General features: G+C 63.1%; 46 protein-coding genes and 1 tRNA gene (1 of these 47 running past the window's edge). 29 read left to right on the top strand and 18 right to left on the bottom strand.

Going from position 1 to position 57,671, the window contains the following annotated elements:
• A protein-coding gene (locus tag IP79_RS13040) for a hypothetical protein (RefSeq protein ID WP_054119738.1) crosses the window boundary here: on the top strand, nt 1-1,451 show its final stretch. The gene continues 2,677 nt to the left of window position 1, outside the view; 1,451 of the gene's 4,128 nt are visible here — the last part of the coding sequence; its start codon lies off the left edge, out of view; it ends in the stop codon at nt 1,449-1,451.
• Here IP79_RS13040 and IP79_RS13035 read toward each other — a convergent pair.
• From IP79_RS13035 to IP79_RS13020, 4 genes are read right to left on the bottom strand one after another with little or no spacing between them, the layout of a single operon-like run.
• Nucleotides 1,448-2,338 carry a phosphodiesterase gene (locus IP79_RS13035; protein ID WP_233994209.1) on the bottom strand — a complete coding sequence of 297 codons (891 nt, stop codon included), beginning with the start codon at nt 2,336-2,338 and terminating at the stop codon, nt 1,448-1,450. The two genes, IP79_RS13040 and IP79_RS13035, sit on opposite strands and share 4 nt — an antisense overlap.
• A 2-nt stretch (nt 2,339-2,340) precedes the next feature.
• The gene (locus tag IP79_RS13030; protein ID WP_054119737.1) at nt 2,341-4,119 is read right to left on the bottom strand and encodes a cytochrome c3 family protein; all 1,779 of its coding nucleotides are present in this window, start codon (nt 4,117-4,119) and stop codon (nt 2,341-2,343) included.
• A gap of 10 nt (nt 4,120-4,129) precedes the next feature.
• Nucleotides 4,130-4,990 (bottom strand): hypothetical protein, encoded by an 861-nt coding sequence (locus tag IP79_RS13025; protein ID WP_054119736.1) that lies wholly within the window; start codon nt 4,988-4,990, stop codon nt 4,130-4,132.
• On the bottom strand, nt 4,990-7,443 hold the full coding sequence (locus tag IP79_RS13020) for a cyclic nucleotide-binding domain-containing protein (protein WP_082337217.1): 2,454 nt from the start codon (nt 7,441-7,443) through the stop codon (nt 4,990-4,992). Before IP79_RS13020 ends, IP79_RS13025 begins: the two co-directional genes overlap by 1 nt.
• A gap of 112 nt (nt 7,444-7,555) precedes the next feature.
• On the opposite strand from IP79_RS13020, the gene IP79_RS13015 reads away from it, so the two are divergent.
• Nucleotides 7,556-8,503: a tetratricopeptide repeat protein gene (locus IP79_RS13015; protein ID WP_054119735.1), complete on the top strand. Its 948-nt coding sequence runs from the start codon at nt 7,556-7,558 to the stop codon at nt 8,501-8,503.
• Between the two features lie 131 nt (nt 8,504-8,634).
• On the opposite strand, the gene IP79_RS13010 is transcribed toward IP79_RS13015, so the two are convergent.
• The 8 genes from IP79_RS13010 to IP79_RS12970 all read right to left on the bottom strand — a co-directional run bounded on the left by IP79_RS13010 (nt 8,635) and on the right by IP79_RS12970 (nt 18,448).
• Nucleotides 8,635-9,639 (bottom strand): DUF6607 family protein, encoded by a 1,005-nt coding sequence (locus IP79_RS13010; protein WP_054119734.1) that lies wholly within the window; start codon nt 9,637-9,639, stop codon nt 8,635-8,637.
• Nucleotides 9,640-9,659: 20 nt separating this feature from the next.
• Complete coding sequence (locus IP79_RS13005) at nt 9,660-11,912, bottom strand: TonB-dependent hemoglobin/transferrin/lactoferrin family receptor (RefSeq protein ID WP_233994208.1); 2,253 nt, start codon at nt 11,910-11,912, stop codon at nt 9,660-9,662.
• 425 nt (nt 11,913-12,337) lie between these two features.
• Nucleotides 12,338-12,805 carry a GNAT family N-acetyltransferase gene (locus IP79_RS12995; RefSeq protein ID WP_054119732.1) on the bottom strand — a complete coding sequence of 156 codons (468 nt, stop codon included), beginning with the start codon at nt 12,803-12,805 and terminating at the stop codon, nt 12,338-12,340.
• Nucleotides 12,806-12,860: 55 nt separating this feature from the next.
• On the bottom strand, nt 12,861-13,064 hold the full coding sequence (locus IP79_RS12990) for a hypothetical protein (RefSeq protein ID WP_054119731.1): 204 nt from the start codon (nt 13,062-13,064) through the stop codon (nt 12,861-12,863).
• A 56-nt stretch (nt 13,065-13,120) separates the two neighbouring features.
• The gene (gene bchO, locus IP79_RS12985) at nt 13,121-14,005 is read right to left on the bottom strand and encodes an alpha/beta fold hydrolase BchO (protein ID WP_054119730.1); all 885 of its coding nucleotides are present in this window, start codon (nt 14,003-14,005) and stop codon (nt 13,121-13,123) included.
• A complete protein-coding gene (locus IP79_RS12980) occupies nt 14,002-15,714 on the bottom strand; it encodes a magnesium chelatase subunit D (protein WP_054119729.1) in 1,713 nt (570 codons plus the stop codon). The genes bchO and IP79_RS12980 overlap by 4 nt, the downstream gene beginning before the upstream one ends.
• Complete coding sequence (gene bchI, locus IP79_RS12975) at nt 15,711-16,712, bottom strand: magnesium chelatase ATPase subunit I (protein WP_054119728.1); 1,002 nt, start codon at nt 16,710-16,712, stop codon at nt 15,711-15,713. Before bchI ends, IP79_RS12980 begins: the two co-directional genes overlap by 4 nt.
• 71 nt (nt 16,713-16,783) lie before the next feature.
• The gene (locus tag IP79_RS12970) at nt 16,784-18,448 is read right to left on the bottom strand and encodes an ABC transporter permease (protein ID WP_233994207.1); all 1,665 of its coding nucleotides are present in this window, start codon (nt 18,446-18,448) and stop codon (nt 16,784-16,786) included.
• 35 nt (nt 18,449-18,483) lie between these two features.
• Here IP79_RS12970 and IP79_RS12965 point away from each other — a divergent pair, with 35 nt between their 5' ends.
• The 7 genes from IP79_RS12965 (at nt 18,484) to IP79_RS12935 (ending at nt 24,751) form a co-directional block, all read left to right on the top strand.
• The gene (locus IP79_RS12965; protein ID WP_233994206.1) at nt 18,484-19,503 is read left to right on the top strand and encodes an ABC transporter ATP-binding protein; all 1,020 of its coding nucleotides are present in this window, start codon (nt 18,484-18,486) and stop codon (nt 19,501-19,503) included.
• Nucleotides 19,504-19,568: 65 nt separating this feature from the next.
• Nucleotides 19,569-20,615, top strand: coding sequence for a Fe(3+) ABC transporter substrate-binding protein (locus IP79_RS12960; RefSeq protein WP_054119726.1), 1,047 nt, complete (start codon nt 19,569-19,571; stop codon nt 20,613-20,615).
• Between the two features lie 133 nt (nt 20,616-20,748).
• Nucleotides 20,749-21,564 (top strand): ferredoxin--NADP reductase, encoded by an 816-nt coding sequence (locus IP79_RS12955; protein ID WP_054119725.1) that lies wholly within the window; start codon nt 20,749-20,751, stop codon nt 21,562-21,564.
• Nucleotides 21,565-21,644: 80 nt separating this feature from the next.
• On the top strand, nt 21,645-22,013 hold the full coding sequence (locus IP79_RS12950) for a hypothetical protein (protein WP_054119724.1): 369 nt from the start codon (nt 21,645-21,647) through the stop codon (nt 22,011-22,013).
• Nucleotides 22,014-22,098: 85 nt separating this feature from the next.
• Complete coding sequence (locus IP79_RS12945) at nt 22,099-23,241, top strand: acyl-CoA dehydrogenase family protein (protein WP_054119723.1); 1,143 nt, start codon at nt 22,099-22,101, stop codon at nt 23,239-23,241.
• 2 nt (nt 23,242-23,243) lie between these two features.
• Nucleotides 23,244-23,984, top strand: coding sequence for an SDR family NAD(P)-dependent oxidoreductase (locus IP79_RS12940; protein ID WP_054119722.1), 741 nt, complete (start codon nt 23,244-23,246; stop codon nt 23,982-23,984).
• Nucleotides 23,985-24,076: 92 nt separating this feature from the next.
• Complete coding sequence (locus IP79_RS12935) at nt 24,077-24,751, top strand: response regulator transcription factor (protein WP_054119721.1); 675 nt, start codon at nt 24,077-24,079, stop codon at nt 24,749-24,751.
• A gap of 147 nt (nt 24,752-24,898) precedes the next feature.
• On the opposite strand, the gene IP79_RS12930 is transcribed toward IP79_RS12935, so the two are convergent.
• Together IP79_RS12930 and IP79_RS12925 are read right to left on the bottom strand one after the other, a co-directional pair.
• Nucleotides 24,899-27,604 carry a TonB-dependent receptor domain-containing protein gene (locus tag IP79_RS12930; RefSeq protein ID WP_054119720.1) on the bottom strand — a complete coding sequence of 902 codons (2,706 nt, stop codon included), beginning with the start codon at nt 27,602-27,604 and terminating at the stop codon, nt 24,899-24,901.
• A gap of 128 nt (nt 27,605-27,732) precedes the next feature.
• On the bottom strand, nt 27,733-29,301 hold the full coding sequence (locus IP79_RS12925) for a hypothetical protein (RefSeq protein ID WP_054119719.1): 1,569 nt from the start codon (nt 29,299-29,301) through the stop codon (nt 27,733-27,735).
• Nucleotides 29,302-29,612: 311 nt separating this feature from the next.
• Between IP79_RS12925 and IP79_RS12920 the strand changes: the two genes are divergently transcribed.
• From IP79_RS12920 to IP79_RS12870, 11 genes are all read left to right on the top strand, one after another.
• Nucleotides 29,613-30,017: a tetratricopeptide repeat protein gene (locus IP79_RS12920; RefSeq protein ID WP_054119718.1), complete on the top strand. Its 405-nt coding sequence runs from the start codon at nt 29,613-29,615 to the stop codon at nt 30,015-30,017.
• 184 nt (nt 30,018-30,201) lie between these two features.
• On the top strand, nt 30,202-30,831 hold the full coding sequence (locus IP79_RS12915; protein WP_082337215.1) for a lytic transglycosylase domain-containing protein: 630 nt from the start codon (nt 30,202-30,204) through the stop codon (nt 30,829-30,831).
• Nucleotides 30,832-30,882: 51 nt separating this feature from the next.
• On the top strand, nt 30,883-31,194 hold the full coding sequence (locus tag IP79_RS12910; RefSeq protein WP_054119717.1) for a TrbC/VirB2 family protein: 312 nt from the start codon (nt 30,883-30,885) through the stop codon (nt 31,192-31,194).
• A 7-nt stretch (nt 31,195-31,201) separates the two neighbouring features.
• Nucleotides 31,202-31,486: a type IV secretion system protein VirB3 gene (locus IP79_RS12905; RefSeq protein ID WP_054119716.1), complete on the top strand. Its 285-nt coding sequence runs from the start codon at nt 31,202-31,204 to the stop codon at nt 31,484-31,486.
• A 12-nt stretch (nt 31,487-31,498) separates the two neighbouring features.
• A complete protein-coding gene (locus tag IP79_RS12900; protein WP_054119715.1) occupies nt 31,499-33,925 on the top strand; it encodes a VirB4 family type IV secretion/conjugal transfer ATPase in 2,427 nt (808 codons plus the stop codon).
• Nucleotides 33,922-35,118, top strand: coding sequence for a type IV secretion system protein (locus IP79_RS12895; protein WP_054119714.1), 1,197 nt, complete (start codon nt 33,922-33,924; stop codon nt 35,116-35,118). The genes IP79_RS12900 and IP79_RS12895 overlap by 4 nt, the downstream gene beginning before the upstream one ends.
• Nucleotides 35,115-35,927, top strand: a complete 813-nt coding sequence (locus IP79_RS12890; RefSeq protein ID WP_054119713.1) for a TrbG/VirB9 family P-type conjugative transfer protein — start codon at nt 35,115-35,117, stop codon at nt 35,925-35,927. The genes IP79_RS12895 and IP79_RS12890 overlap by 4 nt, the downstream gene beginning before the upstream one ends.
• Nucleotides 35,927-37,063, top strand: coding sequence for a TrbI/VirB10 family protein (locus tag IP79_RS12885; RefSeq protein WP_054119712.1), 1,137 nt, complete (start codon nt 35,927-35,929; stop codon nt 37,061-37,063). Before IP79_RS12890 ends, IP79_RS12885 begins: the two co-directional genes overlap by 1 nt.
• Nucleotides 37,064-37,067: 4 nt before the next feature.
• Entirely contained in the window at nt 37,068-38,105 is a 1,038-nt protein-coding gene (gene virB11 / locus IP79_RS12880; RefSeq protein WP_082337214.1) for a P-type DNA transfer ATPase VirB11, read from the top strand.
• 195 nt (nt 38,106-38,300) lie between these two features.
• Nucleotides 38,301-40,448: an RNA degradosome polyphosphate kinase gene (locus IP79_RS12875; RefSeq protein ID WP_054119748.1), complete on the top strand. Its 2,148-nt coding sequence runs from the start codon at nt 38,301-38,303 to the stop codon at nt 40,446-40,448.
• Complete coding sequence (locus IP79_RS12870; RefSeq protein WP_054119710.1) at nt 40,448-41,983, top strand: Ppx/GppA family phosphatase; 1,536 nt, start codon at nt 40,448-40,450, stop codon at nt 41,981-41,983. Before IP79_RS12875 ends, IP79_RS12870 begins: the two co-directional genes overlap by 1 nt.
• Here IP79_RS12870 and IP79_RS12865 read toward each other — a convergent pair.
• Nucleotides 41,980-42,849, bottom strand: a complete 870-nt coding sequence (locus IP79_RS12865) for a queuosine precursor transporter (RefSeq protein ID WP_082337212.1) — start codon at nt 42,847-42,849, stop codon at nt 41,980-41,982. The genes IP79_RS12870 and IP79_RS12865 overlap by 4 nt on opposite strands.
• 71 nt (nt 42,850-42,920) lie before the next feature.
• Between IP79_RS12865 and IP79_RS12860 the strand changes: the two genes are divergently transcribed.
• A tRNA-Arg gene (locus tag IP79_RS12860) sits at nt 42,921-42,997 on the top strand.
• Between the two features lie 272 nt (nt 42,998-43,269).
• Here IP79_RS12860 and IP79_RS12855 read toward each other — a convergent pair.
• From IP79_RS12855 to IP79_RS12845, 3 genes are read right to left on the bottom strand one after another with little or no spacing between them, the layout of a single operon-like run.
• Complete coding sequence (locus tag IP79_RS12855) at nt 43,270-44,466, bottom strand: lipid-transfer protein (RefSeq protein ID WP_054119709.1); 1,197 nt, start codon at nt 44,464-44,466, stop codon at nt 43,270-43,272.
• Between the two features lie 29 nt (nt 44,467-44,495).
• Nucleotides 44,496-45,638 carry a CaiB/BaiF CoA transferase family protein gene (locus IP79_RS12850; protein WP_054119708.1) on the bottom strand — a complete coding sequence of 381 codons (1,143 nt, stop codon included), beginning with the start codon at nt 45,636-45,638 and terminating at the stop codon, nt 44,496-44,498.
• Nucleotides 45,635-46,780 carry an acyl-CoA dehydrogenase family protein gene (locus IP79_RS12845; protein ID WP_054119746.1) on the bottom strand — a complete coding sequence of 382 codons (1,146 nt, stop codon included), beginning with the start codon at nt 46,778-46,780 and terminating at the stop codon, nt 45,635-45,637. The genes IP79_RS12850 and IP79_RS12845 overlap by 4 nt, the downstream gene beginning before the upstream one ends.
• A gap of 139 nt (nt 46,781-46,919) precedes the next feature.
• Here IP79_RS12845 and IP79_RS12840 point away from each other — a divergent pair, with 139 nt between their 5' ends.
• From IP79_RS12840 to IP79_RS12800, 8 genes are all read left to right on the top strand, one after another.
• Nucleotides 46,920-47,819, top strand: a complete 900-nt coding sequence (locus IP79_RS12840; protein WP_054119707.1) for a LysR family transcriptional regulator — start codon at nt 46,920-46,922, stop codon at nt 47,817-47,819.
• A 117-nt stretch (nt 47,820-47,936) separates the two neighbouring features.
• The gene (locus IP79_RS12835; protein WP_197273820.1) at nt 47,937-48,437 is read left to right on the top strand and encodes a MaoC family dehydratase N-terminal domain-containing protein; all 501 of its coding nucleotides are present in this window, start codon (nt 47,937-47,939) and stop codon (nt 48,435-48,437) included.
• A 16-nt stretch (nt 48,438-48,453) separates the two neighbouring features.
• A complete protein-coding gene (locus IP79_RS12830; protein ID WP_054119706.1) occupies nt 48,454-48,873 on the top strand; it encodes a MaoC/PaaZ C-terminal domain-containing protein in 420 nt (139 codons plus the stop codon).
• Between the two features lie 2 nt (nt 48,874-48,875).
• Nucleotides 48,876-50,420, top strand: a complete 1,545-nt coding sequence (locus tag IP79_RS12825; RefSeq protein WP_054119705.1) for a class I adenylate-forming enzyme family protein — start codon at nt 48,876-48,878, stop codon at nt 50,418-50,420.
• A 55-nt stretch (nt 50,421-50,475) separates the two neighbouring features.
• Entirely contained in the window at nt 50,476-51,390 is a 915-nt protein-coding gene (locus IP79_RS12820; protein ID WP_233994205.1) for an SDR family oxidoreductase, read from the top strand.
• Between the two features lie 90 nt (nt 51,391-51,480).
• On the top strand, nt 51,481-53,814 hold the full coding sequence (locus IP79_RS12815; RefSeq protein ID WP_054119703.1) for a TonB-dependent receptor: 2,334 nt from the start codon (nt 51,481-51,483) through the stop codon (nt 53,812-53,814).
• Nucleotides 53,815-53,914: 100 nt separating this feature from the next.
• Complete coding sequence (locus IP79_RS15285) at nt 53,915-54,739, top strand: helix-turn-helix transcriptional regulator (protein ID WP_082337211.1); 825 nt, start codon at nt 53,915-53,917, stop codon at nt 54,737-54,739.
• Between the two features lie 875 nt (nt 54,740-55,614).
• Entirely contained in the window at nt 55,615-57,633 is a 2,019-nt protein-coding gene (locus tag IP79_RS12800) for a vanadium-dependent haloperoxidase (protein ID WP_156318337.1), read from the top strand.
• Nucleotides 57,634-57,671 lie beyond the last annotated feature (38 nt).

The raw sequence follows: 57,671 nt of genomic DNA, 5'->3' as shown, positions 1-57,671 counted from the left end.
GGATGAATGCATGGACGGGGCTGGAGGGCGGCTTCCAGGCCACCCGCGTGACCGAATATGATGAGCCGCAGGCGGTGATCGGTTCCTACCTTCACCGCTATGCCTATCCCGATTACTGGGGGCTGCATGTCGACCAGAACGGGCGCGAGCTGAAGAACTGGGTGCGGGGCAAGACCTTCGACAAGAACCTCAGCGGAGAAACCCAGCCGTTCGAGGAATTCGTCAACATTAACGAAGGCACATCTGACCGGGTCGGCTGCCTGCAACTGCGCGGCGAATATATGTTCGTGGCGGCGGGCAAGGGCGGTTTTGTCGCCTATGATGTGGCGAGCATCGCCAACAAGGGCACATCGGAACGCATCCTGAAGGGGCCGTTCTCGCCGCTGGGCCATGATACGCATGTGAAGACCGCCAATGCCACCTGCATGGCGCTGCCCACCAACCAGCCGATTGCGCCGACGCGCAGCACGCCCGAACTGCGCGAAATCAATCAGGAACAGCCGTTCCTGCCGATCTACAATTATGCGGTGGTGACGGACGCGGTCGAAGGGCTGATCCTCGTCAACGTCAACACGTTGGCAGACGGCGAATTCCGCAACAACAAGCTGAGCCGCAAGACCTTCGGCGACGGTTCCGACGCATGGAACCCCGGCGGGGTGCTGAACGGCGCGCAGCATATCACACTGGCGGGTGAGGTCGCTTACATCACCGCCGCACGCGGCCTGGTGGTGGTCGATCTGGCCGATCCCGACATGCCCAAACTCGCCGCCGTGCGCGAGCTTGCCGATGCCCGCGCTTCGGCAGTGCAGTTCCGTTACCTGTGGGTGACGGATAGCGAAGGGGTGAAGCTGTTCGACGTCACCACCCTGCGCGATCCGGTTGCCGTGCCCGAAGCCACCGTGCCGCTGGTCGATGCGCGGCGGATGTATATTGCGCGCACCTATGCCTATGTCGCGGCCAAGGGCAATGGTCTGGTGATCCTTGATGTGAAGAACCCGCGCAGCCCGAGCGTTTTCCAGAGAGTGACGCTGGCTGGTACCCTCAACGATGCCGAGGATGTGATCGTCGGCACCACCAATGCCTCGCTATTCGCCTACGTGGCGGACGGGCGCAACGGGATGAAGGTGCTGCAACTCACCAGTCCGGATAGCCAGCGTAATTTCTACGGTTTCTCGCCTGCGCCGGTGCCGGAGATGATCGCATGGGCGAAAACGCCTTCGCCAGCGATTGCGCTGTCCAAGGGTCTCGACCGGGATCGCGCCGTGGACGAAACCGGCGGACAGATGGCGGTGTTCGGCAGACTCGGCTCGCGGCCCTTTACGCGGCAAGAGATGGAGCAATTGTTCATGACCCGCAGCGGCGTGCCGTGGAAGGTCAGCGACGCGGTCGATATGAACCGCTGGGTCGGGGTGGCACCGCCGGGCGTGCTGCGAGCGGATGCGGGGAACTAACCCCGCTCGGCGAACATGCCTGCGATCATCGGTTGCAGGCCCGCATGAAAACGCGCCAGCACCGGCCAATCGCCCACGCTTTCGTAATGGGTGACAAGGTTTTGTCCGTCCCAGCGGTGCAGCGCGTAAACCGGCGGTTCGGCGGTGATCAGTTCGCGATCATCGGGTGAGTTCTTGTCGATCGCCGAAAGCTCCATCGCCACCAGTGGCGCGACCGAGGGGGTGACGCCCAGCGGTATCCCGGCAAAGCGCGTTGTGATCGGGCGGTGCAGGTGTCCGCAATGGATTGCCTGCACTTGATGTTGTCCCGCCAGCACATCGCGCAGCCGGATGATCCACTGCTCGTCCGGAGCAGGGTCCATCCAGTCGATCCCGGCGATGATCGGCGGGTGGTGCATGAAGATCAGCGTGGGCGTATCGGGCGCTTCGGCCAGCCGCGTTGCCAGCCAATCGGCGCGGGCCTGGCAGAAGGCCCCACCGTGGCGGCCATCCTCCAGCGTATCGAGACAGATGATCCGCAGCCCCGGCGCAGCCTCGACCACGTAGTGCAGGAAGCCGTCCGCATCAGGTTGCACTTGCGGGAAGGCCGCCAGCAATCCGGCGCGGCTATCGTGATTGCCCACCAGCGGCAGGATCGGGCAGGGGCAGTCCGCCAGCAGTGCCGCTGCCTTGGCAAAACTTTCCGCATCGCCGTGATCCGTGATGTCGCCTGACAGCACGAGCAGATCTGGCCGATTGGGGCCACGCAGCAGCCGGTCGAGCACGGCTCGAAAGCGCGTGAGGTTCAGCTCTTCCGGCTTGTCATCAGGGGCGAAGCCGACGTGGATGTCGGTCAGCTGCGCGATCAGCACCGCGCGATCGGCAAGTGAAGATGCGCCCCCGCCCATCGCTATGGTTTAGCCTTTGCTGCAATTGCTGCAACTGTGGTTTTTACAGGCGGCGGCTTGTAGTGCGGGGCGGAGCCTTTCGGCTGCCATTGCCCGGAGGGCAAGTGATAGGCGTGGCACATCGCGCAATCGGACGGCACGATGGTCTTGGTCTTCACAGCCGTTGCCCCAAGGTGGCAATCGCGGCAGCTTTTGAGATCGGGGATCAGCAGATCGCTTGCCGCCTTCGAGGTGTCGGCGGCGTGGCAATCGGTGCATTTTTCCTTTTTGTGCGCGTCATGGCTGAAGAAGCCGCTGGTGAGGAAGCGATCAGGCAGGTTGACCGGCATGAGATCGGCCTGCCCTGTCGGACCGCGGGTGGGCAGGTGGCATTCGGTGCAGATGCCGCCTGCCGATAGGGCGTTCGACAACCCGATATAGGCGCGCACAGGCCGCCCGAAATCGGCGCGATAGGTGCCGCTCTGCCCCGGACGGATGCGGCGCGGGGCAACGGGCGCGCGAGGGCCGGAGGATATGCGGGCAAGGTCTTCGGCCAAGTCCTTCACATCGCCGTGGCGCAGCTTGCTGAAGCCGCCGCCCGCCGAACGGCCCGATACCAGCGAGTGACAACCTTCGCAGGAATCCTCCATCTTGACCTCCTTGAACCCGATTTTGTCGGCTTGCAGGCTGTGGCAATCCTTGCATTCGAGCGGCTGGCCGTATCGCGATAGGCTGACCGCCATCCGCGCCGCGCCGCCGCGCGCATCCATGTGGACATCGTGCGGGAATTTGAGACCCGAGCGTTCCACCGGCTTGGCTCCCGGCGCGGCGCGCACCGGCTGGGCCGCGCCGAAGCTGGCGAAATAGGCGGGGCGGAATTGCGGGTGGGCCTTGCCGAAATCATGCGCATTGGCCAGCTTTGTATCGGTCAGCCGCGTGTCCAGCTTGTCATGGCAATCCGAACAGAACGCCTCGCCGCCCGCTGCCGTGCGCACTTGCCCTTCGTGTTCGGAGTGGCAGGATACGCAGCCCAGCGGGCCTTCCTTGCCCAACGCCGTTCCGATCCGCCACTGGATCGCATCGCCGGGGGAGAGCGGCGGGCTGCCCTTGGCCAGACGCGGCATGGCGGCGTGATCGCCGGTGTCGGCGTGGCACGAGAGGCAGGTGGTGTCGGTCACGCTTTCAAAAGCGTTGACGTGGCAGCTTTCGCAATTGTCTTCGAGGCTGCGGTGTTTCAGCGAGAGCGCGCCGGTCGTCCACGCAGCGTCCAGCACCACCTGCCCCGGCGTTTCGCCCTTGGGATCATTTTTCACCGGTGTGCGCAGCAGGTGACTGGCCACTGGCACCATCAGCAGCAGGACAAGGATTGCGGCGGCGAGCAACCAGCTCATCGCCCGTTTGTTCGGCAGCACACTGGCAAGGGCGAAGCCGCGCAGAGCGTCCCCGGCCCCTTCATCGGTGGCGACTTGGCGGATGGTGACGAGGATTGCTTCACCTTCGCGTGCCACTGCCAGCCGCGCCGCACCCAGTGCAATTTCGCCGCCGGTGCTCAGGGAGATTGCGCCTTCGGAAACGGTTCGGCCATCCAGCCCGAAACCCAGCGTGCCAAGCGCCGTGACCGCCAGATTGCCATCTGCTGCGAGCTCGATGCGCACATGGCGCTGTTCCACGGCCAGATCGGGCAGGTGAATGTCGTTTTCCGCCGCGCGGCCTATCGTCAGGCTGGTCTGATCCAGCACCCTGTCGCGGATGATTTCGCGTCCGGCGGCGGTGAAATCGATGGTGCGGATCAGGAATGTCACGTCCGCCCCCTCACCAGTAATAGAACACGCTGATCACATGCGCGGCGAGCGCGGCGATCAAGGCGATGGTGAGCGGGATGTGGACGAACAGCCACACTTCCAGCAGGGCACGGATGCGCAGCGCCCCGCGGATCTGGGCCAGCTGATTACGGCGCTTTTCAAGCAGTGCAGTTACGCGGGTCGCAGCTTCCGATCCGCTATCCATGCCCCGTAGTGCCCGCGCGGTGGCACAGCGCGGATAGCGGCCCGTCAGCCGCGCCAGCGCGCCGCCGTGGAAAGTGTCCTGTTCCAGCGCGGCGATCACGAGGTCGGCCTCGTCCCGCCCCAGCGGCTGCGCGGCGCTTTCAAGCTGGCGGTCGATCGCGGTCAACGCTTCCAGCATCTGGGCGCGGGTCATTTCCCTGCGGTTGGCGGACAGGCTGGCGGGCAGGGTGGCGTAAACCACCACGCCGTAAATCCCGGTCGCGATCACCAGCAGCATCAGCACATAGGCGAGCGTGTGGACGTTCCAGCCGATCTGGAAACCGGTGTGCAGCGTGCCCACCACCACCAGCGAGCAGCCAAGGTAGACATGGGCGGATGTCCACGCTTTCAGGCTCCACGCGCCGGGATTGATCCGCCGCTTCCTCACTCCCAGCAGCGATAGCCAGACGATCAACGCCAGCCCGATTGTGCCCAGCGTATAGCCATACCAGGTGCCGCCGTTGGGGCGCGGTTGCTGATCGATCAGGGCATAGCCCGCGATGGTCGCCGCGCTCAGTGCCAGTGCGATCCACAGCCAGCGAAACTTCCGGTGCTTCAGGAAGCTGACGTGATCGGAATCACGCCGCTTTTCGTCCTGTTTGAACCGGTTTTTCGCTGCCGACGCCACTATTCCACGTCCTCGGTCAGCTTGGTGAAGGTCAGGAATTTGTCGGGCGCGACGCGGATCGCCGCGCCGGTGGGGCAGGCGCGCACGCAGGCCGGGCCGCCGTCGATGCCGGAACACATATCGCACTTGATCGCCAGCTTGGCCTTGGGCGCGCCTTCGGCCTCGGCCTTTTTCTTGCGCCAGCTATAGGGTGCCTCGCCGGGGCCGGGGCCGGAACCGAACAGCATCCATTGCAGCAAGCTGGGCTTCTTGGGCGGTTTGGCATCCATGCGGATCACTCCGTAGGGGCAGTTGCGCTGGCAATTGCCGCAGCCGATGCAGGTTTCATCGATGAACACCTCGCCATCCGGCCCGCGCTTGATCGCGTTGGGCGGGCAATCGGCCATGCAATGCGGGTGTTCGCAGTGGCGGCATGATGTCGGCACGTGAAGGTGGGCGTAGGTTTTGCCCGCTTCACGGTCGAGGCGCGAGAGGCCGTCGTGACTATCGGCGCAGGCCTTTTCGCAATTGTCGCAGCCGATGCACAGTTTCTCGTCGATCAGCAGCACGTCGGTCGCTTCGCCGATGCCGTTATCGACGAGGAATTGCGCGGTCTGCGAATACATATCGACCGCGCTGGAGAAGCTATCTTTCTGTCCTTCGATGAAGGCATTGGTGGCGCGGCGGCCCGCCATATCGGCCAGCGCCTTTTCGCGCAGGGTGGGGTTCGCATCCAGCAGTGCAAGGAAACCTTCGCCTGGCAGGCGGATCACTTCCGATTTGATCGCGGCCTTGACGGTGGCGGTGCGTAAGCTGCCGTCGATCACCGCCATTTCGCCGAAATAGGAACCGGCGGGCAGGTAGGACAGGAACACGGGCCTGTCCCCGATCTGCTTTTCGACGATCATCGACCCGCGCCGGATGATGAACACGTCCTTGTCGTCCGCGCCCTCCGTAACGATCACCTGCCCTGCGCGCGCCTGCATCACCTCGGCGCTGGCGACCAGCGGCGCGACATCGGCCTTGGTCAGGCCCGATCCGAACATCTGAAGCAGTTGTCGCTCGACCGAGATAGCATTCACCGCCCGCGCCGCCCCCGGCGATGTCGCCAGCAGTTTCAGCGCGGCGGTGCGTGACAGTTCGAGCGCGATTACGGGTTCTGCTGCGCGCACTGTCGCACCCCGGCGGCGGCCGGAAATCAGCCCGACCTCGCCAAAGATCGATCCCTGTTCGATCGCGACCGTGATCGAGGGATCAGCCGGGTTCACCTCGACCGCGACCGATCCTTCGGCAATCGCGAACATGGATGATCCCGGATCATTGCGGCGGAAGATCACATCGCCCGGATCATAGGCGTGGCAGGTGCTGTCCAGCATCAATTCGCGCAGTTGCAGCGTCGACAGATCATTCAGAATTAGGATGTTCTGCCCGAAAACTTCCAGCCATTCTTCGACGCTGCGGTTGCCGGGCAAGGCGCCGAACTTTTCGGCCAGTATCGGCTCGTCAGCAGGCTTCAGATCGGCGTTCCCGTTCAGGAATTCGATCACGTCATAGCCCTGGTTCATACAGTGCTTGATCAGCGGGTAGCCCGCCAGCGCGCCGATCACGTGGATGCCCGGCTTGGTGGTTTCGAACACCGGGGAAAGCTTCGGGAAAGCGCCCGGTTCTGGACTGGAAAACTCGATTCCCATGCCTTCCACGAACCCGCGCGGGGGCTGCGATCCGGTGCGGGCGATGATCCGGTCGCAGCGGATCGCCTCCTGGCCGTCACGGGTGCTGAGCAGCAGTTCGCCGTTCAACACTTCGGCCGGTTCGGTTTCGCGCCGCACGATCAGGCGGCCTTCACGCTCGGCTTCTTCGAGAAGGGCGACATTGGCGGCCTTTGCTCGGGCGAAATCGGCGGAGCGGTTGAGAATGGTGACGACATTGCGCTGCGCCGGATCAGCGCCGAGGCCCAGCGCGTTCTCGATCCCGGCATCACCCGATCCGATCACGGTGATGTGTTCATCGTAATATTCGCCGGGATCATCCAGCTGGTATTGGATCATCGGCGCATCTGCACCCGGACAGCGCAGCTTGTTGGGGTTGCCCTGCGTGCCGATGGCGAGCACCACGGCGGCGGCCTGCACCACCTCGCCATTGCGCAAGGTGAGGGCAAACGCGCCCTTTTCGCCTTCGATTTTAGCGACTTCGGCGTGGTATTTTACATTGACCTTATGGCCCGCGATCTGTTCATCCCACAGGCCGAGGATCACTTCGCGTTTGCCCGCGTCGAAATCGACGTCGCTGCGCAGCACCAGATTGGAAGGGGTCGCCATCACGTGCTTGCCCTTCTGGTATTTGTAGATCGTGTCCGACAGGTGATCGGTCTTTTCCAGCAACACGTGGCTCATCCCCAGCATTGCCGCACGCGCAGCGGCGCTGAGGCCCGCTGGCCCCGATCCGACAATGGCAACCTGGAACGTTTCGGCCAACTATCCTTCCCCCCCTTCGGATAGGTTGCAACCCGATTGCTACAATAGAGAAAACCCCCTCTGATACCAGAGCGAATTGCCCGATTTTGCAAGGGATGCTAGCCAGCCGGGCATGGTTTCAGCGGAACAGACGCCTGCGGGCGGATCATCGAAAGCGGGCTGGGTTTTGCTGGGGGCAGCATTGCTGCTGGCGGCAGGCTCGATCGGGTACAATGTCTATAGCGGCGAAGGCGATGCCGCCCCGCCGGCAGAGGCCGGTGCGCCGCCCAGCATCGAACAATTGCGCGCCGCAGCCGAGGCATCGGGCGATGACGCGGGGCCGTGGGGCGATCTGGCTTTCGCCTATTTCAGCCAGGGCAACTATGCCGAAGCCGCCGCCGCCTATCGCCGCGCCGTTGAGATTGCGCCCGATGAAGCGGTGCTGTGGTCGGCGCTGGGGGAGACGCTGGTGCTGGCGAGCGAGCGTGATCCGCTGCCCGCCGATGCGCTGGCAGCGTTCAACAAGGCGCTGGCGCTGGATGCAACCGATCCGCGCGCGCGCTATTTCCTCGCCGCCAAGAAAGATATCGAGAAAGATCACGAAGGCGCGATTGCCGCGTGGCTCGATCTGCTGGCCGATAGCCCGCAAGGTGCGCCATGGGAGGCCGATCTGGTGCGCACCATCGAACAGGTCGGGCAGATGAACAGCATCGATGTGGCAGGTCGGATCGCGGCGGCGCAGGGCAATCGCAAGCCTGCCCTGCTCGCGCCGGGATCGGGCAGCATTGCGGGCGCGGCGGCATCACCCGATGTGCGCGGGCCCAGCGCGGCGGATGTGGCGGCGGCAGGCGCGATGAAGCCTTCGGAGCAGCGCCAGATGGCCGAAGGCATGGTCGCGCAGCTGGAAGCGCGGCTTCAGCAGGAGCCGAAGAACCTTGATGGCTGGGTAATGCTGATCCGCAGCCGCATGACGCTGGGTGAACCGGCCAAGGCGAAAGCGGCGCTGGAGGCTGCGGTGAAGGCCAATCCGGGCAGCGCGGCACAGCTGCGCCAGCAAGCCGGTGCAATGGGGGTCAGCTAGGGCAAGCGTCCGGTTTGGGGTCAATCGTTTTTGGCGTAAAATGGCGTGAGGCGGAAGGAAACCTGCGGCCCGATGTTGCTCCATGGCGGACCGGCAAGCACCCTACTCGCCGGCCCGCGGAGTGCCATTTTTCAACCGCCCTTATGCGCGGTGCCCTCTTCGATCAGGGCGAGAGCCTTGGCGCTGGCAGCCTCGGGAGTCTCCTTCCCGTCCTTGATCGCATCGGCGAGGGCCATCAGCTCATTTGCGATGGTGGTGCCCGCCTGCGGCTCCTGGGCGATGCGGATGCCGCCATTGGCATCCGCCACCGCATCCCACTTGCCGCGCACCGCGTCCCAGTAACCTCTGGTCTTTTCCCAATAGCTCTCGGCCGCCGCGACATTATAGCCGTTGAACCGTTCGTAGGTGTTGAGCACATATTCCTGTACCACTGGCTTGGCATCGCCCGCGCCGTCAGTCGGGGTGATCATCTTGGTGTTGTCCTGCCAGTGGACCCACCCGGTCGGGGTCAACTGATGGCGGTTGATGCCCATGTAGTGATCATAGACGGGGCTCCTGATCGCATCGCGCCGGGCGAGCGGGCGCGCGGTCCAGTTCGATCGCCAGCGGCGGATGCCCTGCGTCGTCTCCCACTCGCCCCACCCGGCATAGCGCGGGCTGTCATCGACCTGCCAGACCGTCTGCGACCAGCGCCCGGAACGCATCTTTTCAGGCACAGCCTGCCATTCCCAGGTGTCGCCGCCCTTGTAAGCGAGGATCCTTTCGGGCTGGTATTCCCAGTCCTGTCGCCAGTGCTTGACGACATAGGTATTGGCCTCGTCGCCCGTCACCAGCAGGTGCTGGAGCACGATCCGGGTGCCGGTATCCTCGATCACCCGAACGCTTTCATACCCCCCCGAGATCTTGCGTTCGAGCGGCGTGTAGCCTTCCGTCCAGGGGGTCGATTCCTGCATATCGAAGGTCACCTTGAAGTCCCCCGCCATGGCGAGGATCGTCTTGCGGTCTTCCTCGAAAGCGGTCTTGGCGGCCTCGGCGGATTGCACGATCGGGCCGTCGGCAAGCGCCGGGGTGGGCGCCGCGTTCAGCGCCAGAGCCGCGAGGCCGGATGCAAGCAGGGTCTTGTGCAGTAAGGTCATGGTTCGTCCTTCCATGGTTGTCAGAAGCGGTAATTGGCCGAAAGGCTGACGCTGCGGCCCGGGCGCGTGAAGGCATCAAGGATGCCCTGATCGGCCACCTGCAGCCCGCGCACGTCAGACCACAGGGCGTAGGTTTCATCGGTCAGATTGAAGATCCCCGCGCGCAGCTTCAGCGCATCGGTCACGGCGTAAAAGGCGGTGAGATCAAGGGTGGTCGAAGCCTCCGGTCGCACGAACAGATCGCTGCCATCCGCGCCGCGATCCAACTCGCTGCGCCCCTTGCGGGCATTGTGGGTGAGGATCAGTTCGCCCCCGAACCGCCCACCAGGTTGGTGGTAGCCCAAACTGCCCACGAGGTTGAACGGGTCGATCGTGTCGAGCGGTGTGCGGTTGCCCGCCGGATCGATGGTATCGCCATTGGCATAAGCCATCGCGAGACGGCCGGTGATGCCGCTGTCCAGCTTCATCTCGGCGCGCGCTTCCACCCCTTCGATCCGCGCACGGTCGAAATTGATGAACTGGAAGATTGCCGGGTTCTGCGGGGTGAAAGCGCCGCTCACCACCTGCTGGCTGATGAAGTTATCGTAGTTCCCGCGGAACGCAGTCACCTGAAGCGAGAACACGTCCGCGACATAGCGCGCCCCCGCCTCCCAGCTTTCGCTGGTTTCGGGACGCAGATCGGGATTGGGGATCGAGGTATAGCCGCCCGCGATGAATTCGAAGAAGTTGTTCACCTGTGAAGGCGTCGGCGCAAGAAACCCCTGCGCATAATTGCCGAACAGGATGACGTCGGGGGCCAGCTTTACCGTCGCACCGAGCTTGGGGCTAAGGCGGCTGTCGCTCTGGCCTGCGGGCGTGAAGGCGGTGAGCAGCGGATCGGCAGTCGGGTTCAAGTCGTAAAAGTCGAACCTGAACGCCGGGAACAGGGTCAGCGTGCCGCCGAACAGGCTGATCTCGTCCGAGACGAACAGCCCGCCCAGCGTGAAATCCGTGGCGGGGAAGGCACGTGTGGGGAAGCTTTCGCCGCGCCCGGGGACAGTGCCGTCGCGCAGCCCTTCCTGCCGGGTCCAGCTGATATCGCCGCCCAGCGCGATGCGGTGCCTCATACCGCCGAAGTCAAAGCTGCTGCGCGCTTCGCCGACCGCGCCATAAACGCGGTTCTCGAAGGTGTTGAGCCGCTCGCGATCGGGTGCGGGGGTGGCGGTGAGGCTGGTGCGCTCCTCGAAGGCGAACTGGCGGTCCTCGGCATCCTGCCAATAGGCCGAAAGAAAGGCATATTCGATCGCGTCGCCGGGCGAGCCATCAAAGGTCCAGTCGAGCGAGGCACGCTTGCGCTGAGTGGTGTCCCGAGCGTTCAGAGCATCGACGTTCCACACAGGCGCGGGGCCGAAGATAAAGGCCGGGCCGATGCCGGTCAGTACCTCGGTTTCCACCGCGCTTTCCAGCCATTCGCCGGTCAGACGGATGCGATGCGGGCCATTGTTCCACACTAGCTTGGCGAGCGCGGCATCGCTTGTACCATCCTGCGGGTTGGGCGCGGTGCGCAAAGGGCCAGTCCCGCCGGTGGTGCCGCGGTTCTCCAGTTCGTTGAAGTCGCGGCGGCTATAGGCGACCATCGCCGAGAAGTTGCCGCTTTGCCCCGCGAGCGTCGCGGTATGGGCAAATTCATTGTCTTCGGACGCGTATTGCGTCGAGACGAAGCCGCCAACGCCAGCGTCCTTGATGATATCGACCGGATCAGCCGTGACCAAGCTGACCGCGCCCGCCAGCCCGTCCGAACCGTAAAGCGCCGAGGCCGGGCCGCGCAGGATCTCGACCTGCTTCACCAGGCTGATATCGGCAAACCCGTCGCGCCCGGCGCTTTGCGGACCGAAGCTGAAGCCTTGGGGGCTGCGGATGCCGTCGACCTGGATCAGCACGCGGTTGCCGCCGATCCCGCGAATGGCGATGTCTTCATTGCCTGCGCGGCCCGTGGAACCGATGGCAGCCCCGAAGCGGGCCGGCGCACGGCGAACAGTGACGCCGGGTTCAAAGCGGACGAGATCCTTGATGTCGGTGGCGAGTTGGTCAGCGATTTCCTCGCTGGTGATGACCGTGACCGTGGCGGGCGCTTCTTCCTGAAGCACCGGAGTGCGGGTGGCGGTGACGGTCATCCGGCCGGTCTGCTGCTGGGCTTCGGCTTCGGCGGTTGTTGCAGTTTCGGCGGCAACAGGGGCGGCGGCAAGAACTGCGAGTGGGGCCGCAGAGAGAGAAAGCTTGTTGATGAAGGGCACGTTGGCGACTTTCTGTCGAAGTGACGGGGAACGCCGCGCTTGTGTCTTTATTGCGAATGAGAGTCAATACCATTACGACCCGCTGGCCGGCGGGTCCAAGGTGTCTCCCCTGCTTGTATTGCGACTGAATTGCATTTGTTGACCTAAGTGCGGCCGGCAATCTCGTGCCCGAAGTGGAGGGGGTAGCGATGCTTATGGCGAACCATCACGCCTCGGTCGCACAGCAAGTCACTGGCCTGAGATACCAGGCCTTGCACGACGGCAACAATGTGTTCGGTCTGCGCATTTCCGATCTTGGCGGCGGCGAGGCTAAAGCTGCCATGCAACTTACAGGTTCGAGCAGATCTGCCTCTCATGCCAGCAGGTGAGTCGGACGGCGGATGTCCCGCTATTGTGCTCTGATCGAAAACTGACCGTTGAGCTGGCTATTCGATTCGCTTCGACATTCGGTACCTGTGGATCGATACGCCGCCGATTGTGATGACATTTCGAGCATCCACGCAGAAGCCCTGACTTTCAAACAGTCGACGGGCGCCTTCACTCGCATCTACAAAAAGATGGGAAACCCCTGCTCGTCTCGCGGCGGCCTCAAGTGCGGCATAGATCGCCGATCCTATCCCAGTCCCCACCATGTCAGGGCGGCAGTATAGATGATCGATGTGACCGTCTGGCTCCAAATCACCATAGCCAATGGGGCGGTTATCGTCATCGACTGCTACCAGAAATGTTCGCCCGGCAGCTTGCCGCAAGTAGCTGGCAGCGTCAGGTTTCGAAGGGCTCCAGGCTGCGACCTGATCAGCGGAATAGTCCCGAATGCCCGCTTTGCGAACCGAGGCATGAAATAGCGTCGCTAGCGCCTCGGCGTCGGCGGCTTCAAACGGACGGATCATCATGTCCCAAAACTATAACTGCTTTTGGGAACTGGAAAGACGCGATCCAACGTTGAATTCAGGGCCGCTTGCTTAAGGGCTGGTCTTTCTGCTTGGCGGCTCCAAGCGGACGATCATTGCCCTCGCATTCGGCTGCCTTCTTCGCCGCATTCTCGGCGCGGGTGCGCTTGAGCAAGCGGTCGGTTTTCCAGAATTGCCACACGCCAAAGCCGATTGCGATGCCGTAGAACATCACGATTTCGATCCAGCCCAGATTGTTCATTGCCGGTCGTTCCTGATTCGCGGTGCCTGACCATCCAAGAATGCACGAACGCCGGATTATATCCGCTCTGCCAGAAATGCAGCAATCAGCGCGGCGACTTTCTCCGGCGCTTCTTCGTGGGCGAGGTGGCCGAGGCCTGCCAGTATCTCCAGCTGCGCATCGGGCAGCCAGCCTTGCGCCTCGCGCGCCCAGCCGGGCGGGATTGCGGGATCATTGCCGCCGTGGATCATCAGCACCGGGTTTGCTGCGTCGCCCATCCGTTCGCGCAGGGCGGGCAGATCCCAGTTGGCCATCATCGCCAGCGCGCCGCCCGCGTGGCCAGAGTGTTTCAGCAGCGCGGCGTAACAGGCGATCGCCGCATCATCGATCCGCGAATGGGTCGATCGCCACAGGAACCGCCCTGCGCCGCCGACAAGGTCGATGCTGCCGGTAAAAATGCGCGGCACCAGCGGGTTGATGAACAGCGCTTTGGCCACCGCCGGGAAGATCTGCGCGAAGGGGCCGGGGAAGGGGCGCAGCGCGGAACTGAGGCCGACAACGGGGCCGGTGTGGCCGTGGGCGAGGCCCAGTTGCAGCGCCAGGGCCGCGCCTGCCGAATGGCCGATGATCGCGGCGGGGGTGACGCCGAGATGCTTCATCAGCGCCGCAATCTCCCCTGCCATGGCGGGCAGGCTCATGGCGTAAGCACTGTGACCGGTAGTGAAGGCGTGGCGCGGCAAATCGACGGCGATGACCTCGTGGGTCTGCGCCAGCAGCGGCATCAGATCGCGCCATGAATGCACCGATGCTCCGGTGCCGTGGAGCAGCAGCAGCGGCGCGCGCCCATCGACTTTGGCACCCATGCGCTGCACGTGCCATCGCACACCCCCGATTTCGATAAAGCTGCTGGCATCGCGGTGCGGCCAGATCAGTCCTTCGCGGTTCCAGTCGAGGTGGCTCATGCCGCTTTGCCGACAGGTTGCACCGCGTTGATCGCGGCTTGCAGCATCCGCGCATCGGCGCGGGGCAGGGCGAGGAAGCGGCCATCCAGCGCGCGCGCCAGTTCTGCGCCTTCGGGGCCGGGGCGGGCCGAGATATCCACCACCAGCGCATCAATCCCGCGCGCTGCAATGGCGCGAGCGGCGGCTTCGCCGTCCAGCTTGGCTTGCGGGCGGCCGGGGGAGCCATCGGCGGCGATGTTGGCTCTGCCATCGGTCAGGATCACCAGCGCCGCGCTGCGCCCGCGTGCGATCACCGCTTCGGCGACCTCGCGCGCGACGTTGAGGCCGAGCGCCAGCGGCGTGCCGCCGCCGCCGGGTAGTTCGGAAAGCGCCCGCCGCGCCCGCGTGAGGCTGCGGGTGGGGGGCAGGATCAGTTCGGCGGTGGTCCCGCGAAAGGCGACCAGCGCGACTTCGGATCGGGTGACATAGGCCTGCCCCAGCATCAGTTCGACCGCTCCCTTGGCCTCGGCCAGCCGCGCCGCTGCGGCGGAGCCTGAGGCGTCGACCGCGAAGATCGTGACACGGGCGGCGCGTTCTTCAAACCGGCGGATGCGCAGGTCTTCCTTGCGCATCAGGATGGGGGAGGCAGCATCAGCGCCCGCTTCGCCCCCCAGCTCCTTGCGCCGCACAGCCTGCCACGGCACGGCAGCGCGCAAGCTGTCTATCAGCGCCAGTTTTGCCCCGCCGCGCGGCATTCCGGCGCGTGCGCCCAAGGGCTTGCCGCGGGTCGCTGCCTTGCGTTTCTGCCCGGTGCCGCTGCTGCTAGAGCGGCGCGGAGCTTTCCCTTGCGCGAGTTGGGCGAGGAGATCGGCGGGGATCGAGGCTTTGGCTGCTTCGACCAGCAGTTCGCTGAGGTCGATTTCCTGCTGCTGCTGTTCGCTTTCGGATTGATCGTCTCGTTCGCCATCGGGGGGCGGTGGCGGTTGGTCTTCGGGCGGCGCGTCCTGTTCCTGCGGCGGCAGGCGCGTGGCTCGCGGGGCGAGGACAAGGCGGACTGCGCCGGAAAGATCGGCTTCGCTTGCCGCAGCCCGTCCGTCGAGCGCCGCCAGCCCGCGCGCGGCTTCGCCTGCGAAGATCAACGCTCGCAAGCTGTCCACTCCGAGCGCTTCGGCGGTGGCGGCAAGGGCGCGCAGGGCTTGCGTCTCCAGCGGCGCGACTTGCGCCAGCGTGCCCAAAGCCGGGGCGAGCTCCACCCCGCGCCATTCCCTCGAGGCTGCAAGGTCACAGGTGAAGGCGAGACGTTCGGTCAGGCTGGCGGGCGGGGCTTCTTCGGGCTCGGCAGCGTCATCGAGCAGGACCAGCGCGACCTGACCGTCATCAAGGGCTTGGGCCAGCCGCCCCGCGATTGCGCCGTCCATCCGTTCCGCCATGCCAGCGATCAGCGCGCCGCCTTGTGCTTCCTCGATCAGCCCGGTTTGGCGGATCGGACGGCCGGCAGACAGGCTGGCGGCGAGATCAATCCCGCCCAGCAGCCGTTCGTCATCAACGTGGCCGGGCAGGCGGCGCAGCGCCATTGTATCGCCCAGCGCTGCCACCAAAGCATCACGCGCCGGGCTGCCACCGCGCAATGTCAGCCCTTTGAAAATGCCCGGCGCCAAAGCGAACAAGCGCGCCGCCAGCACCGCATCTCCCAGCGGATCGGCAGTGGCAACGCTGGCGTCCGGGATCATCCGAACAGCTCGGCCATTGCCCGCGTGATCCGCACAGTCGATCCGGTTTCATCGAGCACATCGCGCCGCAGCCGGTGCCGCAGCGCCGAGGGGGCAATCGCGGTCAGATGCTTGCGGGTGACCTTCTTTGCGCCCTCCAGCGCTGCCAAGGCCCGTGCTGCCCGCATCAAGGTGAGTTCGCCGCGCAGCCCGTCCGCGCCAACCGCAAGACACAGTTCGGCGGCATCGCGCAGCACATCCTCGCCCGCTTCCAGCTTGGCCAGCCGCGCCTTGCCCTTGGCGACACGCTTGAGGATCGCCTCGTCCTCGCCCGCCCAGCGTGCGGCAAAGCTTTCCGGATCACGCTCGTTTTCGGCGACCAGCCGCATGATTGCGATGCGCACTTCGATATCCTTGGGGCTGCGCACTTCCACGGAAAGCCCGAAGCGGTCGAGCAATTGCGGGCGCAACTCGCCCTCTTCAGGGTTGCCGCTGCCGATCAGCACGAACTTGGCCGGGTGGCGGACCGACAGGCCTTCGCGCTCGACCACGTTCTCGCCCGATGCCGCCACATCGAGCAGCAGATCGACCAGATGATCTTCGAGCAGGTTGATTTCGTCGATATACAGGAACCCGCGGTGCGCCTTGGCCAGCAGGCCCGGCTCGAACGCCTTCTCCCCCGATCGCAGCGCCCGTTCCAGATCGAGGCTGCCGATCACGCGGTCTTCAGTTGCGCCCAGCGGCATGTCGACGAAGGGCACAGCGCGCTTCACCATCTTGCCGGTGCCGCAGACATCGGGATAGCGCGCCTGATCCTCCTTCGAAGCGCCATAGGGGCAGCCTTCTGCCGCCATGATCGGCGGGAGCAATCCGGCCAGCGCGCGCGCTGCGGTGGATTTGCCGGTGCCGCGATCACCGAACACCATCACCCCGCCAATACTAGGGTCAACGGCGGCGATCAGCAGCGCCTGTTTCATTTCGTCCTGACCGACGATCGCGGAAAATGGGAAGCGTGCCATGTGGAGCGTCTTGTGAACGGTTGAAGCCCGTCGGACAAGCCCAACTGACAGGCTGGCGTTACACTTTCCGCCTACCTTTTCCCCAGACGGTTCAATACTAATACCGGAAGCAGTCCCGCCGCCAGCAGGATCAGCGCCGGGATCGAGGCTTCGACCAGCCGTTCGTCGCTGGCGAGGCGATAGGTGCGGGTGGCCAGCGTTTCGAGGTTGAAAGGCCGCAGGATCAGCGTGGCGGGCAGTTCGCGCAAGGTATCGATGAAAACCAGCGCCGCCGCACCTGCCAGGCTGGGGCCAAGCAGGGGAGCGTAGATGCGCAGCAACACGCGGGACGGCGCCGCGCCAAGGCTGCGGGCAGCGGCGTCGAGGCCGGGCGGGATGCGCGCCAGCCCGCTGCCGACGGTGTTGTAGGCGACAGTCAGAAACCGCACTGACAGGGCATAAACCAGTATCGCGCTGGTGCCGGTGAGCAGCAAGCCGCCGCCCCAGCCGAGGGTGTCGCGAGCAAAGCGGGTGAGGCTCTGGTCGAAGGTTCCGAGCGGCGCGAGCAGGCCCACCGCCAGTAGCGCGCCGGGCAGGGCATAACCCAAAGTCGCCACGCGGATCGCGCCGTTTGTAAGCGGCGATTGCGATCGGGCGCGGGCAAAGGCGAGCAGCAACGCGGCGGCAAGGCACACGGTCGCCGCTGCCAGCCCCAGCCACAGGCTACCACTCAGATATTCGCCGAGATTGCCAGCGGAAGCTTGCGCCACATCGCCCAGCGCCATGGCCGCAAGGTACCCGGCGGGCAGCACAAAGCCGAGCAGCACCGGCACGGCGCAGGCAAGGAAGGCCAGCGCCTTGCCCGTTGGGGAAAGCGCCACCAGCGGTTCGGCGCTGGCAGGCGCGGACAGGCCATCGCGGCTGTCGCTGCGCCCGCGCCGCGTGGCGGCTTCCAGCGCCACCAGCGCGATCACGAACACCAGCATCACTGCCGCCAGTTTCAGCGCTGCCGCTTTGTCGCCTGCCGCCAGCCAGCTGCGGAAAATGCCGGTGCTGAAGGTGGGAATCGCGAAATATTCCGCAACGCCGAAATCGGCCAGCACCTCCATCAGCACCAGCGCCAGCCCTCCGGCAATGGCAGGGCGGGCGGCGGGCAGGGCAACTTGCCAGAAGGCGCGGGCAGGGGCCGCGCCAAGGCTGCGCGCGGCGCGGAACTGCGTTGTGCTCTGGGTGGTGAAGGCCGTGCGTGCGAGCAGATAAACGTAAGGATACAGCACAATTCCCAGCACCAGCGCGCCGCCGCCCAGCGAACGGATATCGGGCGCGGCATAATCATCCGCGCCCCATCCGGTGATGCTGCGCAGCGTGCTTTGCACCGGACCGGCATAATCGAGCATGTCGGCATAGATGTAGGCCGCGATATAGGCCGGCACGGCGAGCGGCAGCACCAGCGCCCAGCCGAGCAGGCGGCGACCGGGAAACGCGGTCGCAGCAACCAGCCACGCACAGCCTGTGCCGACCAGCGCGGCAAATCCGCCCGCCAGCAGCATCAGCAGCGCGGTGTTGGCGATGTAGGTCGGCAGCACGGTGGCGGCGAGCCCGGCGATCGTCTCGCCCCCTCCTGCGAGCGACGCCCAGACGATTGCGACCAGCGGCAGGCCTGCCAGCACGGCGATGGCCAGCGCGGCGATCGCCCACCGGCCGTTCTGGCCGCCGATGCTTGCTTCCAGACGTGCAAATTGCCTAAGGCGGCTCACCGGGAACCCCCGATGATGACGGGCAGGATCAGCCATTGAGCCTTGAGTTTCGACATATTGCCCATGCTTACGGTCAGGTGCGGGCGCTGGAGGACATCAGCTTCGCCGCGCCGACGGGAGAGATCACGTGCCTGCTTGGCGCGTCGGGTTGCGGGAAGTCAACACTGTTGGGGCTGGCAGCTGGGATGCTGACCGTGCAACAGGGCGCAATCGCTCTGGATGGCGAGGTGCTGGCCGATGAGCGCCGCAGCCCGCCACCCGAAGCGCGGCCCGTGGGGCTGGTGTTTCAGGATGGCGCGCTGTTTCCGCATATGACCATCGCCGCCAATGTCGCCTTTGGCCTGCCCAAGGCGCTGCATGGCGATGTCGAGGGCTGGCTCGCCAGTGTCGGTCTGGCTGGCATGGGTGCGCGCTATCCCCATGAACTTTCGGGCGGACAGCAGCAGCGCGCTGCGCTGGCCCGCGCCATCGCCCCCGGGCCGCAAGTGCTGCTGATGGATGAACCCTTCGCCAGTGTCGATATCGTGCTGCGCCGCAAGCTTCGCCGTGATTGCCGTATCCTGCTGCGGGAGGCAGGAGCTACAGTGGTGCTGGTGACCCACGATCCGGCCGAGGCGCTCGACATTGCCGACAGGATCGCAGTGATGGACAGCGGGCGGATCGTGCAGTTCGGCACCCCGCAAGACCTTCACCTCTCACCCCAAACCGCCGCCGTGGGCGCAATTTTCAGCGGGGCACAGGTGATTGCCGGCGGGCTGAAGGGACAGGTGCTGGATACGGATTTCGGCCTGTGGCCCATGGCCAGCCTGATTGGCGATCTGCCCGATGGCCCGGCATTCGATTTGCTGGTGCAGGCAGACCGGCTGGTGCCGGTGCCGGACAAGCGCGGGTGCCGGGTGCGCGATGTCCATCCGATGGGCGCGCGGACCAGAGTGTTGCTGGAAACCGGCGACGGGACGCAGATTACCGCCGAAACACTGGTGCCGGTCGATCCTGCGCAGAAATACAGCGTGTTGCCCGATCCCGGAAGCGTCCGGGCTTTCGTGCGCAGTTAGAGCTTGCGTGCACCAAGATTATATTGCAAGTCATTCGCAACTTGTAACCGGAAGCCTCTTTGACCATGAAAAACCTTGTCGCGGCTGCAGCCGCCTGTGCCACCATCATCACCCTGTCCGCCTGCGCCGAAAGCGGGAGTGATGCAGAGGCCGTGCCGATCACGGGCGAAGTGAACCTCTATTCCTCGCGCCATTACGACACCGATCTTGCGCTTTACGAAGATTTCACGAAGCAAACCGGGATCAAGGTCAACCGCATCGAAGCCGATGCCGATGCCCTGATCGAACGCATCCAGTCCGAAGGCGAATTCAGCCCGGCTGACCTGCTAATCACAGTCGACGCCGGGCGGCTGTGGCGGGCCGAGGAAGCAGGCATTCTCGCCCCTGTCGATTCGACTGTGCTGACTGAACGCATTCCGGGCCACCTGCGCCACCCGCAGGGCCTGTGGTTCGGCCTGTCCACCCGTGCGCGGATCATCATCTATGACAAGGCCAAGGGCGTGCCCGAAGGCCTTGCCAATTATGCCGATCTCGCCAACCCCGCCTTCAAGGGCGATATCTGCGTGCGGTCTTCGTCGAACATCTACAACATCTCGCTGCTGTCCAGCATCATCGCCCATCAGGGTGCGGCCGAGGCGGAAGGCTGGGCCAAGGGCGTGGTCGCCAATTTCAAGCAGGCACCGCAGGGCAATGATACCGCGATGATCGATGCGGTCGCCGCAGGCCAGTGCCGCATTTCGGTGGTCAACACCTATTACCTTGCACGCTATGCCGGCGGTGATGCCGATCAGAAGGCGATTTTCGACAAGGTGGGCGTGATCTTCCCCGACCAGGCTGGCAACGGAACGCATGTGAACATCAGCGGCGCAGGCGTAACCAAAACCGCGCCGAATCGCGAAAACGCGGTGAAGTTCCTCGAATATCTTACCTCGGAAAGTGCGCAGCGGTATTTTGCCGATGGCAATAACGAATTCCCGGCTGCAGTCGGCCTCAAGGCCAATTCGGCGGTCGAACAGCTGGGCGCGTTCAAGGCGGATACGCTCAACGCCGCCGAAATTGGCCGCAATCAGGCCGAAGCGGTGCGGATTTTCGACCGCGCCGGGTGGAACTGATTTGCGGCATATCAAGGCCCGCTTTCAGCCTTTAACACTAATCTGTCTTGAAGGGGGCGCGCTTGTCGTCCATTTGCGCCCCCATCCTGCCGCCTGAACCGGGCGGCGCAGACCTTTGTATCCGAGGCCCGCTTTGAACCAGCCCATCATCGACCGCGACCAATTCACCGAAAGCGCGGCGCTTTCTGTGGAAACCGTCACCCATGTCCATCACTGGACCGATGGGCTGTTCACGTTGAAGATGACCCGCCCGGCGAGCTTCCGCTTCCGGTCGGGCGAATTCGTGATGATCGGCCTGCCGGGCGATAACGGCAAACCGTTGCTGCGCGCCTATTCGGTCGCTTCGCCTTCTTATGAAGAGGAACTCGAATTCCTCTCGATCAAGGTGCAGGACGGCCCACTGACCTCGCGGCTGCAGCACATCCTGCCGGGTGATCCGATCTACCTCGGCAAGAAGCCGACCGGCACGCTGGTGACCGACGCGCTGCTGCCGGGCAAGCGGCTGTTCATGCTCTCGACCGGCACCGGCCTTGCGCCCTTCATGTCGCTGGTGCGTGATCCCGAGGTTTACGGGATGTTCGAAGAAGTGATCGTGGTGCATTCGGTGCGCAACGTGAATGAACTCGCCTATCGCGAGCTGCTGGAAAGCAGGCTCGAAGGCGATCCGCTGCTCGAAGACGAAGACCGCGCCAAGATCATCTACGTTCCCACCGTGACCCGCGAACCGTTCCGCACGCAGGGCCGCATTCAGGCGCTGATCGACGATGGCCGGTTGTTCGAACAATCCATGGGCCCGCAGCGCTTCGTACCCGAAGAAGACCGCGTGATGCTGTGCGGATCGATGGCTATGATCAAGGATCACGCCGCCGATCTGGAGCGCCGCGGGTTTGAGGAAGGCGCGAACAACAAGCCGGGCCAGTTCGTGATTGAGCGGGCGTTTGTGGGCTGAATTGACAGGGCAAATTGCCCTCTATTCATAAGGTGTTCAGCGTTTCAGGCGCAGCTTTCTGCCAGCCGAGGGAGAACGCCATGACGATCCGCTTTGTGCCTGCCATTGCTGCGCTGACCGTCGCGCTTGCGCCCGCCGCTGCCACCGCGCAGCAGGAGCGGACCTCGCCCTTGCCGAACTACAACCTGGTGCAGCTATCGGTCGCAGCCAGTGCAGTTCTGGCCGACGAATTCCAGAGCCGTACCATGGCGATCACATCGTGCAGCGAAGCGGTGAAGCTGGGCAAGGCGATGGACGCGAAGGTGGAGCGTAAGACCTTCGTCCACGAAACGTCGCTACCCCCGCAGCTGCGCCCGGTGCTGAGGAACCTGCCGAACGGCATGGCCACCCCGGTGCTGAGCGAAGGCGGTTCGGCGCTGCATGTGCTGGTGGTGTGCAGCCGGGTCTGACCGCCCACCACTTTCGCGCTTGACCGCCGCGCGCCGGCCCTGTTCTATCGTGGCAAATCAAAACCTGTTTGCCGGAGAGAACCCCATGCTCGCGACCTCCTATCGCACCGCCTATAACGAAGACCACGAGGCTTTCCGCGACACTGTCCGCAAGGTTTTTGCAGAAGCTCTCACCCCGCACATGGACGAACACGAAGCCAACGGCATCGTCCCGCGTTCCGTCTGGAAGGCTGTTGGTGACGCCGGGATGCTGTGCATGACAGTGAAAGAGGAAAATGGCGGCCTCGGTCTCGATTTCGGCTTCAACTGCGTGCTGACCGAGGAAATCTCTTACCTCGGATCATCCGCCGGCTTCACGCTCCAGAACGACATTACGGCCAGCTATTTCGAACGGCTCGGCACCCCCGAACAGCGTGCAAAATACCTGCCCGGCATGGTTAGCGGTGACATCATCACTGCCATTGCCATGACCGAACCGGGCGCAGGGTCAGATCTTCAGGGCATCCGCACCACCGCCAAGAAGGACGGCAACCACCTCGTCATCAACGGGTCGAAAACCTACATCACCAACGGCCAGAACGCCGATTGCGTGATCGTGGTGGCCAAGACCGATCCCGAACTGGGATCGAAAGGCATTTCGCTGGTGCTGGTCGATGCCGATACGCCGGGGTTTGAACGCGGGCGCAACCTCGACAAGATCGGGCAGCACGGCGCGGATACCTCCGAACTGTTCTTCAGCGATTGCCGCGTGCCGATGACCAATATCCTCGGCGCGGAAGGCATGGGGTTTGTGCACCTGATGCAGGAATTGCCGCAGGAACGGCTCAGCATCGCGGTCGGCGCGCAGGCGGCAGCGCAGCGGGCGTTTGACGAGGCGGTGACATTCACCAAGGAGCGCAAGGCGTTCGGCAAGACCGTGTTCGAATTCCAGAACACCAAGTTCACGCTCGCCGACCTGAAGGCCAAGCTGCAAGTCGGCTGGGCGCATCTGGATTGGGCAATCCGCAAGCACCTCGCGGGCGAACTGACGACAGACGAGGCAAGCGCTGCCAAGCTGTGGCATACCGACCTGCAATGGGAATGCTGCGACACCGCGCTGCAACTCCACGGCGGGGCGGGCTACATGAACGAATACGCCATCGCGCGCCTGTGGCGCGATGCGCGCGTGACGCGGATTTTCGGCGGCACGAACGAGATCATGAAGGAAGTGATCTCGCGGAGTATTTGATCATGATCGAACCCCTCGACTTCACCGGCAAACACGTCCTCGTCATCGGCGGGTCGAGCGGGATCGGGAACGGTATCGCGCATGGCTTCCGCCAGCGCGGGGCGAGCGTTACTGTCACCGGCACCCGTCCTGACTATGGCGATTACCTTGAGGCTGAGGACGCCGATTTCACCGGGCTCGATTACCGCCAGCTTGACCTGACGGACCGCGACGCGGCTGACCGGCTGGCGGGGGATTTCGGCCCGCTCGATGTGCTGGTCCTCTCCCAAGGCACGGTGCGCTACGGACGGCAGGAGTTCACCCGCGAGGGCTGGGATGCGGTGGTCGATATCAACCTCAATTCGGTGATGGACGCCGCCCGCGCCTTCCACCCCGCGCTGGCCGCAGCCAAGGGCGCGATCATCATTGTTTCCAGCGTTGCAGCGTTCAAATCGACCATCGGCACGCCTGCCTATGCGGCATCGAAGGCTGGCGCGGCGAGCCTCACCAAGACGTTGGGCGAGGCCTGGGCACGCGATGGGATCCGCGTCAACGGCATCGCTCCGGGGCTGGTGCCGACCAAGCTCACATCGGTGACCACCGATCACCCCGAACGGCTGGAGGCGACGCTCAAGGCGATCCCCCTGCGCCGCGTTGGCACGCCCGAGGATATGGCGGGGGCGGCGCTGTTCCTCGCCTCTCCGCTGTCATCCTACATCACCGGGCAGACGGTGGTGGTCGATGGCGGCCTGACGCTGTCCTGACCTTCCTTTTCGGAATACGACTCCTCGCTGTAATCCCGTCATAAACGCGTCACACACCTGCGGCACTCCGGCATCAAACCGGGGCAAGCAGCATGGATGTCGTCAATATCTTCCTGACGAGCGAGTTGGGCGAAAGCCTGGATGATTTCGTCCACGATCAACGCCGCTTCACCTTTGACAGGCTGGGGCCCGATGGGCCGCGGCGTTTGGTCGAAGGGCCGATGTGGGCATTTATCGACTGGGTGCTGCCGGAACTGGCGGGGCTGGAAATGTGCCGCCGCTTGCGATCGGATACCCGCACGGCTGACGCGCACGTCACCATGGTGCTGGAAGAAGACGATGCCGAAGATCGCCGCCGCGCCTTGCGGGCGGGGGCTGATGATTATGTGATCGGCCCGCTCACCCGCACCGCCGTACTGGACCGGGTGCTGGCACTGCAATCGCGCACCAGCGAACGGCTTGCCACGCGGCGGTTCGAACTGGGCGCACTGACCATCGACATGGCAGCCTTGCAGGCGCGCTGGGACGAGGAGCCGATTGTGCTGAGGCCCAACGAATTCCGGCTGCTGCGTTATTTCGCCGAAAATCCCAACCGCGTGCTGACGCGCGATGATCTGATCAACGGGCTGGGCAAGCGCGAACCGCCGATTGACGAACGCACGGTGGATGTGTGGATCGGCCGCCTGCGCCGCGCGATCAAGGCCGCAGGTGGCGGCAACCCGCTGCGGACGGTCAGGTCGCTGGGGTACGTCTTCGATCTGGGGTAATCGGGGAGAGGGTGGCCTTTCGCACATTTCGCTGATGGGCTGACCCGGGCCTGAAAGGCCCGCAAGCGCGACCGCGCGCCCGCAGCGATGCGATCGTCAGATCGTGTGAGCGAGGAAGCCGCCGCCCGGAGGGGCGGCGGCTCTCCCTTAAAATTGCGCCTTGATCCCGATCGCGAAGCTGGTGCCGACATCGAAGGTGTTGATCTCGGCACGGTTGGCGCCCAGCTGCTGGAACTCGAAGTTGTCGCGCCCGGTGATGTTGCGCGCCTCGAAGCTCAGCTCCACCGGCACGCCGCCCAGTTTCACTTCGGAACGCGCAACCAGATCGATGGTCAGGCCGGGGTCTTCCACCACATCGGGCAGCGCCCCGCCGCGTAGAGTCACACGCTCGCTCGCATAGTTGAACAATACGGTAAACTGCTGGACCTTGTCGGTATCCTCGATCCCGAACGAAAGGTTCGCCACGTGATCCGACTGGCCGACCAGCGGTGCGCCATCGTCGAACAGCTGGCTGGCGGGCTGGCCGATGGCCCCCGGGATCGGCGCGAGGTCAGCCGCACCCACCGAAATGTTCGATTGGGTGTAGGTGTAGTTGCCGATGATCAGGAACTGCTTGGTTTCGAAAAGGCCGCCCCAGTCGGCCAGATCGATACCATAGGCGACATCAAGCTCTGCCCCGTAAAGCTCGGCTTCGGGGGCGTTGGCATAGCTGGTTTCGATGATGCCGGGCGCCGTGATCAGGAAGTTTTCGATCGGGTTGTCGATCTTCTTGAAGAAGCCCGCCAGGCTCACCCGGTTGGGCCCGCCCATGTAATATTCGGCGCGCGCTTCGAGATTGATCAGCTCGCTATCCTGCAGGAACGGGTTGCCGCGGAAACGGCGGTTGGATTCCGGATCGAAATAAGTCTGCTCCACCAGCTCGCGGAACTGCGGGCGGGCGATGGTCTGCGATGCCGCGAAACGCAGCTGCAGATCGTCGATCGGCTCCCACGTCACCGTGGCCGATGGCAGGAAGTAGTCATTGGCGATCCGCGTCGGGTTGGCGAGGTTGCCGCCGCCGAAGGTCAGATCGGGGGCCGCCACCTGCAGCCCGTCTTCGTAGCGCACACCGGCTTCGATGTTCACCCGGTCAGTCGGGCGGAACCGCGCAAGGCCGTAGCCTGCATGAATGGTCAGCGCCGCATCGAACACCGGGAACGGCGTAGGATCGGAAACGGTCACGTTGAAGAAGCCCACGCCGTCAGCATCGGTCGCCAGCGTCGCGCCGTTGATGATGTCGCCCGGACGCCGCAGGCCCAACGCGCGCAGTGCCGTGGTGAGATCGGCGCTCGATCCGATCAGCGGGCGCACGATGAAGGACAGCGATCGGCGGGTGGTTTCCGTATAGGCATAGCCCGCGGTTAACGACAGCGTGTCGGTGATCGCATAGGTGACATCTGCCCCGCCGAACCACAATTCTTCCTGCAGGTCTTCAAAACCCACCTGGATGCGTTCCGTCCCGCCAACCAGCGCGCCGACATCGACCACGTATTTGTCGCCGAAGGGATCGCCCGGAATGTTGGTGCGGATATAGGGGACGATGGCGTTATAGGGCGCCTCGCGATCGGTGCGGGCATAGCCGCCGCGCAAATCTAGCTCCAGCTTGTCGAAGTTGAATTCGGCAACCAGCTGCGTGTCCATCAGCTGGCGTTCGAACCAGCCGGTCTGCTGGGTCTGGAAATCGAACGGGCGCGAAACATCGGTGAAGGCATCCGTGCCCTGTGCCAGCCGCGCGGTCTTCAGGGTGTCGCGGATATACAGGTTGGTCCAGCGGATCGTGTGTTCGCCGATATCCAGCCCAACGCCGACCAGTGCATTCACCAACACCTTGTTGTCGGTGATGAAGTTCTGCGAATCGAAGATGATGTCGCCCGCTTCCGCATCGCCGAACTGCTGGCTTGTGACCGAACGGTTGCGCCAGGAATTGGTGATCCCGGCAGTGGCGATAATGCCAAGGTAATTCCCATCGCCGACCTCGAACGACCCGCCGCCGGTGAGGTTGGCAGAAAAGTTCATCGGCAGAACATCGTTCTTTTGCAGCGTCACCAGATTGAGCGGCATGATCTGCCCGGCCAGCTGGCGTTGCACATCGGCGGGCGCATCATTGACGCGGGTGCCGCTGTCGATCAGGCCTTGCAGCGCGGTGGGAAAATCGCGGTTGCCATTGTCGAAGCCGAAGGTGTCCCAACGGCTGCCGAAATATGTCAGCCCGTTCTGGAAGGTGGTTTCGGTATCGCCGCTACCGGTGAAGCTGACGGTGAGGAAATCCTCGGTCGGGATCGCCTTGGTGGTAAGGTTGATCACCCCGCCGCCGAATTCGCCGGGGAAGTTGGCAGAATAGGTTTTCTGCACCAGAGATGATGCGATCACGCTGGTCGGGAAGATATCGAGCGGCACGACGCGGCTCAAAGGTTCGGGGCTGGGAAGCGGCAGGCCGTTCAGCAAAGCGAGCGAATAACGATCGCCAAGCCCGCGCACGAACACCCGCCCGTTGCCAACCAGCGAAAGGCCGCTGACACGCGCCAGCGCGCCGGCAATGTCGCCTTCGCCGGTGCGGGCTATGTCGGCTTCGGACAAGACGTTGAGCACCTGTCCCGAATTGCGCGCCGGATCGCGGTTACGCCTTCCGGTCACGATGATCCCGCCACCCGGAACCGAAATATCGGTATCCTGGATTTCCTGCTCCGGCGGCGTGCCCTCGGCCTGCACGGCGGTGTCATCCGGGCTTTGCGTATCCTGTGCTGCAAGCACGGACGGCACAGTGAGCGCGGTGGTGAAAAGCAGCAGCCCTGCCAGGCGCGTGCCGGTCGACATAGGTGAGGACCCCCTCATAAATTGGCCTGTTGTGTATCGAAGGCTGCGGCGCAGCCCGAAAATGCGAAAAGGGGGGGAGGCGCAGCGTTATGTTGCGGCCTCACCCCCTCGGGTATCATGTCCGCAGCTTAGGCCGGGTAGACCGGCAGCGACGTGCAGTTGCCGTTGGTGCTGCCGAAGTTCTGGATCGACGAATTGCAGGTCCAGTTGCCGAAGATACTGGTCAGCGCCGCGTCGTTCTCGATCGCACCGATGAAGGCGCGGGTCGGGAAGAAGGTCGACCGGGTGTTGGCGTTGAATGCCGTGCGGCCGGTTTCGCCTGCACCGTTCACCACATTGTTGGTGAGCGTGATGGTGAAGGCGAAGTTGTTATTGGTGCCGCCATTGATCGCAGCCAGCGCTTGATCGTTGGTCACGCCCCCACCGCCGCGCGCGACGTTGCCGTCGGGGCAATTGCCGACCACCGAGTCCACCCCGATCAGAGCAGCGAGCGTCGTCGGCTCGTCGATCTGGAAGCAGTGGTTGGTGCCAGCGCGGATCACGCCGTTGGTCAGACCCAGCGCGGCGCCACCGCGTGCCTGAATGACCTGCGGCGTACCGGCACGCGCCACGAAGGTGAAGTTGTTCACCTGGAAGCGGGTTTGCGGAATGGCGTTGGACGGGGTGCGATCCGACACGTTGGGCGAATCGAGTTCGATGATGCGGTCACCCGTGTTCGAGCGCTGCACCGCAATCACGGTATCAAGCGTGATGTCAGCGCCAGTATCGACATCGAGCGAATCGTCCGACGCGCCGATGACTGCAAAGTTGCGCATGTTGAGCACGCCGCCGAAGAATTCGACGCCGTCATCCGAGCTGTTGAACGATAGCAAGTTCTCGATCACCGTACCCGAACCCGCTCCGCCGGTGGTCAATGCCTGGAGTTCGTTGTTGGGCGCCAGTTCGAAGCCCGAAAAACGGATCTGGTTGAACCGGAACGAGCCGGAGCTATCCTCCCGATTGGCACCGCCGAACGGGGTGGCAATCGCAGCGCCTTCAAGCCGTCCTTCGCAGGTCGGGTTGGCGTTCGGGTTGGCGGTGGTGTTGAACACGCCGGTCGAACAATCCGAATGCGGCGCGCGGCCGAGCAGCACGACGCCGCCCCACTGCTGCTGGCTGTTGTCATCGGCGACGCCAAGCACGTTGTCGCGGCTAGTCCAGATGATCGGACGATCGGCAGTCCCGTTCGACTGGATCGCATTCCCGCGGTTCACGACAAGGTAGGAATCCTGCTGTGCGAACAGGATCACGCCGGGGTTGATCGTAAGGGTCACGGTGGTGCCGGTGCTGGCAAAGCCACGATCAGCGCCGACTTCGACACGGCCCGGAATTTCGTAAAGCAGCCCGCGGATGAAGGGCAGCGTGTCAGACGCGGTGAAGCGCGCCGGCAGACGGCACACGCGGTAGCTGCCAGTGGGGGTGTTGTCGATCGTGCCGGCATCTACAAGGCCGCCAGTCGATGCAATCGTCGGACAGCCTGCTGCCGGAGTGACCTGCGCCTGGGTAGGCGTCGGGGTCGGGGTCGGCGCGGGTGTCGGCGGCGGGTTGTTGATGATGATGTCGCCGCTGGTACCCGGCGAGACGATTTCATCCGCGCCACAGCCAGCCAGAGCAACCAGGCTGCAACCCAGAATCAGAGTGCGTTGAATATTTTTCACAGCGAGCGGTCCCCTAAAGTGCCGAGAATCGATTGAGCGCGACGGATTTGGTGCGCCTGAGGCTCGCTAGGGTGGCCGCGTGACGGATTTCTTGCAGCATGACAGTTGCGTTGCAGTTTGAAGATTATGACCGAAGAAAGACAAATATGACCGCAAGCCGGGTTTGCGGTCAGGGCGTCATTTCATAAAACAAGGCATTGGAAACAATAAGATGGCGTTTTACATTACAGAAAAATTACAATGTTTCAGTTTTGTTGCACTCCGCTGCTGACTGAGTCACTATGCTCTCCTGAAACGAGGGAGACTTGCCGATGTCCGTCACCATTCTTGTCGCAGCGCTGTTCGCCGCCACTCCGCTGCCTGCGCCGCTCAATGCCGCGCCGGTTGCCCATATGGGCGATCTGGCCGCCCAGCCGCTTGTCGCCGGGCGCGGGGATGAAGCGCTTGCCGTTCTGGAAAAGGCAAGCGCTGCCAATCCTCATGATGCAGCCGTGCTGATCAACCTCGGCATTGCTCACGCCCAGCGCGGCGATGATGCCAAGGCGCGCACAGCATTCGAAGCGGCACTCGCCTGCCATGAAGTGGTCGAACTGGAGACTGCGGGCGGTGCTGCCACCGATTCGCGCAGGCTGGCACGCAAGGCGATCAAGATGCTCGAACGCGGCGAATTCCGTCCGGCATCGGCCCGCGCAGGGCAGTTGACCTATCGCGACTGAGGCAAAGGCGCAGTGATAAAGGCGACCCTCGGGTCGCACCGAACCGCTGCCACGGGCGGGTTGCAGATGATGCAGCCTGCCCGTTTTGCTGCCTGCCGCCTGCTCTTGAACAAGGTGGTTTCGCAAGACTGTCACCTGCTTGTCATTTAGGTTAGACATTGGGGGCATTCTGGAGGGCGGAGACATGATTCTCGCCGCGGCGGGCCGCGTTATCTGTGCAGCGATGTTGGTAAGTCTCGCTTCCGGGGCGCGGGCCGATGTGCTCGAACTGGACGCAGGCGGCGCGCGCTGGGTGGCAGGGCCACTGGTGGCTGCGCCGGCTGCTGGCGATCCGGCGGCTGCTGCGATGGAAATGTTCGAAGGGGTGGCCTTGCCCGAACATGCAATTGCCGATCCCGCCCGCCATGCTGCCGGCATTCCGCCGCGCTACACCGCCAAAATGGCCGAACTGGCGGCACGGTTCGATCTGTCGCCCAGCCTGCTGGAAGCGCTGGTGTGGCAGGAAAGCCGCTGGCGTGAGGATGCCGTGTCGCCGGTCGGCGCGCGGGGCCTCGCGCAACTGATGCCGGGCACGGCGCGCTATCTCGGTGTCAATTCCGCCGATCCGTTCCAGAACCTCGAAGGCGGGGCGCGGTATCTGCGCGAACAGCTCGACCGGTTTGACGGCGATCTCGAAAAGGCGCTGGCGGCTTATAATGCCGGGCCGGGCCGCGTGGAGCGGGCAGGGGGAATCCCTAATATCCGCGAGACCCGAAACTATGTCGCCGCCATCATGGGGCGGCTTGCCAACCATTCGCGCGTGCCGGGGCAATGATCGCCTCGCCCGCCGCAAGTGCTACACAACAATCGAAAGTCTGACACTGAAATGACGTCGCTTTTCCGCCTTCCTGCCCGCCTTGCCGCCGTTCTGGTGATTGCGCTGACCCCGTCTGTGGCCCTTGCGCAGGGGGCTGACCCGGCCGGATCCGGCCCGATCAATTCGGCGCTGCTGTGGTTGCAGGGCACGCTGCTCGGCACGGTGGCAACCACCGTGGCGGTGATGGCCGTGGCCGCGATCGGCTTCATGATGCTGACCGGACGCATGAACTGGCGCTTCGGCGCGACAGTGATCATCGGCGTGTTCATTCTGTTCGGCGCGACCACAATTGTCGCCGGCATCCAGTCGGCAGCGGGGTAGGGCGGCGATGAGCGATCTCGTCCGTCAACCGGTGCACCGCGCGCTCACCCGTCCGCAGATGTTTGCGGGCGTGACAATGAATTTCTTCATCATCAACCTGATGGTGACGACAATCGCCTTCCTGATGCTGAAGAGCTTCTGGATTATTCCCGTGCCGGTTGTGATGCACGTGATCGGCTACTTCGCTAGCCTGCGCGAACCGCGCATTTTCGACCTGTGGATCACCAAGGTTAGCAAATGCCCGCGCGTGCCCAATTTCAAGCGCTGGGGATGCAATTCCTATGCGCCTTAAGGACGCCTTTTCATGGTGAAATGGATCGGAGCCGCCGCCTGGAGCGCCAAGGAAGCCAAGGTCGGCGACCGGCTGCCCTATGCGCGGCTGGTGGACGAAAACACCGTGCTGCTGCGCGATGGCAGCGTGATGAGCGCCATTCAGGTGCCGGGCCTGCTGTTCGAAACCGAGGATTCCGACGCATTGAACGCCCACGCCGCCACCCGCGAGGTGATGCTGCGTTCCACCCTCGATGCGCGCTTCGTGATGTATCACCACGTCATCCGCCGCCGGGTGGAAGTGGAGCTGGAAGCCGAATTCCCCGATGCCCTGTCGCGCCATATCGATGCGCGCTGGAAACAGCGGCTGGCGGGCGGATCGCTGTTCATCAACGATCAGTTCGTCACCCTGATCCGCCGCCCCGCACGCGGCAAGACCGGCCTGCCGGAACGCATGAGCAAGCTGTTCTCACGCTCAGGGCAGGACGAGCCGGAGGCCGATCCCAAGGATATCCGCAGCCTCAGGGCCGCGATCACCGGACTGGTTGCGTCCTTGCAGAATTACGGCGCGGTGGTGCTCGGTGACTACCAGGCACCGGCATCGGATGGCGGCACCAATTCCGAGATGCTCGAACTGCTCTCGGCGCTCTATAATGGCGAAATGCGACCGGTGCGCCGCCCTGCGCCGGAAACCGATATCGGCCACATGCTGCCCTATCGCCGCGCCAGTTTCGGACTGGATGCGATGGAACTGCGCGGCAGCGCCGCTCCCGATTTCGCCGCCATCCTCGGACTGAAAGACTATCCCGAGGCGACCTCGCCGGGTCTGCTCGACAACCTGCTGCGCCTGCCGTTCGAAATGGTCGTGACCGAAAGCTACGCCCCCAACGAACGCACCACGGCGAAAGAACGGATCGACCTTGCGCTGCGGCGCTCGCGCTCGGTGGATGAGGAAGCCGCTGCCGAACGCAATGAAATGCTCGCCGCGCGCGATGCGCTGGGCAATGGCGCGGTGGGCTTTGGCGATCATCACCTGACCGTGCTGGTGCGCGAAACCACGCTGCCGCGCCTCGATGACGCCATGGCGTCCTGCGCCGCCGCGCTGGCTGATACCGGCGCGATTGCGGTGCGGGAGGATACCAATCTCGAACCCGCATTCTGGGCACAGTTCCCCGGGAACGAGGAATATATCGTGCGCCGTGCGCTGATTTCCTCGGCCAATATGGCAGGCTTTGGCTCGTTCCACGGTTTTGCGCTGGGGCAGGCGAGCGGCAACCACTGGGGCGATGCGGTGACGCTGCTGGAAACCACCAGCGCCACGCCGTTCTTTTTCAACTTCCACCACGGCGATCTGGGCAATTTCAGCGTCATCGGGCCGAGCGGTTCGGGCAAGACCGTGGTGATGAACTTCCTCGCCGCGCAGGCGCAGAAGTTCAAACCGCGCACCATCCTGTTCGACAAGGACCGCGGGGCGGAACTGTTCATTCGCGGGATCGGCGGGCGGTATGACCGGATCGCGCCGGGGATGCCCACCGGTTTCAACCCGCTTTCGCTGCCCGATACCTCTGCCAACCGCGCCTTCCTCCGCGATTGGCTCGCCGTGCTGCTGAAGGCTGACGGGCCGGAGGAGTTTTCGACCATTTCTGCGGCGGTCGATGCCACCTATGCCAACGACGCTTCCCTGCGCCGCCTGAGGCATTTCAAGGAACTGCTTTCGGGCACCCGCCGCCCGCAGCCGGGCGATCTGGCTGACCGCTTGGCCGCATGGATCGGGAGCGGCGAGCATAGCTGGCTGTTCGACAACGAACGTGACCGGCTTGATCTGTCCGAACGCGTGCTCGGCTTCGATATGACTGCGCTGCTGGAAAACCCGCGCCTGCGCACGCCGACGATGATGTATCTGTTCCACCGTATCGATGAACGGCTGGACGGGCAGCCAACCATGATCCTGATCGATGAAGGCTGGAAGGCGCTGGATGACGAGGTGTTCGCCGCGCGCATCCGCGATTGGCTGAAGACCCTGCGCAAACGCAACGCGCTGGTCGGGTTTGCCACGCAATCGGCGCGCGATGCGCTCGACAGCCGGATTTCCACCGCGCTGGTCGAACAGACTGCGACAATGGTGTTCATGCCCAACAGCCGCGCCCGGCCCGAAGATTATTGCAACGGGTTCGGCCTGACGGACCACGAATTCGCGCTGATCCGCTCGCTGCCCGCGCACTCGCGTTGTTTCCTCGTGCGTCAGCCCGATGCCAGCGTCGTCGTGCGGCTTGATCTGTCCGGCGCGCCCGAAGTGCTGACGATCCTGTCGGGCCGCGAAAGTGCGGTGCGCCGTCTCGATCTGCTGCGTGAGGCGGTGGGGGACGAACCTTCGGCATGGTATCCCGCGCTGACCGGGCGCGATTGGCCCGATGGCGAGGTTGATATTGATGGCCAGCCCGTATGGCAGGCCGCCGAATGAGCACGGCCTGCGATCTGGCCGCCCAGGCGATGGGCACAGGCGTTTCGTCAGCGCTGACGGCGGTGGATTGCATCGCCAGCGGCGTTTCCGAACAGGCCTTCAACCGCCTGTTCGGCAGCGAGGGCCAATTGGCCTTCGCCCTGACGCTGCTGCTGGGGCTCTATGTCGCCTTCTTCGGCATTTCGCTGATGATGGGCCGCGCCAACCTTTCGGTGCGTGCGCTGCTGCCCAAGATGATGACGCTGGGGCTGGTGCTGACCTTCGCCACCAGTTTCGTCGCCTTTTCGACCATCTTCTACAACATCTTTATCGGCGGGCCCGACCAGATCGCGGGCATCCTGACCGGTACGCAAGGATCGGCCACGGCGACATTTGCGCAAAAGCTGGATGTGGTGTTCCTCGCGATCCAGCAGGCGAGCGGGGATACCAATGAAATCAGCGCCTTCTCGCCGCGCGGGATGATGTGGTTTGGCGCCATGTTGCTGCTGCTCGGCACGGTTGGTCTCTTGGTGACAGCGCGGATCGGGCTGGCGCTGCTGCTGGCGATCGGCCCGATTTTCGTGGTGCTGGCGCTGTTCGAAGGCACGCGCGGGCTGTTCACCGGCTGGCTCAAAGGCCTGGTGATGCTGGCGCTGACGCCGCTGTTTGCGGTGCTGGGCGGATCGATCATGCTTGAACTGTCGGTGCCGATCCTTGCCGCGCTGGTGGCGGTTCCGGGACAGATCGATCAGAACGCGGCGATGGCGTTCTTTCTGGTCGGCGCGGTGCACATGGCGCTGATGTTCATGGCGCTGAAGGTGGCGGGCACGATGGTGAGCGGCTGGCAGGTGTTCGGTCTGGTGCCGGGCAAGGATCGCGGCCGCCGCGATGATGGCCCGCGTGCGCTCGCCCCGCCTGCGTCTGCCGCCACCGCGCCGCGCAACACCAATGTCGCGCCGGTTAGCCCCGGCCTTGCTGCGCGCAGGGTCGACCTTGCTGCCGCCTCGCCTGCGATTGCCGCCAATGATACGGGGCCAGCGGGCAATGTTTCACGTGAAACACGCGTTTATGCGACCACAGGCGGCGCGCAGGTGACGCCGATCAATCCCGCGACCTCGCGCACCCGCGGCATCGGTAACCGCTTCCGTTCCGCCAGCCCGAACAAGGCGGCCACCAAGCCTGCCGTAACCACCCCACCGGAGACGTACCAATGACCCGCGCCGCCATTCTCGCCGCGCTCGCCCTCACGCTTGCCGCGCCGGCTTTCGGGCAGGACAACCGTCTGCAAACGCGGGTGTTTGATGAAAACGCCGTGGTGCGGATCGATGGCAAGGTGAAGGTGCAGACCACCATCAAGTTCGCCCCCGACGAGATGATCGAGAATGTCGCCATCGGTGATTCGCTGGCGTGGCAGGTGCAGCCGAACAAGGCGCAGACCATCCTGTTCGTGAAGCCGCTGGAAGTGGATGCGCGCACCAACATGACGGTGGTGACGGACCGGCGCACCTATCTGTTCGATCTGGTGGCAAGCCCCCGCAATTCAGCGCTTTACGTGCTGCAATTCCGCTATCCCGAGCTTGAGAAAGCGGCCGAGGAAGCGCGTCTCGCCGCCGCTGCCGAGGCCGAGGCGCAGGCCCTGCGCGCTGCGGCCGATCCGGTGGAAATGGCCGCAGCGTCCGACCCTTACGCGATATCCGATCCGGCCAGTCTCAACTTCGCCTGGGCTTCGGCAGGGACAGCCAAACTGCTGCCGCAGCGCGCCTTTGATGATGGCGAAGCAGTGTTCCTGATGTGGCCGCAAGGCACCGACATTCCGGCGATCCTTGTGCTCAACGAAGAGGGCCTAGAAGGCCCCGTCAACTTCACCACCCGCGGGGAAACCGTGGTGGTGCAAGGGGTTCCTTCGCAGATCATCCTGCGATCAGGGCGCGATTCAGCTTCTCTGACAAACACCGGGCCAGCGCGCCCGTCCGCCCGCAGCGCGGGTCTTGATATTGCCAAACCTGCAAGGGAGACCAATTGATGCGCCTTGCCAATCGTATGCCGCCGAAAAAGGGCGCGCCGGACAACGACGTTACGGGCGATCCGCGTGAGCGCGAATCCGCCGAGATCATCGATCTGGCAAGCCGCGCGGCTTTCCCCGCTGTCACCGACCGCAAGGCCAAGGGCGACGGATTGCAGCTCGCTGCGGGGGTCGCCTTCATCGGGCTTGTGGGTGCGTTGACGTTCTGGGCAATGAGCACTCCGTCCACGCCCGATCCGCAAGGCATCGGCAATCCCGCAGTCGCGCCGCCGCAGGCCGCTGCGCCGGTCGAGCCGATCGCCGATCCCTCGCAGCAGCCCGGTGCCGTGCCTGTCGTGCCGCAGGCCGATCCTGCACCGACGCCGGTCTATGCCGGCAATCCTGGGATGGCGACGGTTCCGGCGACCAATCCCTATGCCAGCCCCGGCCTTGTGTTCGATAGCACTGCGGCGCGGGGTCTGCGTCAGGCAGAGGCCCCGATTGGCGCCGCTCCGGTCAATGCCGCTGGCGATGTCGCAGGTATTGGCGGTGCGGCAGCCTTTGCCAGCCGCGTGGGCGGTGTGGGTGGTGCGCCTGCGCAGGCGCGGCCAATGGTCAATCCTTCGACCACGGTGACAGAAGGCACGCTGATCCCCGCGATCCTAGAAACCGCGATCAACACCGATGTGCCCGGCTATGTCCGTGCAGTGGTCAGTCAGGATGTCCGCAGCTTCGATGGCAAGCGCATTCTGGTGCCCCGTTCATCGCGACTGATCGGGCAGTATCAGGCAGGCGTGGAGCAGGGCCAGCGGCGCGCCTATGTGGTGTGGACGCGGCTGATCCGGCCCGATGGCGTTTCGGTCAACCTCGCCTCCCCCGCAGTGGGTTTTGACGGGACAACCGGGCTTGAGGGCGATGTGAACAGCCACTTCCTCAAGCGGTTCGGTTCGGGCCTGTTATTCTCGATAATCGGTGGGCTGGGGGCGGTGGCGACCGGTGGGGTCGGCGGGCTGATTGTCGGTGCAGGTGCGCAGGGCGCGGCCAATTCGTCTGTGCAATCCCAAGGCCAGATAAGCCCCACCATCCGCGTGCGCGCCGGGGAACCAATCCGCGTGTTCACCGCCCGCGATCTCGATTTCAGCAGCGTCGGCAGCTGATCCCGTGAGCGCGGACATCCACCGGTTGAACATGGGCGAAGGCGAAGTTGGGGGCGAAAACGGGGGCGAAGCGGCAATCCCGCTGTCCGCCGAACGCAGCGTCTATCTCGACGCCTATCTCGCCCCGTTCCGCCGCTGGCTTGACCGTGACACTGTGACCGAAATCATGGTCAACCGTCCGGGCGAGGTTTGGATCGAAGACGCAGCCAGCCCCGGAATGCAGCGCATCGAAACACCGGAGATTGACGACCGGCTGGTGCAGCGCCTGGCTGAACAGGTCGCCCGCGTCAGTCATCAGGGGATCAACCGCGAACATCCCTTGCTGGGCGCAACACTGCCAGACGGCGCGCGTGTGCAATTCTGCGGCCCGCCTGCCAGCCGCAAACACTGGGTCATGGCAATCCGCCGCCACCGCCGGCTTGATCTGCCACTCGATGCCTATGACACCGGCCCGCTGGTGGGCGAGGGCCATGTTGCGCTGCCCGATCCGCAACTGCAGCCGATTGCTTTCCTGCGCGCCGCCATCCGGGCGCGGCGCACGATCCTGATTTCGGGCGGCACCAGCACCGGCAAAACCACCTTCCTCAACGCGATGCTGGGCGAAATCCCCCGTGCGGAACGGGTGGTGATGGTGGAGGATACACCCGAACTGAAATTCCCCGGCGAAAACGCTGTCGGCCTCGTCGCGATCAAGGGCGAGCTGGGAGAGGCCAAGGTTACCGCCAATGAACTGCTGCAGGCCGCCTTGCGCCTGCGCCCTGACCGCATCGTGCTGGGCGAATTGCGCGGTGCGGAAAGCGTCAGCTTTCTGCGCGCCATCAACACCGGCCATCCGGGCAGCTTTTCCACGATCCACGCCAACAGCTTGCGCGGTGCGCTTGAACAATTGAGCCTGATGGTCATGCAGACCGGGATCGGCCTCACCCGGTCGGATACCATCGCCTATGCCGCCAGCGTGATCGACGTGATCGTGCAATTGGGCCGCGACGCCAATGGCAAGCGCGGGATCACCCAGATCGCCGACAGCCGCGATCTGGTCTAGCCGCTGTTCATCTGCCTCCGCATCTGACATTGGTGTGACAAGCCCTGCTTGCTGATTTACACCTCGCGGCCAAGCGAACATGGGGCTTGCGGGAGCGCCCCCGAGCAATGCACCGGCGTCAGGCGGAACAGGAAAGCGATGAGCACGTCACCGATCGGCAATAAGCCCATTCCCGAAAGACCGGGGGCTGCGCAGATGAGCGAGCTTGGCGTTGACGAATCGCCCTATTTCAACCGCGAGCTTTCGTGGCTGCAATTCAACCAGCGGGTGTTGGCAGAGGCGCAGAACGAAAGATATCCGCTGCTGGAACGGCTGCGGTTCCTGTCGATTTCGGGCAGCAATCTCGATGAATTCATGATGATCCGCGTGGCCGGGCTGGTCGGGCAGGTGCAGCGCGGGCTTGCCGCGCCATCGCTCGATGGTCGCAGCCCTTCGCAGCAACTGGCCGCGATCCGCGAAAAGCTGGTCGAGCTGAGCACCATGCAGCAGACCATCTGGCGCGCGGTGCGTGACGGGTTGGCGGGCGCGGACATCCATATCGCCGATGAACAGCGCGTCAGCCCGGCAGCGCACAAGTGGCTGAAAACCTATTTCCTCAACGAGATCCTGCCGATCATCACGCCGCAGGCGCTTGATCCGGCGCACCCGTTCCCGTTCGTGCAGAACGAGGGCATGGGGCTGCTATTCACCCTGACCCGCGATGCCACCCGCGAACAGCTGATCGAAATGGTGCTGATCCCCAGCGCCCTGCCGCGCTTCGTGCGCGTGCCCGCCAGCGTGACCGAGGGCAGCGGTGTGCTCTACATCTCGATCGCAAGGATGATCCAGCGCTATGCCGCAGCGCTGTTCCCCGGCTTCACCATCCAGGGCGACGGGTTGTTCCGGGTGTTGCGCGACAGCGATATCGAGATCGAGGAAGAGGCCGAAGATCTGGTGCGCACCTTCCGCAGCGCGATCCAGCGGCGGCGGCGCGGGCAGGTGATCCAGCTGGAGATCGAGGAAGATTTCGATCCCGCCGCCGAAGCCCTGCTGCTCGATCAGCTTGGGATCAACGAAGCTGCCCTGATCAAGACCGACGGGATGATCGGGATCGACGGGCTGGCCGAGATTGTCCGCGAAGACCGGCCTGATCTCAAGTTCAGCGCCTATTCCCCGCGCCTGCCCGAGCGTGTGCGCGAGCATGATGGCGATGTCTTTTCTGCTGTGCGGGAAAAAGACATCATCATCCATCACCCCTATGAAAGTTTCGAAGTGGTGGTGGATTTCATCCGCCAGGCCGCTGCCGATCCCGACGTGGTGGCGATCAAGCAGACGCTGTACCGCGCCGGTTCGCAAAGCGCGGTGATCAACGCGCTGATCGAAGCTGCCGAAGCGGGAAAATCGGTCACTGCCGTGGTGGAACTGAAAGCCCGCTTTGACGAGGAACAGAACCTCAAATGGGCCAGCAAGCTGGAACGCGCCGGGGTGCAGGTGATCTATGGTTTCACCGACTGGAAAACCCACGCCAAGGTGGCCATGGTGGTGCGTCGCGAAGGTGATGGCTTTCGCACCTATTGCCACTTCGGTACCGGCAATTATCACCCCATGACCGCCAAGGTGTATACCGACCTCAGCTTCTTCACCGCCGATCCCAAGCTGGGGCGCGATGCGGCCAAGATGTTCAACTTCGTCACCGGTTATGTCGAGCCGCACAGCCTTGAGCGCATCCACATCGCCCCGATCGACCTGCGCAGCGAAATCTATGCCCGTATCGACAATGAAATCGCCAATGCGCAGGCCGGAAAGCCTGCAGCTGTCTGGTTCAAGTGCAACCAGCTGACCGATGAAGGCGTGATCGACCGGCTTTATGCCGCCAGCAATGCCGGCGTGCAGATTGAACTGATGGTGCGCGGCATCTGCTGTCTGCGCCCCGGTGTTGAAGGCATGAGCGAGAATATCCGGGTGAAATCGATCATCGGACGGTTCCTCGAACACAGCCGCATCTATGCCTTTGCCAACGGCCACAACATGCCCAGCGCCCATGCGGCGGTGTTTATTGCGTCTGCCGACATGATGGGCCGCAACCTTGACCGCCGGGTCGAGGCGCTGATCCCGATCCTCAACCGCACGGTGCACGATCAGGTGTTGCAACAGGTGCTGCTGGCCAACATGCTCGACACCGAACAAAGCTGGTGGCTGCATGCCGACGGCAGCTATTCGCGTGTCGAAGCGGCCGAAGCTGACGGGAACAAACCGTTTAATTGCCACCGTTATTTCATGACCAACCCATCGCTTTCCGGACGCGGCGGGGCACTGGAGGCAGGGGCTGTGCCCAAACTTACCTTGCGGCGGGGAGCGGCCTGATGACCTATGGCAAACGGCGGGCAGAGCGCGATGGCGCGATGGCCGGGGTCAGGCCCGAACGCGCGATTATCGACATCGGATCGAACACTGTGCGGCTGGTTGTCTATGGCGGCACCATGCGTGCGCCCACAGTGCTGTTGAACGAAAAAGTCACCGCCAAGCTGGGCCGCGAAATTGCCGCAACCGGTCGGCTGGCTGACGAAGCCATGGCGCTGGCGCTGCGCGGTTTGAAACGGTTTGCGCTGCTTCTTTCCGATCTCGGCATTACCGATATCGACACGGTTGCCACCGCAGCGGTGCGCGATGCCGCCAACGGGCCGGAATTTGTCGAACAGTTGCGCGCCATGGGCCTCGATCCGCGGGTGATTTCGGGCGAGGAGGAAGCCTTGCTCAGCGCTCACGGGGTAATCGGTGCCTTTCCCGATGCGCGCGGGATCGTGGCTGATCTTGGCGGCGGCAGTCTTGAACTGGTGCGGGTCGGTAGCGGCCAGACCGATTGCGCCAGCACATTGCCCCTCGGCACGCTGCGCTTGCCCGATCACCGCAAGGCGCCTGCCGGACGGGCGGAGATGAAGAAATCGCTCGACAAGGCGATCCGCAAGGGCGGGTGGGATCTTTCGGAGAATGCAGCGGCTGAGAATGGCACGCTCTATCTGGTGGGCGGGACATGGCGCGCGATGGCGGTGTTCGCGATGGCGCAGCGCGGCTATCCGCTGAGCGATCCGCACGGATTCGAGATTGATCCTGCCGCCGCATTCGAACTGGCCGAAAACCTCGCTGCCATCGAGAGCGACATGATCAAGGGGCGCGAGAGGATTTCGTCGATGCGGGCGGAAAAGCTTCCCGATGCCGCAGTGCTGTTGCAAGCGCTGTTGGCGCGGCTGGCGCCTGAAAAGGTAGTGTTCTCATCATGGGGCCTGCGTGAAGGCCTGATCTATGATCGCCTGCCCGTATACATGCGGGCGCAAGACCCGCTGTTGGCCGGGGTCGCGGTATTTGCCAGCGAGCGCGGCTCAGCGCCCACGTTGGCGACGCGGATGGCGGCATGGACGCTTGATGCCGCACCTGCGCGCGAGCACGGCAGCGAACGGCTGCGGTTGGCCGCGACCATGCTGGCGCTTGGCGCAATGCGGATCGAGCCGAACATCCGCCTGCCCCAAGCCATCAACTGGGCATTGCATAAACGCTGGGTCGGGATCGATGGCACTGGACGGGCCATGCTTGCCGCCGCGATTGCCGCCAATGGCAACCAGCTCAATTTGCCATCGGAATTGCGCGCGCTTGCCAGTGACGCGGCGCTGGAAGAGGCCGTTCGCTGGGGCCTGGCATTACGGCTCGCCCGCAGGCTCGGCGCACAATCGCGCCGGTCGCTTGAAGTCAGCCGATTGCTGATCGATGACGGTTTTCTGGTATTGCAACTGGCCGAGAGCCACGCAGCGCTGCTGGGGCAGCCGACCGAAAAAGACATGAAGCTGCTTTCCGGCAGGCTCAGCCTTGGATGGCGGGTCGATATTGTGCCGGAGATTGTGCTTTAGGCTGGCTTGCCCCTGCTGCTGGCGAAGGGCGAGAAATCGGTGTCGAGATCGAACAGGTCGACGCCTTCGGCCTTTTTCAGCCCGTTGACTACTGCATAGGTCACCGGGGTCAGCACGGCTTCCCATACCACTTTCAGCGCCCAGTTTGTGACCATGACAGTGATCACGGCCTCGGTCGTCCAGATGCCGAGGAAGGCAACCGGGTAGAAGATCAGGCTGTCCACGCCTTGCCCGACAAAGGTCGATCCGATGGTGCGCGTCCACAAAGCGCGCCCTTTGGTGAGCACCTTCATCTTGGCCATCACGAAGGAATTGACGAACTCGCCCGCCCAGAACGCTGTGATCGAGGCGAAAACGATCCGCCATGTGCTGCCGAACACGCTTTCATAGGTCTGCTGGCAGATGTCGCCCGCAGGCGCAGCGGCAGCGCCCTTCATCGCCAAGGTGCCGGAACCGGCACATTCCCACCCGGCAAAAGCGGGCAGGGCGGTGACGACATAGGACATGAAGGCCAGGAACAGCATCGCCGCCGTGCCCGTCCAGATCACCCGCCGCGCCTTGGCAAAACCATAAATCTCGGTGAGGACATCGCCGATCACATAGCCGAGCGGAAAGAACAGGATGCCCGCGCCATAAATGAACACGCCATCAGGTGCCGGCCACCAGCCTTCGGGCCAGAAAGGCACATCGACAAAGGTCAGTTTGGCCGCACCGATGACGTTCGACAGCAGCAGGATCGCCACAAAGCTCGCCATGACGAGATCGTAATACCGGAAAGTCACCGGCGCATGGCTGGTGGCAACGATCCCATCGCTGGGATCGCGGTCGAAAGCGACAGCCGGATCGGCGGAAGGCGGGTTTTCCATCGCTTGTCGGGTTAGCGCGATTCCCATGTCGCGCAAAGCGCGCTATTGGGGCGCTGTTCCCTCCGGGGCGCGCGCCCGTAGCTCATCTGGATAGAGCGCGAGACTTCTAATCTTGAGGCAGCAGGTTCGAGTCCTGCCGGGCGCGCCACTTTTCAATGATGTTGCTTCGGTTTCGGCGTCGGGCTCCGGTGTTTTTCCGGTTGGTCGGCCGGAACGTTCAAGTTGATAGCTTGGTCCGGCATTGCAATGTCCGCTTGTGGGCGGGGCTTTGCAGAGCCCCAATGGCGGGAGTTGGGTGGGAAGCTGACTTTCATCAAGGCGCCCTCATTCCCGTCATAAAGCCTCAAGGTACGCTCACCTTGAACAGGTCATCGCGCATGCCGCGCAATCGCTTTGACGGCGGTCGCGAGTCACGGCCATTCAGACCACGGCTTTCTCATAGAGTGTCACCACACAGGCACCCCCTAGACCGAGATTATGCTGGAGCGCGTGTCGCACCCCTTCAACCTGACGCGCTTCGGCCGTGCCGCGCAGCTGGTGAGTCAGTTCGAAGCATTGCGCGAGGCCAGTGGCGCCGAGCGGGTGGCCCTTCGACAGCAGGCCGCCCGAAGGATTGGTGACGATCCGCCCGCCATAGGTGTTGTCGCCGTCCGCGATGAAGCGCGAAGCTTCACCCTCTCCGCAGAAGCCCAGCCCTTCGTAGGTGATCAGTTCATTGTGGGCGAAGCAATCGTGCAGTTCGACGACGCCAATATCCTTCGGGCCAACCCCGGCTGTATCATAAACTGTTTGCGCGGCGCGGCGGGTCATGTCGGCACCGACCAGCGCGATCATACTGTTTGTCTCGAAGGTCTCAGGCGTGTCTGTCGTCATCGCCTGCGCCGCGATCCTGACAGCCGGATCAAGCCCGTGGCGTTTGGCAAAGTCGCGCGACACTAGCAGCGCCGCAGCGCCGCCGCAGGTAGGCGGACAGGCCATGGGGCGAGTCATCACGCCGGGCCAGATCACCTGCGCGCCAAGCACCTCTTCCGCTGTCATCTCGGTGCGAAACACCGACAGCGGATTCTTCGCTGCATGGCGGCTGGCCTTGGCGCGGATCTTCGCGAAATCCTCGATCGTGCTGCCGAACTTTTCCATGTGTTCGCGCCCGGCGCCGCCGAAATAGCGCAGCGCCAGCGGCAATTCGACATCGACCAGTTCGTCGCAAGCTGCGTCGAAATCGGCGAATGGACTGGGCCGGTCGGCATAGGCGCTGCCGATCGCACCGGGGTTCATCTGTTCGAACCCGACTGCCAGCACGCATTCCGCCGCTCCCGATGCGATCGCCTGCCGCGCAAGGAACAGCGCAGTCGATCCGGTCGAACAATTGTTGTTGACGTTGATCACCGGAATGCCGGTCATTCCTGCGCCATAGACAACGCGCTGGCCGCAACAGCTGTCACCGAAAACGTATCCGGCATAGGCCTGTTCGACGCTGGCATAGGAAATACCGGCATCGGCCAGCGCCAGCTGGATCGCCCCGCGGCCGAGATCGTCATAGGTCGCGCCGGCGCTCGGCTTGAGGAAGGGCACCATGCCGACACCGGCAACCATAACTTCGCGGGAATTGGCAGGCATCCAAAAATCTCCTGTAATCAAAGGTGCGTTCAGGCGATCACGCCATCGGCTTGCAAGGTTTCAAGATCGGCGTCGGTGTAGCCGATGTTCTCCCAGATCGACTGCAACCGCGCTGCATCCTGTGAAAGGGGCACGGGCGGAGCCGTTGGGGTGCCCGAGTATCGGGGCGCGGGCGCAGGCTGGGTGATGCCGTCCACCTCGATGAAAGTGCCGCGCGCCTGATTGTGCGGGTGGGACGGCGCCTCTGCCATCGACAGGACCGGCGCAAAGCAGGCGTCGGTGTGCTCCAGCAGCGCGCACCATTCGTCGTGCGTGCGGGTGCGAAACAGGGCTTCCAGCTTGCCCTTCAGCGCCGGCCAGCGACGCGGGTCGTTCTGCACGTGGAAATCGCTGTCCTCCGCCAGCCCCAACCGCGCGATCAGATCGGCATAGAATTGCGGCTCAACCGGCGCGATGGAGATGAACTTGCCGTCTGCGGTTTCATAGCAATCGTAGAAATGCGCGCCGGTATCGAGGAAATTGGTGCCGCGCGCATCGTTCCAGCGCCCGCTCGCGCGCAGGCTCCAGATCATCGTTGCAAGCACCGCGCTGCCATCAGTCATGGCGCAATCGACCACCTGTCCGGCGCCGGTGGTGCGAGCGGAAAGCAGCGCCGCAACCATCCCGAAGGCGAGCATCATGCCGCCGCCGCCGAAATCGCCCAGCAGGTTCATCGGCGGGGTAGGCTTGTCGCCTGCGCGCCCGCACGCGTCCAGCACACCCGACAGCGCAATGTAATTGAGATCATGCCCGGCGGCCTGCGCATAGGGGCCATCCTGTCCCCACCCCGTCATCCTCCCATAAACAAGCTTCGGATTGTCAGCGAGAAGCACATCAGGGCCCAGCCCCAGCCGCTCCATCACGCCGGGACGGAAGCCCTCGATCAGCCCGTCAGCCGAGGCCACCAGCCGCCGGACAGCAGCAATGCCTTCAGGCTTCTTCAGGTCGATATTGACCGAAAGGCGCGAGCGGTTGAGCAGATCTTTCGCAGGGTCGCCCACCAGTGCCTGCCCGCCGGGCCGGTCTATGCGGATTACCTCGGCTCCGTGATCAGCCAGCATCATGCCGCAGAACGGCCCCGGACCGATCCCGGCAATCTCGATGATGCGGATGCCCGCCAGAGGCCCGGTCATAGTGAACGCCCCACGATTTCCTTCATGATTTCAGAAGTGCCGCCGTAAATCCGCTGCACCCGCGCATCGCGCCACAACCGGGCGATAGTGTATTCGTTCATATAGCCTGCCCCGCCGTGGAGTTGCAGCGCCGCATCGACGATCTGCCATTGGGTTTCGGTGTGCCACAGCTTTGCAGCCGAAGCCTCGTCGGCGGTCAGCTTGCCTTCAATATGACGCTGCAAAGCCCAGTCGATATGCGCCCACCCGACCTGGAGCTTGGCCTTGAGGTCAGCCAGCGTGAAGCGGGTGTTCTGGAAATCGAACACGGTCTTGCCGAAAGCCTTGCGGTCCTTGGTGAAGGCCACCGCTTCATCAAATGCGCGCTGGGCTGCGGCCTGCGCAGAGATTGCCAGCGACAGGCGTTCCTGTGCCAGCTGGCTCATGAGGTAGATAAACCCGCGGTTCTCATCGCCCAGAAGATTGGTGACAGGCACCCGGACGTCTTCGAAAAACAGTTCTGAGGTGTCACCCGAATGCTGGCCGATCTTGTCGAGATTGCGCCCCTTGGTGAAGCCGGTTCGCGTGGCTTCGACCAAGATCAGCGAGGTGCCCTTGGCCCCAAGGCTGGCATCGGTCTTAGCCACGACGATCACCAGATCGGCGTTCTGGCCGTTGGTGATGTAGGTTTTGCCGCCATTGATGACGTAGTGATCTCCGTCGCGGCGCGCGGAGGTGCGTATGCCTTGGAGGTCGCTTCCGGCGCCTGGTTCAGTCATGGCGATGGCAGTGATCAATTCGCCCGAGATCATGCCGGGCAGGTAAGCCGCTTTCTGTTCATCGGTGCCGTATTCGACAATGTAATCGACCACGATATCCGATTGCAGTGAGGTGCCCGACAGGGTGCCCGCAACGTAACCGATTTCCTCGTCGATGATCGCGTTATAACGGAAATCGAGGCCCAGGCCGCCCAATTCTTCGGGAACCGTCGGGCACAGCAGGCCCGCATCCCCGCAGGCACGCCAGAAGGAGCGGTCGATAATGCCGTCCGCCTCCCAGCGGTCGAAATTGGGCAGGAATTCGCGTTCCAAGAATTTGCGCACCGTATCGCGAAACATCTCGTGATCCGCGTCGTATGCGGTGCGGCCTTCGGTCTTCAGCATGTCCACTCCCGGCATCTTGTCTGCCAATTGCACTCTGGCCGCGATTGTTCGCGTGCTGGTATGCTGCATCTTTTCTGAGGTCAGGCGCCGCCCCGTCCAATTCATTGTGCGGGCCTTTCATTCCTGTTAGTCATGGCACATGCTGGATCCCCGCCTTAACCATGTCGTGGCTGTCGCTCACGGCGGCTCCTTTACCAAAGCGGCCGAGATTGTTGGCCTGACCCAATCGGGTATCACCAAGAGTGTCGCCGATCTGGAGCGCGAATTGGGCTTTGCGATATTCTTCAGAACATCGCGCGGCGCCTTGATGACCGAGGAAGGGCGCGATTTCGTCGAGCGCGCCGAGCGGCTGCTGGATGATGCGCGATCGCTGTTGCAAGGCTCACGCGAGCGCGGCGACCCCTATTCGGGGCCGCTGCGGGTCGGCGTTTGCCCTGCGTCGCTCGAATGGCTGCTTGCCGAACCTTTGGCCGCGTTACTCACCCGCCACCCCGGTATCCGTTACGAAGTCATCGGATCGAGCTTTGAGCGGATGATCCGGTTGCTGCGCAACGGCAGCGTTGACGTTGCGCTGGGGTTCGATGCCGCTTTCGCTGAGTGGAGCGATGTGCGGCGTGATCCTGTGGGGACGATGCAGGGTGTATTGTTCGTGCGAAAGGGGCACCCGCTGCTCGGCCGCGCCGGGACCGCAATAGCGGACCTAGCCGATTACGACTTCATCACCCCCACGGATTCCCGCCCCTACGGCGTTGTTATCCGGGAAATTTATGAATCACGGGGCGTGGACTGGCGTAAGCATCTCCACGTGATCGACAATTTCTCGATCGTCCGGCAGATCGTGGGCACGTCCGATGCGATTGGCGTGACAACCGCAGGGCTTGCGGCAACTTCGCTGTTTTCGAATGGCTTGAGCATCATCAACGAAGTCAGCCCCTTCGCACCGTCTCCGCTGGCTTGCGCCGTGCGGTCGCGTTGGGACCCAAAGCCTGCCGTCCGTGCCTTCTTGGCAGAGATGCGAAGCCGCGCCCGCACGGTCTAGCCATGACTGTCAGTCATGGCACCCAACAAGAATGAATTGGACGCTTTGTCGCGCCCCCATCACATTTGAAACCAACGAGCCACCATCTGCCAACAGGATGGGGCCGATGGGAGATCGATGATGTCGGACGCCGACGTTGCGGCCAAGCCTGTGGGGCTTTTCGACCGCAGCACCAAAGGCCTTGCACTGCCAACCGTGTCGGTCGAGGTCGAACGCGGGCGGATTCGCTTTTTCGCCAAGGCCCTCGGAGAATCCGACCCCATCCATTCCGATATCGCAGCGGCCCATGCTGCTGGCTATCCCGACCTTCCTGCCCCGCCGAGCTTCTTCATGGCAATCGAGGCAATGGCAGATGAGGAACGAGCCCGGCTTGGCCAGCCTTCGCTGGTTGCCCTGCTGAAGTGCGACTTCCGCCGCTTGCTGCATGGCGACGAGAGCTATGCTTACCACGGCCTTGTGTTCGCTGGCGACGCCCTGCAACTCGATACCAGGATCATCGACTTCTACGAGAAGAAGGGCGGGTTGATGGAATTCGTGACGATCGAATCCTCCGTGTCTCACGCAGAGCGCGGCACGCTGATCACCGCCACCCGCACTCTGCTGCACCGGCTTGGTTGAGAGGGGAGAAACCACCATGGCTCATGCAAATCTCGACGCTGTGCAAGTGGGCGACCAGCTGCCCGGCACCTCCTTCGGTCCGATCACACGCACCATGCTGGCGCTTTATGCGGGCGCTTCTGGCGACCATAATCCGGCGCATATCGACATCGACTTCGCCAAGAGGGCCGGGTTGCCCGATGTGTTTGCGCACGGAATGCTATCTTTCGGCGGCCTTGCGCAGCTGGTCACGCGCTGGGCTGGCCTTGTGCGATTGCGCAGTTTCGGCGCTCGGTTTGTGTCGATGACGCAGGTGCATGATCTGATTGCCTGCACTGGCACTGTGACCGAAAGATTCGAGGTGGACGGTGAGACCCGGCTCCGCATCAATCTGGTGGCGCAAGCTCTGGACGGGCGGCAGACCTTGCTGGGCGAAGCTGTGGTCGCGGTGGGCTGATCATGCTGCTGGTTCAGGCCGTTCGCCGCAACGCCGCCTTCCGCGCAGACGAAACCGCCACCATTGATGGCGACGAACAGCGCACATGGGCAGAGTTTACCGACCGCGTCGCCCGCGCCGCCGATGGCTTGCGAAAGCTGGGCGTTACCCCCGGCGACCGGGTCGGCATTCTGGCATGGAACAGCGCCCGCTATCTCGAAGCGCAATTCGCGATCTGGTGGATGGGCGGCGTGCTAGTACCGATGAACATCCGCTGGTCGGCAGATGAAAACCTCTACTGCATCCGTGATGCCGGGATCACCACGCTGATCTTTGACACAGGCTTTGCCGAAGCTGCCGCTGCAATTGCCGGGCAGGCAGACGCTGGCCTGCGTCAGGTCATCCTCGACGCGCCGGCCAGTGATGGCATTGCCGCATTCGAGGATTTGATCGCAAGCGGCGCAGCGGGCGAAGCGAACGATACGCCCGCCGATCACCTTGCCGGGATCTATTACACCGGCGGCACCACCGGCTTTCCCAAGGGCGTAATGCTATCTTTCACTGCGCTGTGGTCCGCCGCAATCAGCATTGTGCTGGCCAACCGCATGGCACCGGGCGGGCGGATGCTGCACGCAACGCCGATGTTCCACCTCGCCGACGGGGCGATGTCGCATGGCGCGATGGTTCAGGGCGCGACACACGTGTTCGTGCCCCGCTTCGATCCGGTCGATGTGATTGCGATGATCGGGCGACATCAGGTGACCGACGTGCTGCTGGTGCCGACAATGATCGGGATGCTCCAGGCCAGCGATGCTTACGCGCCGGAAAAGCTGCGCAGCCTGCGGTGTCTGTCGTTCGGTGCATCGCCCATCCCCGCGCCCATTCTCGCCAAGCTTCAGGCCGATCTTCCGCAGGTCAGTCTGCTGCATGTCTATGGCCAGACCGAAATGGGGCCGACAATCAGCTATCTCGAACCGCACCATCAGGCGGCAGGCGCGCCCAAGGCGTTGTCCGTGGGCAAGCCTTTTGCCTGCGTGGAAGTGAAGATCGTCGATAGCGACGGTGTCGAAGTGGACCCAGATGTGCCCGGCGAAATCATGGCACGCGGGCCCTGCGCGATGATGGGTTACTGGAACAAGTCGGAAGACACCGCCAAAACCATCCTCGACGGCTGGGTGAAGACCGGCGATGTCGCCTACAGGGACGCGGACGGGTTTCTGTTCATCTGCGACCGCGTCAAGGACATGATCATTACCGGCGGTGAGAACGTGTTCTGCGCCGAGGTGGAAAACGCCGTCGCTGCGCATCCGGCTGTGGCGCAGGTCGCCGTTATCGGCGTTCCGGATCCCGATTTCGGCGAGCGGGTTCATGCAGTGATCGTGCCCAAGCCCGGCCAGACGCTGACCGCTGACGATCTCAAGGCGCACTGCAAGGCGCTTATCGCCAATTACAAATGCCCACGCTCGATCGAGATGCGCGATGCGCTGCCAACGTCGGCTGCGGGCAAGATCCTCAAGCGCGATTTACGCGAACCCCATTGGGCCGGGCACGCCCGCGCCGTGAACTGATCATGCTGGCGCACACGGCAGCCGGCTTTTCCGCAATTCCTCAAGGAGAATGAATATGGACCTCAGCTATGATGGCCGGGTGGTAGTAGTAACCGGCGCAGGCAACGGTCTTGGCAAAAGCCATGCAATGGAATTTGCCCGCCGCGGTGCGCAGGTGGTGGTGAATGATCTGGGCGCGGCGGGCGATGGCAACGGCGCAGACGGAAGCGTCGCCGCTCAGGTCGTGCGCGAGATCGAGGCCGCAGGTGGCACCGCTGTCGCCAACACCGACAGCGTCGAGGATGGTGCGCGCATCATCCAGCAGGCGATGGACAGCTTTGGCCGGGTCGACGTGCTGATCAACAACGCCGGCATCCTGCGCGATACCGCGTTTCACAAGCTCGGCGATGATACCTGGGATGTCATCTACCGCGTTCACCTGCTCGGCACCTATCGCACCACCCGCGCGGCGTGGGATGTGATGCGCAGCGCAGGCTATGGCCGCATCCTGATGACAACATCGGCGGCGGGCCTTTACGGCAATTTCGGGCAGGCCAATTATTCCTCGGCGAAGCTCGGGATCGTAGGCCTGGCCAATACCCTTGCGGTCGAGGGCGCGGCCAAGGGCATCTTCACCAACACCATCGCGCCCACAGCCGCATCGCGCCTGACCGCATCGGTGATGCCGCAGCAGATGCTCGATGCGCTCGGGCCTGAACATGTCACCCCGCTCGCCGCGCTGCTGTGCCACGAAAGCTCGCGTGAGAATGGCGGCTTGTTCGAAGTCGGCGGCGGCTGGGTTGCCAAGCTGCGGTGGGAACAGGCGCAAGGCGCGATGTTCAAGGACGCCACGATGACCGCCGAAGCATTGGCGGATCGCTGGGGCGAGGTGACCTCCTTCGAAGATGCCCATCACCCGGCCAGCATTCAGGACACGCTGCAGAACCTGGGTCAGAAAATCGGGATGCAGTTCGGACTCGCGGTGCAATAGCTCGCCGTTCGGCCACCCATTCATCCCTGCCGGGAGACGACAAGACACGACTAGAATTTACAAAGATAACAACACGAGGGGAGAGCCAACATGAACACTAGCCAAGCCATGCGACGGATCGTTGCAATCGCACTTTGCTCCACTGCCATTCTTCCGGTTGCCGCACAGGCTCAGGATGCGGGCGAGGATGCACCCGAGACACGCAGCAACACGCTCGATAGCATCAACGAAATTCTCGTGACCGGCACCAAGACCAAGGATGCCGAAAACGTGCAGGATGTGCCACTGGCGGTCACGGCGTTTAACTCTGGCACGCTCGAGGCGTTCAAGATCCGCGACATCGCAGGGCTTTCGTTTCAGGCCCCGACGGTCAGCCTTGATCAGGTCGGCACCAGCCGCGGCACAGCCAACTTCTCCATCCGCGGGCTTGGGATCAATTCCTCAATCCCTTCGATCGATCCGACAGTGGGCGTCTTTGTTGACGGGGTATACCTCGGCATTAACGGCGGCGTGGTGTTCGACCTGTTCGACCTCGACAGCGTCGAAATCCTGCGCGGCCCGCAAGGCGTGCTGTTCGGCCGTAACGTGACCGGCGGCGCGGTGGTAATCAACACCGGCAACCCGACCGAAACCTTCCAGGGTAAAGTGCGTGCGGCGGTCGATGGCCCCGTCGATGGCGGCCGCGGCGGAGCGAACTACACGACAAGCGCGGTGCTCAGCGGCCCCATCGTTGAAGACGTGCTGCTGTTCAAAATCGGCGCCTATTACAACAAGGACGAAGGCTACTTCCGCAACCTTGCGGCGGCCACGCGGCCGAACCTGTCAGAGAACCACGGCAAGGCCGAAACCAAGATCCTGCGCGGCGCGCTGGAAGCCCGCCTTGGCGGGCTCACGCTGCTTGGCAAGCTTGATTACTTCGAAAGCGAAGGGGATGGACCCTCAGGCCAGAACCGAGGCTTTTTTGATCGCAACAGCTTTGATCTCTCGATCGATGAACCCGGCAGCTATGCCAATGAAATCTGGACCGGATCGCTCACAGCGACAATCGACATCGGCCCCGGCACGCTGACGAATGTCTTCGGCTATCGTGATTATGTTGCCACCACCAATGGCGACATCGATGCCACTCCTGTGTTCCTATTCCACTCGAACACCGAAACCGCGCAGGAGCAGTTCTCGAACGAGCTGCGCTACGCGATCTCGACCGACAATCTCGATCTTACCTTTGGCGGGTTCTACTTCAAGCAGGACCTCGCTTACACCGAAGTCCGCAGCCTGCGCCGCGACCTGCCGGTCAACCTGCAGCCCCCGCGTTTCTTCGGCGGCGGCCAGCAGGATCACGAGGTGATCGGCCTGTTTGCCAATGCCCAGTATCAGCTGACCGATGCTCTGTCGGTCATCGCCGGCATCCGCTGGAACCAGGAAACCAAGGATGCCGCTGTAACCTACGTGCTCCCGCGCGCTCCTTGCTCCGTGATCGCAGGCACCTGCCCCACCGGCACCGCGCCCTTCAATCCGGCAAGCGAAACCAACGGCTTTACTGACAAGGTGCGGTTCCGCAACGTGTCGCCCAAGCTTGGCCTGCAATATGAGTTCGCCAATAGCCAGGTCTATGGCCACTGGAGCCGGGGCTTCCGTTCGGGCGGCTACAACTTCCGCATCACCAACGTGGCGGTGTTCAACCGCGCCTTCAACCAAACCGGCGAGCTTGGATTCGATGAAGAGCAAGTCGATAATTACGAAATCGGCGGCAAGTTCCAGACGATGGATGGCAACTTCACGCTGAACGCGGCGGCCTACATCACCAAGGTCGGCAACATGCAGCGCGAAGTGAACCTTGCCGATCCCGGCGCAGGCGTGGTGCAGAACATCCTCAACACCGCCGATGCCACGATCAAGGGCTTCGAAGCCGAAGCGCGGATGCGCGTGTCCCAATCGCTCGCCTTCACAGCCAGCATCGGGATCATTGACGCGGGCTATGACCGGGTCTTGTTCGACATTTCGGGTGATGGTCTGATCAGTGACGCTGACCTTGACCTGAGCGTGCCGCGTGTCCCGCCAGTGACGTTTGGCGCTGGCTTCATCCACGACTGGGATCTTGGCAACAGCAGTATCCTGACGCGCGTGAACTACCAGTATCGTGACCGCGCAGCCTTCACCGACGACAACTTCGGCTGGCTGAACGATCTCAGCAATCTGGAAGCCAACATCACCTGGAACACCCCGGTCGATGGGCTGTCGCTGTCGCTGTATGGCCGCAATCTGCTTGATCAGGTGCAGGAAGGCGGCGACACGCAGGTGCCGTTTGGCGGCCCGAACTCGACCGGCGTGCGCCGTCCGTTTGCGCCCAATCCGACCGCCGGCACGTTCTCGCCATTGATGCGCGGCCGCAACGTCGGCATCGAAGCACTGTTTGAGTTCTGAATGTTTCGGGGCGCATCGCTCGGGCGGTGCGCCCCGCCAATCAGCACTTCGCGTGCCATCCCCTCCAACTGACCAGGGCCTGCGCGCGAGGAAATCAACAATGGTCGTGAATGCGGAAAATATTCACCGGATCAGCGAACGCATTGCGCCGCGCTCCCTAGCCCACCGAGCAGCCATTCGTTCGCGCGGCGATATTCTCGATGCCGCAATCGCGCTCGCACAAGAAGCGCAGCTCTATGGTGTCCGCCTGATAGTCTGGCCGGATCTCGCGACCTTCGAACCGATGCTTGATGCCGACGGCGAGCCGGTCAACACCCGCGTGTTCGGCTGGCTTGAAGCGGAGATTGCAGCATGCCACCAGTTCGAAGCGGCCGCTCAATGGCCTGTGCTCAGAATGTGCCGGACCGAAAGCGAACCCTTCGCGGTCAATCGCGCTGACATTCGCACTGTGGTGAGGACTGTCGACCTTGCTGACCACCTGCGGCATGATACAGCATTCGGCACAACACCCGGTGACGCCGTAATGTTGCGGATGCAATTACCGTTTGGACAGGTAGCTGCGGCCCTTGTTGCCCACCGTGAGCTCCATGGCTCAGGAATGTCGGCACAACCCGCACGCTTTGTATCCGGTGCTGTCGATGCTATCCGCAAATTTATCGCTGGATACGTTAATATTACCCAGGAGGAGCGCTATCTTCCTCCCGCAACGGTCCTTAGCCAACGTGAGGTCGAGTGTCTCGGCTGGGTTGCGCATGGCAAAATCGATTACGAGATAAGCGTAATCCTCGGATGTAGTCATGCCAGTGTGCGTTACCACGTAACACGCGCATGCGCGAAGCTAGACGCGAGCAACCGCGCGCAAGCCGTGTTCCGGGCATGCCAGCTTGGATGTCTCAGCCCTCGCTTCGCAGCTCTGCATGAATGATCTCGGCCAAGTTGATCACAAAAGGACGGCGCTTGCGCAATCCAAACATTGTTACCGCATCTGGTCTATCCCACCGATTGGCGCGCCATAAATTCACAAGGCTGCAACTTGGTCTCGCCCGCAGCGGGCATTCAGCTTTTGACTGTTTCAAAAGAAGGATGCGCTGATCAGCAACCGGCTAATGTGCAGCAGCGTTTGGAGGCCGCGCAAGACCTGGGTGTCGGGTTTTGGTGAGACCAGCCGTTCATCACATCGTGAACGGACGCCAGGGAAGTCCCAATTTTTGGCTATTCCGAGCCCCATGAACACATGGCCGCTTTCAGGAAGTCGCAGGTCGCAACCAAACGTCTGATACGGGGTTGTTCTGCGAATTGCCGCTTCTGGCGAGAAACCCGTTGAAGCCGCCCGGCGGCTATCGGGGCTGCGCATCGGCTCTGCGCATGGCCGGTAGTGGGTAGAATCCGGAACATCGGCTTCGAGGGTGTCCGCACATTGGGACGCATCAGCAATAGCTCGACTTTATTCGTCCACCTCATCCAGCTGATGCAGAAAGCGAAATTTCTGCATAAATTTCCATAATGTCGCCGCGATTACGGGAATTACAAAAAAAGTAGACAAAAAAATAAAAAATGACATCTTTCTGAGAATACATCGAGTGATTCGATGTATGCATTTCGACATCTCTTATTTTAACTTACTTTTAGCTAATAAGAATCGCAGCAAGCAACTTAATAGTCATCATCAATTCGGTTTGATGCGCTGGCTATCAAAGCTGACAACGCCAAGCATTTTGGCGTCGTCCCTGCCCAATGCAGGCTGCCTGAATGCGAGTCAGCGGTCGCTTCCAACGTCTTCAACACGAAGGGGCTATCGTCATGACCACTACTCTTGGAATTCCCATCCCTGACTGCCAGGCACGTGCGCAGCAAGCTGCCGAGCGCCGAGCTCGGCTTGCTCCGTCGGCTACGCAACGGGGCGCCGGCTATACAACCGTGAACGGCGATGAGACGGCTTTCGGCGCCGGACGGCTGGCCAATTATCACAAGGCATTGCCGCATGATCTTTTGGGCCGCGTGCATGCGCCCACTTATAACGCGATGGTCGCCGCACTGACGACAGGCGACAGCGGCTCGCTCGAAACGCTGGCGATCGGCGCGAACCGTTCAAACAGCGGGCCGTTCGACGATGCCAATCCCCCCCAATACGCCATCTACCCCGGAGGTGCGCCGGATTATCGCAAGATGACGAGCCCGTTGACTGGCCTTGTCGGCGATACGCAAGGGGCGGATGCTGGCGCCTTTGCCATCAGTCCGGCGCCCGTCATTGCAAGCGCGGAGTTCGCGGCAGAGATGGCCGAGCTTTATGCCATGGCGCTGTGTCGCGACGTGCCTTTTACCGATCTTGCTGCTGCCACCGGCAACGCCAGCGGGGGCATCACGGTCCAAGGTGTTATCGACGCGCTTGAGAATGTCCCGTTCCTCAACGGCGGCGCGGTCGGAAATCTTCCGGCCGCGGCCCGGCGCCGGTATGACACGCGCGGCACGATCACCGGCGGCAATGCCCTCTTCCGCGGCTCAACCCGTGGATCGAGGCACGGGCATTGGACCTCGCAATACCTGTTGACCGGCAACACCAATGATCGGCCGGCTGGCAGCTTCGTCAACCTTAACGGCAGCAATGCTCCGAACAATGCCGCTGGACCCTCGTTTCGCGGGATCTTTGCCGAAGTCGGACAAAATGACGGCTTTGTTTTCTACGGCACCCAGATCATCGACCAACGCAACATCGTAGCGCAGCCAAATGTCGATTACCTGACCAACTGGGCCGCGTGGCTGGATTCGCAGAACGGCGTCAATGCCAACAACTTCGATGTCTTTTTGGGGCGGCGGCGCTTTCTGACCACCCCCCGCGATATTGCCACCTATGTGCACTTTGATGCGCTTTATCAGGCCTATCACGTCGCCTGCCTGATCATGCTGAACGGCGCGGGTTTCCCGATCGAACGCGGACTCCCCGAGACAAGAAGCGCGACGCGGTCGGCGTTTGCTTCGTTCGGCGGTCCCCACGTCCTGAGCCTTGTCACCGAAGTGGCGACCCGTGGGCTTAAGGCAGTTTGGCGGCAGAAGTGGATGCACCACCGGCGGATGAGGCCGGAAGTGGCCGGTGCGTTGATTACCCTCCATGCTGATAACCCAGGCCATTTCGGCAATGGCGATCTAGCCGACGCGGTGAACGCTTTGACCGCGCAGATCCCGGCATCGCTTCTCCAAGCGGTCGCTGCACGCAACGCTTCCGCCAATGCAGCCAGTGCCATCCAGCCTAAACCGAACCTGACGACCGATTTCCCCGGCTTTCCAGACATTCAGGAGGCGAATAACTATCTCCTGCCCATGGCCTTTCCTGAAGGTTCGCCAACCCATCCCGCCTATGGAGCAGGCCATGCTACAGTGGCAGGAGCCTGCGTCACCGTTTTGAAGGCGTTTTTCGAAATGTTTGAGGCTGACGGTGTCACCGAGCGCGCATGGCCGTGGACGGTCTTCACTCCCGACTTTGCGGCCGGAAACCAGAACGAAGGGGGAGAACTCAAACCTTCGGCTGACCAGGCTGGTTACACCGTCCAGGGCGAACTGGATAAGCTGGCTATGAACATCGCCAATGCCCGAAATATGGCCGGTGTCCATTTTTACACCGACTATTTCGAATCCATCCGGCTTGGCGAACGTATTGCTGTCTCCATCCTCGAAGAGCAGCTTTCGCTTTATGATGAGCCGATCTCGATGAGCTTCACAACCTTCGACGGCGAGCCGATCCGTATCGTTGCGAACGGCGGGACGTCTCGTGTCCTTGTTGACGGGACGAGGTCCGAAGATTGGTATGGCCGCTACGGAAACTAAGATCAGAGGTTCGCTGTCGGCATGCCGACAGCGAACCT

Source organism: Porphyrobacter sp. AAP60 (genome assembly GCF_001296025.1).
Classification (GTDB): domain Bacteria; phylum Pseudomonadota; class Alphaproteobacteria; order Sphingomonadales; family Sphingomonadaceae; genus Erythrobacter.
The sequence above is the reverse complement of the archived record's forward strand: the minus strand, read 5'-3'. Positions and strand labels throughout refer to the sequence as shown.

Bases quoted from the DNA above. Each gene is read 5' to 3' on its own strand.
- bchO (WP_054119730.1), bottom strand. From the start codon at position 14,005: ATGAGCCACCTCGACTGGAACCGCGAAGGACTGATCTGGCCGCACCGC.
- IP79_RS12885 (WP_054119712.1), top strand. From the start codon at position 35,927: ATGCGCCTTGCCAATCGTATGCCGCCGAAAAAGGGCGCGCCGGACAAC.
- IP79_RS12855 (WP_054119709.1), bottom strand. From the start codon at position 44,466: ATGCCTGCCAATTCCCGCGAAGTTATGGTTGCCGGTGTCGGCATGGTG.
- IP79_RS12980 (WP_054119729.1), bottom strand. From the start codon at position 15,714: ATGATCCCGGACGCCAGCGTTGCCACTGCCGATCCGCTGGGAGATGCG.
- IP79_RS12930 (WP_054119720.1), bottom strand. From the start codon at position 27,604: ATGTCGACCGGCACGCGCCTGGCAGGGCTGCTGCTTTTCACCACCGCG.
- IP79_RS12875 (WP_054119748.1), top strand. From the start codon at position 38,301: ATGAGCGAGCTTGGCGTTGACGAATCGCCCTATTTCAACCGCGAGCTT.
- IP79_RS15285 (WP_082337211.1), top strand. From the start codon at position 53,915: ATGGTCGTGAATGCGGAAAATATTCACCGGATCAGCGAACGCATTGCG.
- IP79_RS12825 (WP_054119705.1), top strand. From the start codon at position 48,876: ATGCTGCTGGTTCAGGCCGTTCGCCGCAACGCCGCCTTCCGCGCAGAC.
- IP79_RS12935 (WP_054119721.1), top strand. From the start codon at position 24,077: ATGGATGTCGTCAATATCTTCCTGACGAGCGAGTTGGGCGAAAGCCTG.
- IP79_RS12950 (WP_054119724.1), top strand. From the start codon at position 21,645: ATGACGATCCGCTTTGTGCCTGCCATTGCTGCGCTGACCGTCGCGCTT.
- IP79_RS13015 (WP_054119735.1), top strand. From the start codon at position 7,556: ATGGTTTCAGCGGAACAGACGCCTGCGGGCGGATCATCGAAAGCGGGC.
- IP79_RS12840 (WP_054119707.1), top strand. From the start codon at position 46,920: ATGCTGGATCCCCGCCTTAACCATGTCGTGGCTGTCGCTCACGGCGGC.
- IP79_RS12800 (WP_156318337.1), top strand. From the start codon at position 55,615: ATGACCACTACTCTTGGAATTCCCATCCCTGACTGCCAGGCACGTGCG.
- IP79_RS12835 (WP_197273820.1), top strand. From the start codon at position 47,937: ATGATGTCGGACGCCGACGTTGCGGCCAAGCCTGTGGGGCTTTTCGAC.
- IP79_RS12915 (WP_082337215.1), top strand. From the start codon at position 30,202: ATGATTCTCGCCGCGGCGGGCCGCGTTATCTGTGCAGCGATGTTGGTA.
- IP79_RS12905 (WP_054119716.1), top strand. From the start codon at position 31,202: ATGAGCGATCTCGTCCGTCAACCGGTGCACCGCGCGCTCACCCGTCCG.
- IP79_RS12890 (WP_054119713.1), top strand. From the start codon at position 35,115: ATGACCCGCGCCGCCATTCTCGCCGCGCTCGCCCTCACGCTTGCCGCG.
- IP79_RS12945 (WP_054119723.1), top strand. From the start codon at position 22,099: ATGCTCGCGACCTCCTATCGCACCGCCTATAACGAAGACCACGAGGCT.
- IP79_RS13035 (WP_233994209.1), bottom strand. From the start codon at position 2,338: ATGGGCGGGGGCGCATCTTCACTTGCCGATCGCGCGGTGCTGATCGCG.
- IP79_RS12895 (WP_054119714.1), top strand. From the start codon at position 33,922: ATGAGCACGGCCTGCGATCTGGCCGCCCAGGCGATGGGCACAGGCGTT.
- IP79_RS12910 (WP_054119717.1), top strand. From the start codon at position 30,883: ATGACGTCGCTTTTCCGCCTTCCTGCCCGCCTTGCCGCCGTTCTGGTG.
- IP79_RS12995 (WP_054119732.1), bottom strand. From the start codon at position 12,805: ATGATGATCCGTCCGTTTGAAGCCGCCGACGCCGAGGCGCTAGCGACG.
- IP79_RS12850 (WP_054119708.1), bottom strand. From the start codon at position 45,638: ATGACCGGGCCTCTGGCGGGCATCCGCATCATCGAGATTGCCGGGATC.
- IP79_RS12920 (WP_054119718.1), top strand. From the start codon at position 29,613: ATGTCCGTCACCATTCTTGTCGCAGCGCTGTTCGCCGCCACTCCGCTG.
- IP79_RS12815 (WP_054119703.1), top strand. From the start codon at position 51,481: ATGAACACTAGCCAAGCCATGCGACGGATCGTTGCAATCGCACTTTGC.
- IP79_RS12845 (WP_054119746.1), bottom strand. From the start codon at position 46,780: ATGCTGAAGACCGAAGGCCGCACCGCATACGACGCGGATCACGAGATG.
- bchI (WP_054119728.1), bottom strand. From the start codon at position 16,712: ATGGCACGCTTCCCATTTTCCGCGATCGTCGGTCAGGACGAAATGAAA.
- IP79_RS12940 (WP_054119722.1), top strand. From the start codon at position 23,244: ATGATCGAACCCCTCGACTTCACCGGCAAACACGTCCTCGTCATCGGC.
- IP79_RS12990 (WP_054119731.1), bottom strand. From the start codon at position 13,064: ATGAACAATCTGGGCTGGATCGAAATCGTGATGTTCTACGGCATCGCA.
- IP79_RS12900 (WP_054119715.1), top strand. From the start codon at position 31,499: ATGGTGAAATGGATCGGAGCCGCCGCCTGGAGCGCCAAGGAAGCCAAG.
- IP79_RS12830 (WP_054119706.1), top strand. From the start codon at position 48,454: ATGGCTCATGCAAATCTCGACGCTGTGCAAGTGGGCGACCAGCTGCCC.
- IP79_RS12820 (WP_233994205.1), top strand. From the start codon at position 50,476: ATGGACCTCAGCTATGATGGCCGGGTGGTAGTAGTAACCGGCGCAGGC.
- IP79_RS12865 (WP_082337212.1), bottom strand. From the start codon at position 42,849: ATGGAAAACCCGCCTTCCGCCGATCCGGCTGTCGCTTTCGACCGCGAT.
- IP79_RS13010 (WP_054119734.1), bottom strand. From the start codon at position 9,639: ATGACCTTACTGCACAAGACCCTGCTTGCATCCGGCCTCGCGGCTCTG.
- IP79_RS12960 (WP_054119726.1), top strand. From the start codon at position 19,569: ATGAAAAACCTTGTCGCGGCTGCAGCCGCCTGTGCCACCATCATCACC.
- IP79_RS12870 (WP_054119710.1), top strand. From the start codon at position 40,448: ATGACCTATGGCAAACGGCGGGCAGAGCGCGATGGCGCGATGGCCGGG.